Genomic DNA, 57671 nt, shown 5'->3' on the forward strand with positions numbered 1-57671 from the left:
GACAGTCCTCCGCCTTGTGCGTATCTCATGATGTCGGTGTACCCGGCAATCAAGGCACGTCAGAACCTACGACACCACGAGTTCAACCTCAGTAGGAGCAGCCACCGAGACGACGCGGTATTGGCGTTACCCCGACGGGCGAGTGGTCACCGAATTGTGGTCGCGTCCAGTCCGTGTCAAGAAGGGTGCCAAGTGGGCGTGGATTGACACCACACTGGCGAAGCAGGGCGACGTCATCAAGCCGAAGGTCATCAAGGGCGACCTCTCGCTTCCCTCCGGCGGCGGCTCCGGCACGCTGACCACTTTCTCGTCCGGCCCGAAACAAAGTCTCAGCCTGTCGTGGCCTAGCAAGCTACCCGACCCCACACTCGACGGCAGCCGTGCCACGTACATCGACGCCGTGGGCCCCGGCGCGGATCTCGTAATCACTGCTCTGGCCACTGGTTTCCGCTATGACGTAGTCTTACGTGAGCGGCCGGCCAAGGATTTGCAACTGCGGATCCCATTCCAGGGCAAGGGCCTCGCGCTGCGCGAGGGCCGAGGCGGCCGACTGCGGGTCACCAATGAGCATGACGAGAACGTCGCCGTTACCGGGAAACCTGTCGTGCGTGGCGACCGCAGCTCCAAGGGCAAGGGTGGCATCGGCACCGTGGAGACCTCAGTCGACGGCGAAAGTGGGCGGCAAACCCTGGTCGTCAAGCCCAACCGGGAATACCTCGCCGACTCCAGCACTACCTACCCAGTGACCATTCAGTCCGCGTTCAGCATCATCCCCAGCGAGGACGCAGACGTCTGGAGCGTCTTCCCTGACACAGCCAACGGCGATGGCGCCACCCTAGGAGCGGGTACGGAGTCGGATGGCAGTACATCGCGCGCGTACCTGAAGTTTGATACCGCACCTCTCGTTGGCCAGCAGCTCAGCAACGTTACCCTGAGCCTGCTCAACATCGACGGTCCCGCATGCGGTTCGGCAGTGGGTGAGGGTATCCAGGTTCGTCGGGTCACCAGCGAATGGGACGCCGCCGAGGTTACCTGGAAGTCACAGCCCTCCAATACCGCGGAGGACGCGGTCGTCAACAGAAGCAGCGTCGGCGGATCCTGCGACCCTGCCCCGATGGAATGGGATATCACCGCGATGGCCCGCCAGTGGGCCACGGTCGCCGGAAATTACGGCGTCGTGCTGAAGTCGCCGACCGAGCGCGCGAGTGCCAACTACCGGGTCTTTCCGTCCTCCGAGGGCACTGAGATCGGCGATCCGCCCAAGATCACCGCAACGTTCGCTCCGGTAGGAGACCCCGTCACGCTCTACCCCGCAGGCCCCGACGGCGTCGAGGTGATCCAACTGCCAGCCAACTGGGGCAATGACGCCCTGCAGATGGCCGAACCGCAGGCGCACGCACTTTCCGATGCCTTCGAGCGGGCCCGCGCCAACCCCGACGCGCTCGCTGATCCGTATGTCGACATGGTGACCGGTCAGGTCATCATCCCCGCCGCCACGGCGGACGGCCGCTCCATCGGTTCGGCGCCCGTGGTCGGCACCGCCTACCTCGGACTGGGCAGCATCGACTGGACTCTCCCCGGCTCTTACACTGACGGCGACCTCGACGAGGATGCCGAAGGGCAGCCAGGCCTGCCAGAGGACTACAACTTCTCCCCTGCGGTGCGCGACGTGGGCACTAGCTATGCTCGTTTCCGTACCATCTTGCGAGAGGTGCTGAGCCTGACCCCCGCTCAACTGCCCGGTGCCGACAAGATCGTTGATGGCTGGCTGTCAGCGGAGCGCAACCGGGCCATCTTTACGGTCACCGCAGTGTCGCCTGAACTCCGACTGGCCCTAGCACAGCGATACGGCACAGATTCCGTCGTGCTCAGCTTGGCCCCCAACGCTAGCCAGCAGCGGTCGCAGCCCCGATCCAGCACGGCTGTGGGGCCCGTCAGCCCTCTAGCTACCGACACGCGAGCCAACGACAACGACGAGTACATCAACGGCGGCGGCGCGTACACGCCGGAGAACGGCACTCCCTGCAGTATGGGCTTCGCCTGGAAGACCGCCGCAGGCAAGCGACTGGTGACCGCAGGCCACTGCCTGCCGACCAACGACCCCACCGGCAGGATCTCAACGTACGACGCCCACCGGGAACTGACGACGTGGACCCTCGGTACGGGAACCGTCCCGTTGCCTGGCAAGAATCAGTGGCTCGGAGACAGTGCTCTCGTGGTCACAGGGCCTTCCAAGACGCCGACCGCATCCATCTTTACGGGTGGCCCGGATTCCTCGACCAGACGTCCAGTCAAGGGCCGCTATAACCGGGCCCCGGTCATTGGGGATCTGTTCTGCCTGGGAGGCAAAACATCCGGACAGCAGTGCAACTGGAAGGTCAAGGTGGCCGACCACTGGTGGAAGACGAACACCGGAACGCTCGACTCCGGCACCTTGGGCGAGCACCCTAGCTACTGCGCGGACGGAGGAGACTCTGGCGGCCCTGTCTACACCTTCCACACCACGGTGGACTCGACCGGTAAGAAAAAAGCGTCCGCGGTGGCGCGGGGCATCATCAGCAGCGGTGCCGGCTCCTGGTTCGGTGACTGTAGTGTGACATACACCGACATCTTGAACGTCCGTCGCGCTTACGGCGGTGACCTTCTCAAGCGTAGGTAAGGTTACCCCCATGTCCACTGGCAAGGCTTTCCTCACCTTGGCGTGCGCCGCGTTGATGCTGACCGGCTGCGCCACCTCCTCCTGGGAGAACATCGGAGGGGCGAAGTTGTCGGCCGACGAACGCACTTTGACAGTCGAGCTGATACTCGATGCCCCCTCCAGATTCGAGAAGCCCTGCGAGAGGGTAAAGGACACAGAAATAAACGAATCCTCCTCACAGGTCGTCATCGGAATCCAGGTGGAGAAGGACTGCCCCAGGCAGTGGCCATGGGAGGAGCCGGTCTTCACCAACCTGGTGGGCCATCCATATCCGGTCAAGTTCAAGCTGGAGCGACCTCTCGCGGGAAGGACCGTTGTCAACAATACCAATGGTCACCGCGTGCGGATTTATCCGGAAGAGGGCACGTCCCGATGACTGCTCCGGGTGATGGGGCCGCCCCCTGGCTCCATCACCCGGAGGCCGTCGGCCGCGATCAGAGCCGGAGGGTCACTGCGCATCAGTTGCTCACTGTGCTACAGGCGAAATGACACGGGTCCCATCTAGTCCTATTTCATATCAAAAAGACATGATTTTCCTATATCTCGCTGAAGTCCGACAGAGAGTTGTCAGTACAGAATGCGATACGTGTCGCACCCTGCCCCTCCCCACGCGGCGACGCCTGGCTTCAAACATGTGAGAGGACGTAGGGGCTGAGGCAGCGAGGTGGGTGGTACCAGAGGATCACGGGGTCATCGGCAGGCCAGTTGGAACCAGACGACGCGGCTGGTGGGGGTCTCGTACCAGCCCCAGGCCGAGGAGAGTCGCTGGACGAGCCAGAGGCCGCGTCCGCCGCCGCTGTCGGGGTCGGTGTCCAGGCAGACCTGAGGCCGCTGTCCGGTGGTTGATCCGGCGTCGATGACGTCGATGTGGAGCGTTCTGTTGTGGCGGGCGACGGCGACGATGACCCGGCCGCCGGGGGTACGGCCGGAGTCGGAATGGCGCACCGAGTTGGTGACCAGTTCGGTGAGCAGCAGGAGCGCGTCGTCGGTGTGCGGGTGGTTCACGCCGTCCAGCAGGTCGCGGATGTAGCGGCGGGCCTGGGGGACGGCGGCGACCTGCGCGGGGAAGTCGACCTGGCCCAGCGCTTCCAGTTCCCTCACCGCGCCACCTCCACCAGCCGCTCGGCCGCCTCCCGCATCCTGCTCCGGCCGCGCCAGTCCCGGTCCTGCCGATTCCCGCCTTGCCAGTTCGGGGCCTGCTGATTCTCGCCTTGCCGGTCCAGGCTCTGCCGACCGCCGCCTTGCCGGTCTGAGGCCTGCTGATTCCTGCCTTGCTGGCCTCGGTCCTGCCGCTCCCGGTCCCGCTGGTCCCGGCCCCGCCGATTCCCGCCTTGCCGGTTCGGGTTCTGTCGGCCTTGGCCCTGCCGAGTCCGGCCCTGCGAGTCCTGGTCCTGCCGCTTCCAGGTGAACACCGAGGTACGGCCCCGCTGCGCGGTGGCGACCCTCGACCGCCCCGGCGGTACGAAGATCTCCACACTCGGCCGGCGGCCGGGCGAGAGCCTGACCACGGAGTCGAACCCGAGATCGTTCAACTCCCAGGCCAACTCCAGCAACTCACCGCCCCACCCTTGAAGATCACTCGCTTTCATCTGATCGCCTGCCCTTCAAGGCTCCCGATGCCCTTCGGTGTTTGCCACATATGCCCGATATCTACCGAGAGTCATTGGGCGTACACATAGAGCATGCAGCGGCGAGGCCAGATGCGCCAACGGAAAAGCAAACTTGCCATCAGAAAAGCACCGACACCCTGTGTGAGACAGCCGCTACTGTGGGCTCCAATCCAAGGGAGGCTGAACATGCGGCAAACAGGGAGCCCTACAGTGCGCAGGCGTCGCCTGGCCTCAGAGCTTCGCCATCTGCGCGAACGCGCTCAGTTGACGCTGGAGGAAGTCAGCCAGCGGCTCGGGTGGTCCACCTCGAAGATCTCGCGGATCGAGACCTCCCGCGTGGGCGTCGTTCCCAAGGACGTCGGGCTTCTCCTCGACCTCTACAAGATTGGCAACTCCCGGCGGGAGGAACTGCTCAAACTTTCGCGTGACGCCCGAAAGAGGGGCTGGTGGCACGCCTATGACGATCTTTCCAGTGAGTACACCGCCTATATCGGCCTTGAGGCCGAAGCCACCTCGATGCGCAGCTTCGCACCTGCCGCCATTCCTGGCCTCCTTCAGACAGAGGACTACGTTCGTGCCGTTGTCCGTGCCGGTCTGGTCCTCGCACCTCCCGGTGAAATTGAACACCGCATCGAAGTGCGTATGGCTCGGCAGGCACTGCTCTCGCAGGCCGAGCCCCTATGCCTCTGGACTGTTCTGGACGAGGCCGCCATCCGTCGCATCATCGGTGGGCCAGCCGTGATGCACTCCCAGCTCAACCGGCTCCTTGAGATGGCCGATCTGCCCAACATCACCGTTCAGGTCCTGCCTTTCAGTGCTGGAGCCCATTCGGCCATGAGCGGTGCGTTTCAAATTCTCCAGTTTCCTGAGCCCGCCGATCCAGATGTGGTGTTTCTCGAGAATCTGACAGACAGCCTCTATGTAGAACGAGATGCGGATGTATACCGTTATACGGTGGCTTTTGATCACCTTCGCGCCAAGGCGCTGGGTCCGGATGATTCCCGGCGTCTCATCACGGAGGTAGCTTCCCAACTTGGCTAGCCCCTGCGAAAGGAACGTGGAATGTTAGAGATAGGTCTATCTCACGTTACGTGGCAGAAGAGTTCCCTATGCGGCGCTGGCCAGGACTGTGTCGAGGTGGGGGTCTGGCGCAAGAGTTCGTTGAGCGGTAACGGCTCCGACTGCATCGAAGTCGGCCTCTGGAACAAAAGCTCCCTCAGCGGTAACGGTCCGAACTGCGTCGAAGTCGCCCTCGCCGCCACCCCCCAGGCCGGAGCCGAGACCGCCCCGGACGCCGACCGGCTCGTCCTGGTCCGGGACTCCAAGGACCCCGAGGGCCCGGTGCTGTCCTTCACCCCGTCCGAGTGGGATGTCTTCCTCGGGATGATCAAGAGCGGGGAGCTCGCCGATCTGGGCTGACCGTCATGGCGGCCCCCTCTCTGCCAGGCTTCGGCGAGGCATGGGACGAATCAAAGGTTCGCGACGCTGAAACCCGGAGGCGACCGCCCGCCCGTGCCGTACGGAAATCCTGCCTCTCCGGGGCCCGGATGCAGATCGCGTCACCGGGTCGGTGACACAATGGACCCCATGCCTGAGGTGCCGAGTGTTCGCGCCGTCCTCCTCGACGACGACCGGCTGGTGGTCTTCCGGCGTACGGTCCCCGGTAAGGAGCTCTACTGGTCCGTTCCCGGCGGCCATGTCGAGCCCGAGGACGCCTCGCTGGAGCACACCCTGCACCGCGAGGTCATGGAGGAGCTGGGCGCCGTGGTCTCCGGCGTCACCCCGCTGACCACCCTGGAATGCGTGCGCGACGAGGGGATCAAGACCCAGCACGTCTACGGCTGCCGCCTGGTCTCGATGGATCTCGCGCTGCGCTGCGGCCCGGAGTTCGAGGACCCCGCCCGTGGCCGGTACGAGGTGGTGCGGCTGCCGCTCGACCCTGCCGAGATCTCCGCCATCAACCTCGTCCCCCCGGAGCTGGGCACCTACCTCACGGACACCGTCACCCTGCTGCCTGCCCTGATCGCCTGATCCCTCCCGTCCTCGGAGCGGATCGGGCCGTGGCGGAGGGCTTCTCGCGAACGTTCGGGGGGAATCCGGAACGGGTGACGGGGCCCGCCGAAGGTCAGGTCCGGCGGTCCTCCATCTCCCACAGGTGGTCGAGGACGTGCCAGGCGACGCGGCGGGCGGTGTAGCGGACCGGCCAGCCGCCGGGGACCGGTGGCCGTCCGTCGGAGGGCCGGGACAGCGCCTCGGCGAGGTCGGCGCGCATCGCCGCCAGGTCCGCGGGCTCGCGCAGTGGCTTGTGGCGGACACCGACCTTGCGGGCGTACGCGCGCTCGGCCTCGACCACGTGGGAGACCATCTTGTCGCGGTCCCTGCCACCGCCGCGCGGCCCCTTGCGCAGCTCCTCCGGAGAGGCGGCGGCGGCCTCGTCGAAGAGCTTCCAGGCCGCCTCGACCAACGCGACGGCCCGGGCTGCCTCCGCCTCGCCGACCGGTTCGGCGTCGAGCGAGGGGATCGCCTCGATGGCCCCGAAGTCCGTGGTGGTGCCGCCCCTGGCCCGCTCCACCACCACCGGGTCCGCCGGTTCGAAGAGCAGCTCCGCCCGCTCCGCGACGACCCGGTAGCGCGGCGCGTACGTCACCAGCGCCTCCAGCGCCTCCTCCTCGGATCTGCCGATCCGGCACCAGCCCGGCCACTCCGCCGAGCAGGCGAAGACCTTCTTGGCGCCGATCTCCAGGTAAACACGTGTCATGCGCGACAGCATGGCATCCATACCTGACAGATCACGACAGGAATGTGCGCCGCCGGACGCCCCACCCGGCGGACAGGCTCTAGTCGATCAGCTCGATCAGGTCGGCGATCGAGTCGACCACCTGGGAGGGGCGGAACGGGTAGCGGTCGATCTGGTTCCTGCTGACGACCCCGGTGAGCACCAGGATCGTGTGCAGCCCCGCCTCCATGCCGGAGACGATGTCGGTGTCCATCCGGTCGCCGATCATGGCGGTGCTCTCGCTGTGGCCGTCGATGGCCCGCAACGCGCTGCGCATCATCATCGGGTTGGGCTTGCCCACGAAGTAGGGCTCCACCCCGGTCGCCTTGGTGATCATCGCGGCGACCGCGCCGCAGGCGGGCAGCGATCCCTCGCTGGACGGGCCGATCGGATCGGGGTTGGTGGCGATGAACCGGGCGCCGCCCTCGATCAGCCGGATCGCCCGGGTGATCTGGGTGAAACTGTAGGTGCGGGTCTCGCCGAGGACCACGTAGTCGGGGGCGATGTCGGTCAGCACGTAGCCGATCTCGTGCAGGGCCGTGGTCAGGCCCGCCTCCCCGACCACGTAGGCCGAGCCCCCGGGACGCTGGCCGTCCAGGAACCTGGCGGTGGCCAGCGCGGAGGTCCAGATCGACTCCGGCGGGACCTCCAGACCGGCCGCGCGCAGCCGCACGGCGAGATCGCGCGGGGTGTATATCGAGTTGTTGGTCAACACCAGGAACCGCTTGCCGGACTCGCGCAGCCGGCGGATGAACTCGTCTGCACCGGGGACCGGACGCCCTTCATGGACGAGGACCCCGTCCATGTCCGACAGCCAGCACTCGATCGGCTTGCGCTCGTCCACCGTTCTCCCCTGTTCCGGCCGTACATGTACGAGAACCAGGATGGCAGGACAAGGCCGACAATGCGCCACCAGGCCCGCACATCGCGGCATCGCGCGGTTGAACGGCCCCTACCCGTTCCGGCTCCGGCCCCTGTCCACGGAGCCTGCCGTGGCGGGGAACTGCGGGCGAAAGACCCAGGGGCCGTGGCCTAGCACACGGTCCGCCAGGTCTGTTCCTCGATCAGTTCTCTGCTCCGCCAGCCGTACATGGTGCGGACCAGGCGGTGGTGGTACCAGCCGCCGCCGCGGATGAGCCCTGCGGCGTCGGCGGCGACCATGTCCCTGGACGGCGCGAGCGTGTCGGTGAACGAGGCGGTGACCGCCGCCTCGTCCCCGTCGAACCTGATGGTCATCGCCCCGATCAGGTGCTGGCGTCCCGGCCAGGTCGGCAGCACCTCGGCGAGCCATCGCCGCGCCTCGTCCCTGCCGCCCCTGATGCCGCCCGCCGAGGTGTAGTCGATCACCGCGTCCGGGGTGAAGACCAGGTCGAGCCGTTCCCAGTCCCCGGTGTCCACCGCGTAGGCGTATCTGGCGAGCAACTCGCCGATCTCCAGCCGGTCCGCCATCTCCTGTGCCCTCATGCCCCTATCGAACCAAACGCTTGCTCAGGGCGCGAGTGCCTCCAGCGCCACCTCCGCCCTGCGCATCGACTCCTCGGGGTCGGCGTCGGGCGATCCGATCTCCGGATCGAAGTTGAGGTCGTGGAAGACGTCGGTGACGCCCTTGGCCGCGAGCCTGTCCACGTCCTGCCTGATCTCCTCGAACGAGCCGGTCAGCGGCTCTCGACCGGCCGCCCCCGAGGGCCGGATGCGGGTGACGCCCCGGGTGACGAAGCGCAACGCCTCCGGATCGCGCCCGGCGTCACGAGCCGCCTCCCTGACGATGGAGATCTTCTTGTCGATCCCGTCGAGGTCCTCGCGGCTCGAACTGATCCAGCCGTCCGCCAGCCGCCCGACCCGCCTCAGCGCCACCTCCGCCGACCCGCCCAGCAGGATCGGCGGCACGGTGGGCGGCTTGGGCTCCTGGTACGCGGCCGGCAGCTGGTAGAACTCGCCGCTGTGCTCCACGACCTCCTCGGTCCACAGGCGCCTCAGCAGCGGGACGAACTCCTCCCCGCGCCGTCCGCGCCGCTCGAACGACGCCCCCGAGGCGGCGAACTCCTCGGGCAGCCAGCCCAGCCCGAGTCCCACGTCCAGCCGCCCGCCGGAGACCGCCTGCAGGCTGGCCAGCTGTTTGGCCAGCAGCGCGGGCGAGGCGAACGGGATGTTGAGCACCGCGACCCCGAGCCTGATGCGGCTCGTCAACCCCGCCAGGTAGGCGAGCGTGACCACCGGGTCGTGCACGCTGCGGTAGATCGGACCCATCTGGTGGCCCTGCGGATAGAGCAGACGTTGAAAGGTCCACACCTCGTGGTAGCCGAGTTCCTCGGCCCTACGGGCGACCCGCGTCATGTTGCCCGGCGTCGCCCATGATCCCGACACCGGCACCGCAAAACCGATCCTCATATCCCGTACTTTATGCGGCTGCCCGGCAAGATCCTGGATCGAGTGGTTCACTTGCCCGGTGGACAGCGACGACCTGATCGACACATTACGCCGGATCGGCGTCGAGTACGGCGGTGTGGCCGGCACCGTACTGCCGACCAGACCGGACGTGATCATCATGCGGGCCGGCTCCGTAGTGGTCAAGGCGCACGCACCGGGGGCGGAGCGGGAACCGCTGGTGGAGCGGATGCGGGCCGCCGCCCACCCGGCGCTGCGCCAGATCATGCTCCAGCCGGTGACCGAGGAGGTCATCACCGCCGGGGATCGGCTGGTCACCGTCTGGCCGGCCGGGACTCCGGTGGATCCCGAGGATCCGGACGCGGCGCCCTGGGAGGCTGCCGCCCGGCTGCTGGCACGGCTGCACGCCGTACCCGCGCGGACCCTGCCCCCGCTGAGGGAGGCGGGAGGGCCGGGCCGGGTGGCCGCGACCGTCGCCCGCCTGGGCGACCGCTCCGCCGCCGAGCTGACGGTACGCCGGGCCTTCACCTGCCTGCCCTCCCCCTCAGCGGGCCCCGGTGGCCTGACCCACGGCGACTGGCACATGGGCCAGATGGTCCGCGCGCCGGACGAGTGGATCCTCATCGACATCGACGACCTGGGCGTCGGTGACCAGGCGTGGGACCTGTCCAGGCCCGCCGCCTGGTTCGCGGCCGGGCTGCTGGAACCGCAGGTGTGGCACCGTTTCCTGGACGCCTACCGCGCCGCGGGCGGGGTCGCCGTCCCGCCGGACGGCGACCCGTGGGAGCGGCTGGAGATTCCGGCGCAGGCGATGACCGTACAGCTCGCGGCGGCGGCGGTGTCCGCCGCCGGGCGGGCGGGGCGCCCGCTGGACGAGGTCGAGGAGATCCTCGTCGAGGCGTGCCTGAGAATTGTCCGGCACAGAAGCGCCTGTCATGCTGTGCCCACGCAGTAGGTTGTGGTTACTCGGTAATCACGCCCGAACAAGGAGACCAGCCAGATGCAGTGCCCCAAGTGCCGGGGCGCCATGCGCACCTACGAGCGCAACGGCGTCCACATCGACCAGTGTGAGAGCTGTCGCGGAATCTTCCTGGACTACGGCGAGCTCGAGACGCTGACCCGCATGGAGAGCCAGTGGTCACAGCAGTCCCACGCTGCTCCGCCGCCGCCTCCGCCGCCCCCCGTGCACGGCGCTCCCGGCTACGGCGCTCCCGCCTGGGGTGCACCGCACCACGGTCACTACGGTCACCACCGCCAGCGCAGCTGGGTGGGGATGCTCTTCTCGACCTGATCCGAGCCGGGGAGCACAGAGACCGCGATCTCACGACGAGATCGCGGTCTTCGCGTCCGTGGGGGCCGGCGGGGCGAGTGTCAGCTGGGGAAGTCGCCCGGCTTGATCCGCTTCGGCTTCACATTGCCTCCGGTGACGGAGTGCAGGGTGATCTTCCAGTTGGTCCAGCGGGTCTGGGCCGCGGTGTAGACGGTGCGGAAACGTACGGACTTGCCGAACTGCTCGAACCGGCACGACCTGGTGAAACTACGGGCCTTGGAGTCCCAGTCCTCGCCGAAGGTGTAGTAGACCTTGTAGCTTCCGTCCCGCACCCCCTGGATCTTGAAATTCGACTTCTTGCGGACGTACACGGTGACGGCCTTCCGCTTGCCGCGCACCAGCACGATGACGGCGTCCTGCCGGGTGCCGTTGCTCAGCTGGAGATAGGCGCGACTCGGACGGCCCTCGGAGGCGATGAACCTGCCGTTGGACAGCCGGCGGGTGCGCTGCTTGGGCGCCTTGACCGAGATGACGCTCGCCGGATAGCCGCTCAGCCCGTCGGCCGCCTTCTCCACGTCGGACAGCTTCCCCGCCCTGTCCATGCCGGTCAGCACGGCGGGTCCGGTGCAGAACCGCTGTTCCTCGGCGTCCTGGCGGGCGCCTCCGAAATCGGCCGACAGGGTGCGCAGGGCCTCGACGTACTCGTCGTGCTGGACCTTCACCTCCGGAGGAGGGGCCAACTCGGCCAGTCGGGTCACCGCGCCGTCCACCGCGGCGGAGGTCTGCTCCAGCCGCTTGTCGAGGGTCTTCAGCCCGCCGGTCGCGGCCAGCTTCTTCACCGCGTCACGCACCGGGCCGCGCGCCTTCTCCAACTCGGCCCGGTACTCCTCGGGCGTCAGCGTCACGGGGGCGGGTGAGCCGGTGGGCGGCGAGGAGACCTGGCCGCCGGTCCCCTGGCCCACCCCTGCCACACCACCCGCGGTGGCCGGGCCGGACACCTTCTCATCCGAAGAGGCGGTGCAGGCGGTCAGGGCCACCAGGGTCGCCACGGCACAGGCGAGGAAACGGGGGGTAGTCACTCACCAAACTATTGCCGTATCGCTCTTTGTCCGTCAAACCGCGCCGGGAAACGGCAGGTCGTGGCTGAATGGACCTACCGACCACATGATCACCCTGGCGGGGCATGGTGGACCGCACCAGGACTCGAACGGCCGGCGGGAGGCAGGCAGGTGAGGACATCAGACCGAGAAGCCGAGGCCGGTGGATCGCCGGAGAGCCCTGATCGTGCGGCTCAGTGCGAGAACCGCACGCCACTGGCCGGGTCCGCGCCTTCCGCCGGTCGCCGCCGGCGTTCCCGTAGCCACAGGTAGAGCGGGAGCCCGACCGAGGCGCCGGCGAGCGAACCGACGACGACCCACACGCGATCGCGGACGTGCAGGGCGCGGTCGGTGACGGCCGCGGCGAGCAGTACCACCACCGCGATGACGACGTCCCAGGCGAAGAACGCGGCGATGTCGTTGACGAACATGTCGTCGACGAAGCGCGACAGGTCGAGCCCGTGCTCTCCGAGCCAGCCGATGGCGTGGCGATAGGGGACGATGATGCCGGCGGCGAGCAGCAGCAGGTAGAGGCGTTGTCGCGGGGTGCTCATCGGGTCTCCTGACGTGCGGTGCGGTATCGGGGCAGCGCCGGGTGCGGCGCCCCGGTCGCCGGAGAGCATGCCGTACCGCGACACCCCGGCGACGGTGTGGCCGCCACGGCCGTCGTCGAGCCAGGTGCGCAGCCTGGGCCACTCGCTCGGCAGCGCGTCATGCGCGATCTCAACGATGCCATGGGCGGCGGGGTCACCGTCGCCGCCCTGGACGAGGAACCCCGGCGAGGTCGGCCTCGCCGTCAGTCGACGGGAACCGGCGTGGCCGTGCGGGTGAAGGGCACCCGAACCGGTTTCGGGTGCTTCACGGTGGCCGATATGGCGGCACGAGGTCATGTCCGCCACCACGGACGGGACAACATGATCTACTCCCGCCCCACCTGAAGAGCCGGAGGTCGATATGTCCCCTCATACCGACCAGTACGGGTGAACATCCTCACCCCGGCTCCCGCCGGAATGCACGGAAGAAACTCCGGGAAGCCCGGGTGCTTACCTAAACCAGGTTTTTCACCTCCGAAGGCCACCCGCCCCGTGAGGAGTTCCCGGAAAACCATGCCGCCGGATCAGGAGACCTTTGGAAACAACTACCCTCGTCACCGGAGGCGTAGCTCAGAGTGATTAAACGCCTTTGATTAATTCTTGTCAGGAACCCTAGGGCAATCAGACTGAACCGCTACCTTTGCCTCCCTGAGATGACCGTTCTCGCACTTCGCACCTAGCGTGAGTCAGATCCAGACGCCGTACGGGTGTCGTCCCAGATACCGGTCAGGCGTCTCACCAACCCGGGTATCTCCCAGGGTTCCACCGATTCGGCAGGGAGTGATCTCTCATGATCATCCTTAGGAACATGCTCGCAGCCGGCGCGATGGTCGTCTCAACCCTCGCCGCCCCCGTAGCGCTGTCGGCCCAGCCCGCCAGCGCGGGCACCGTGGCCCAGGAGGCCGTCACGACCACCCTCGTCTCCGCTGAGAAACCCTGCAGGTTCCACAACAATCCCGCGAGATGCTTCGCCAGGCGTGGCGGAGGCGGTGGCGGAGGCGGCGGAGGCGGCGGAGGCGGCGGAGGCGGCGGAGGCGGCGGTGGCGGCGGCGGCGGCGGCGGAGGCGCCAATGTCAGCAACGTCAACACCAACACCAACGTCATCGGCGGCGGCGGAGGCGGCGGCGGAGGCGGCGGCCCCCGTGGCGGCGGAGGCGGCGGCGGAGGCGGCGGCAACACCGGCGGCGGCGGAGGCGGCGGCGGTGGCGGAGGCGGCGGTGGCGGCGGTGGCGGAGGCGGCGGCTGATCCACGGCGACCGCGGAGATCATCGCCAGAGGCACCCGGCACCGTACGTGCCAAGCGATGAATCGTTGAGAACCTCCCCGGCCCGAAGGCCGGGGAGTCCTCCGTCGCGTCGGATCAAACCGCGGGGGAGAGCGGAAACACCGGCCCCCCACGGCCGGGCCGGTTCCGGCCGCAGGGGCGTCGGCGGATCGGAGGCTTCCGCGCCGGCCGCCCTGGGCGCCGACGCCCGCCGGCGGCGGGGATCCCGGTCACGACGTCACCCGGATCTCAGCCGGACGGCCGGACCACGAGGAGCGAGCGCGGGCGCTTGGTGAACTCCGCTTCGCCCGTGACCGTGAACGTCTCACCGTCACGCGCCAGCGACAACCGGCCCGAGGGAGCGGAAAGGCACAGCGTGTCGGCCTGCCACTGCTGGTAGTGGCGTGAGAGCTTCACCCTTGCGGCCAGCAGGCTGAGGAACACCCGTACCCGGGGCAGCCGGTCGGCGGCGGTGAGCACGCGGATGTCCAGCAGACCGTCCTCCAGACGCTGCCGCCTGGCGGGGGCACCACCGCGTGCCTCGTAACGGCAGTTGCCCACGAACACCGTCCAGACACGTCTGGGCACACCGTCCACGATGAGATCCACCGGCCGCGCGCCCCCGGGACCGAGTACCTCGGCCATGGCCCAGAACAGCGCGGGCCACGTACCGATCCGGCTCTGCCGTCGCTCCCTGCTCTCCGCCAGTGCCTGGTAGAGGCCCACGCTGACGGAGTTGACGAACGTCCGGCCCGCGACCTCACCGACGTCGACGGCCACGAGGTCACCGTTGCGGTACGCCTCGGCCGCCTCCTGCGCGGTCTCGACTCCGAGTGCGCGGGCGAATCGGCCGCGGACGCCCGTGGGGACGACCAGCAGCGGGGTCGCCGCACCCGCCGCCTCCTGTGCCGCGAGGTTGACCACGGCGTCCCCGCCGGCCACCGCGAGCACCTTGGCCCGCGAAGCCGCCTCCCGCACGGCGGCCCCGAGGTCGGCTCCCGGCGCCACCTCGACGATCTCGGCCCGGGGCAGGGCCGCGCGTAGCGTCTCCGCCGTTCCCGCCACGGCGTCGGCCGCGCCGTCGACCACGGCGACCGTCCCCTCGCCTGCCGGGTCGAGCAGCGCGGAGGGCGCCGTGAGGGCGGCGCGGGCGTGCCCCGCCTCTGCGGCGTCGGGCCAGATGCGGCGGGTGACCAGTCCCGCCGCCACGCCGATCCCGGCCCCCGCGAGCACGTCGCCCGGATAGTGCACGCCGGTGTAGACGCGGGAGAAGCAGACGGCGGCCGCGAGAAGCGCGACGGGGACCGCGACCGCGCGAGGCGCCTCCATGGCCACGGCCGCGGCGAACGCGGCGGCCGAGGCGGAGTGGCCCGAGGGGAACGACGCCGAGGTTGGCATTTTGATCAGCCGGGCGAGCGGGAGCCCTTCAGCCGACGGCCGGCTCCGGCGGAAGGCCTGCTTGCCGACCAGGTTGACCAGCGGGCTGGCCAGGCTGACCGCGAGCAGCCCTCTGGTCGCGGCGCGGCGCAACGGCCGGCGCCCGCTGACCGCGAACGCTCCGGCCACCCCGGCCCACAGCAGGGAGTTGTCCGCCGCGCGTGACAGCGCGGGTACGACCCGTTCAAGACCGGGCAACCTCGCGCTCGCCACCATGGCGAACACCCTCCGGTCCAGCCTGCTCAGCCGCGAGCTCAACCGCATGCGTCACACCCTCCCGCGACGACGAAGAACGACGACAGACGAACGGACAGTCATTCGATTCTGCCGCCTACCCCGACAGGCGGTGCTCGGCACGCACCCACCGCTTCCATACTTCTCGCCAGAACGGCTTTAACGACACGGTCCCGCTACTCGCCCGCCGCCCCGGCCTCGGGCACGGCTTCGGGCACTGCGGGGATCACCGGTTCGTAGCCCCGGGCGGCGAGTTCGGCCTCGATCGCGGCGCAGACGGTCTCCACCACCGTGACGCGGGCCAGGCGCTTGTCGTCGCCGGGGACCACGTGCCACGGCGCCTTCGGGTGGTCGGTACGAGCGAGCATGTCCTCCACCGCGGCCTCGTACAGCGGACGCTTCTCACGGTTGCGCCAGTCCTCGTCCGTGAGCTTCCATGCCCGCAGCGGGTCACCGGCCCGGTCCTGGAAGCGCCGTAGCTGCTCGTCCTCGGAGACGTGCATCCAGAACTTGACCAGGATCATGCCCTCGGCCGTGAGGGTCCGCTCGAACTCCACGATCTCCCCGTACGCGCGGGCCCACTGCTCCTCGGCGGCGAAGCCCTCGACCCGCTCCACCAGCACCCGGCCGTACCAGGAGCGGTCCAGCACGGTCATCCCGCCCCAGCCGGGCAGGACCGGCCAGAACCGCCACAGGAAGTGGTGGCGCTTCTCGTCGTAGGTCGGCGCGGCGAACTGCGCGACGCGAACGTGGCGCGGGTCCAGCGGGCGCACCAGCCGCTTGATGGCGCCTCCCTTGCCCGAGGCGTCCCACCCCTCGAAGACCACGCACAGCGGCGGGCCGATGCGCTGCTCGCCGATCTGACCTCCGAGCGTGAGCCGCAGGTGGAGCAGGCGTTCGAGAGCGGCGTCGAGACGCCCGGAGGCCTCGTTCTTGGTGAGCTTCCGTGACAGGTCAACCTCAGCCAGGCGATTCATGCTGACAAGCCTCGCATGCCCCGCCACCCGCGCAGGCTCCGGTCGCGCCGTCAGGTCAGGCGTTCCCGGTAGACCTTCCTGGCCCGGCCGATCAGGTCGAGATGGTCGGTGAGCTGCCCGGCCGTCTCGAAGACGCCCTCCTCGCGAAGGAGTGTCTCCAGGGCGTCCAGCCACTCCAGGCACCAGGCGACGTCCTCGGCCCTGGCCACATGCCGGCCGTCCACGTCGAGGTAGACCGGGCTGGTGTGGGCGTACACCTCGTCGGTGAAGGACCGCTCGTGCGGGCCGCCGGTGGCGAGGGCGACCACGTAGGTGGGGTCTCCGACGACCAGTTCCGCGGTCAGCTCGCCGGGCGGCCCCTCGGCCAGCACGCCGTCGGCTGTGCGGATCTCCAGCCGCTCCACCTCGGGACCCACCGACCGGGCGGTGATCGTGATCCGCTCGCCCGGCGACAGGTCCAGAGTGGCGCCGGGGCCGCGGCCGCCGGCCGACAGCTCCAGCCAGGGTCCGGTGGTGCCGAAGGTGCGTCCCCGCCTGATCGCCTCGGCGAACGACGTGGCGGTCAGCTCTCCATCCACCCGGGCGTAGACGCGCGCCCAGCCGGGCGGGTTGGACTGGTTTCCCCGCCGGGCGAAGGAGACCATCGCATCGGTGCCCGCGGTGACCGCGATGCGGTTGCCCGCCCCGATCAGGTGCCGGTAGACGACGGCGGTCGCGGTGATCGAGGTCTGGCTGAGCACGTCGAGGGTGTCGACGAGGCCGAGGGCCGCGTCGGCGACGATCTCCCTGGAGGAGCAGTTGCGTCCCCACAGCAGTGCCCTGTCCGGTGCGTCGGCGTCGGCGAACGGCGTGTGGAAGGGATGGCTGTAGCCGGTCACCGCGCCGAGGCCGCGGAGCTCCTCGCAGGCGACGCTGTTGGGCGGCCAGTCGGCGGTGCCGAGGAAACCCGTGTGGAACCGTGAGGGGGGAGCCGAGACGCCGAAGGCGTAGAGGTGGCCGAGCAGGTCGTTGCGGTACTCCACGCCGATCCTGGCCAGGTGCGAGGCGTCGGACCAGGGCAGGTCGCGTCCCGCCCAGTGCTCCAGCGCCTCTGAGTCGTAGACCCGCTCGGAGGAGACGTTCCCCGCGACCAGGTTGAGGACGTGCAGGTCCTCGCCGTGCTGCATGGCCCCCGCGAGCTCGGGAGTGCCGACCATGTCGCCCGCCCAGTTGAGGTGGACGTGCATGTCCCCGCCGTACCAGCCGCGGGCCGCCGCGTCGTAGAGCCGTTCGGGGGTCAGTTCGACAAGGGTCTCCTCCCCCGCCGCCGGAGTGAGCGTGACCTCGGCGGAGCCGTACTCCATGCCTCTGGTGACCCGGACCGTCAGCGCCTCGGCCGGGACGTCCAGGACCAGGTCGTCGCCGTGGAAGTAGGGCATCACGTGGTAGTCGTGTCTTTCGGGGGCACCTTCGGGGTACCAGCCCTGCCCGTGCTCGCCGTACACGCTCCACTTGCACGCCAGGCCCGCGCGCACCCGCAGGCGGGCCGCGGGGGCACGACGGGCCAGTGACGACAGGTCGACCGGCAGGCCGTCGGCGACCACCTCGCTCCGATTCGTGATCTTGATGAGCCGGGCGCCGCCGGGGCCGACCACGTGTGCCCGCCCGTCCACCAGCACGGTGACCGCCTCCGGCCTGGCGGAGTCGACCAGCAGCGTCGTGCGCAGCGGGATGCCGTCCAGCACGGCCCGCGTCCGCGCCTCGACCGTGGCGCCCTCCTCGCCGAGGCGGAGCGCGGCGAGGTTCTCGAGCACCCTGCCCGCCAGGACGCCGCGGACCACCTCGTCCATGTCCAGCTCGTCGAAGCGTTCCTTGAGCGCCTTGAACGACATCCCCGGGTAACGGGCGCCGAGCATGCCGTAGCAGACCTCCCAGAAGGTCGTCGTACCCATCAGGTAGGCGTCGGTGGCCATCGATCTGACGTAGTAAATGGGGTCCTCGCCCCAGGTGACCCCGTGTTCGGCCAGCAGCGCCCGGTACTCTCCGAGCGCCCGCGCCACGGTGAGAGGCATGTTCGGATCGTCACACATAGGGCTCTCCGCGCGGTAGGACTCCCGGTGATCGCCGCTATCGTGACACGCCGGGCACGGGGCATCGCGTACACCCGTCCCAGGGGGAGGAATTCATCCCTGCCGGAGGGACAAAAGCGCTCCCGAGACGGTGACGATCCGCCCCGGAGGCGGGCGTGCCCACGGGGCGGGCGGTCCAGGTGGATCCCGTCCGCCCCGGAATCAGCGGGTCCCGGTCCGCTCCGCGGAGGGTTCGGCGCTCCCCGAGGAGGCCGGCGTGCCCAGCCGCATCCGCATCGCGTGCTCCACGAGGGCGATGAGCACCTCCTTGCCCGACTCCCGCTGCCTGGCGTCGCACAGCACGATCGGGATGTCCTCGTGGAGGGTCAGCCCGAGCCTGACCTCGTCGAGTTCGTAGCGGCGAGCCCCGTCGAAGCAGTTGACCGCGACGATGAAGGGCGTCTCGCGCCGCTCGAAGTAGTCGAGCGAGGGGAAGCAGTCGGCCAGCCTGCGGGTGTCGGCGAGGACCACCGCGCCCAGCGCGCCCAGCGCCAGCTCGTCCCAGAGGAACCAGAAGCGCTCCTGCCCAGGCGTGCCGAACAGGTAGAGGCGGTAGTCGTCACCGATGGTGATGCGGCCGAAGTCCATCGCGACGGTGGTGGTCTGCTTGGTCTCCACGCCCGACAGGTCGTCGACACCGATACCCCGGTCGCTCAGGGTCTCCTCGGTGCGCAGCGGCTCGATCTCGGAGACCGCGCCGACCAGCGTGGTCTTGCCCGCGCCGAACCCTCCGGCGACCAGGATCTTGATCGCCTTGGGCAGCTTCACGCGCCCGGCGTCGCGGTTAGAGCGCACGGAGTCCATCGAGCACCGCCCTGTACAGCATCTCGTCGTGCATGTCCGTCTCCGAATGCGGTTCTTGCATGGCGATGAATCCCTGGTCGAGCAGGTCACTGAGCAGGACACGGACCGTGCCTGCCGGAAGGTTCGTGTGGGCGGCGATCTCCGCGACCGACTGGGCCTGTCGGCAGAGCCGGACGATGGCCAGGCACTCCGGGTCCAGGCCCGGCTCCCTCGACGAGACCTGCCGAATGGTCACCACCAGGGTGATGAGGTCGAACCTGCCGCGAGTCGGTTCGGTCCTGCCCCTCGTCAGGACGTACGGCCTGACGATCGGCCCCGCCTCGTCGCCGACCCACTGGGCCTCGGGCTGCTCGTCGAAGATACTCATCGCGTCCCGTCGCCTCTGAAGGAGGAGTCGACAGTCCGGGTGGGCGAGGTGAGGTACTGGCCGACGCGGGTGACGAGCATGGCCATCTCGTAGGCGACCAGGCCGACGTCGGCCTCGGCGCCGCAGAGCACCGCCAGGCACGCTCCCTGCCCGGCGGCCGTCACGATCAGGTACGCCGTCCGCATCTCGATGATGGTCTGGCGCATCGGCCCACCGCCGACCCGGTCGCTGACCCCCCGGCCCAGGCTCTGGATCGCCGATCCGACGGCGGCCAGATGTTCGGCGTCCGCGGGGGAGAATCCCGCCGACGCGGCGAGCAGCAGGCCGTCCGTGGAGAACACGATTCCGTGCTGAGCTTCCTCCACCCGCGAGACCAGGTCGTCCAGCAACCAGGCCAGGTCCGTGAAAGACCCTGTTCCCTGCACCACTCGTTGTCCTCTCCTTCTGCCTGCCGATGTTCCGTCGCCGGCTCTCGGCGCCTCATCGGCACCGGCCCGGCACGCGCTCACATACTGGGGTCACCCGGCGGTCCCGCCCTCGTCCACGGGGTCGCCTGCCTGCCTGGTCAGCTGGGCCGCGTCGTCACGACCGCGGCGCGTGCCCATCTGAAAGGACGTCATGGCCGCGCGGATCATCTCCGGGGAGCGCTCGTCGGCGCCGTCGTCGTCCGGGGGCACCGGTGCGGCCACCTCGTCGTCCTGCAGCGGGGCGGCGAGATGCGTCTGGGGAACACGCCTCGGGAGGCCGCCCGGCGTGTGGCTGCTGTCGGGTGGGGGCAGCACGGGGGGCAGTGCAGCTCCCGAGCCACCGGGACGTCCGGGAGCGGGAGCCTCCGGGGAGGCGGGGAGGCCGGGGTTCGTGAGGTCGGGCAGGCTCACCGGTGCTCCGAAGTCGGGCAGTCGCCTGAGTGCCACGGGATCGGCGAAGCGGCCGGGGGCCGCCGGATCGGTGAGATCCGCGGGAAGGTCCGGGTCGGCGACGCGGCCGGGAGAGGCGGGTTCCCACGTCTCGGGCCAGGCCCCCGAGACGGGCTCGGCGGCGGGCTCTCCCTCGGCGGCGCCGGCCCGCACGGGGCCACCGGCGATGCCCAGGGGATCGCCGGCCCGGCCGCGGACCGCGGCGACCGCGGAGGTGGTGCCGTTCATCTCGCCGCTGCTCGCCGGGCGCGCCTGCGGCACGCCGACGCCGACGGAGGGTTCCGGCTCCTCCTCGTTGATCAGCTCCTGCGGGATGAGGACGACGACGGTCGTGCCGCCGTACGGGGACGCCTTGAAGGTCACCCGGATGTCGTGCCGCTCGGCCAGGCGGCTGACGACGTACAGGCCCAGCCTGGCGTTGCCGGAGAGCTTGAGCTCCGGGGGGTTGGCGATCCGCTCGTTGGCGCTCGCGATGTCCGCGGCGCTCATGCCCAGTCCCCGGTCCTCGATCTCCAGCGCGTAGCCGTGGGCCACGAGTTGGCCGCCGACCTGGACCGTGGTGTAGGGCGGGGAGAAGGACGCCGCGTTCTCGACGAGCTCGGCGATCAGATGGATCACGTCGCTCACGGCCCTGCCGTCCAGCGCCACCTCTCCCAGGGGCATCACGTCGACCCGGGTGTAGTCCTCGATCTCGGCGAGCGAGCCGCGGACCACGTCGATCATCGGGACCGCGTCGCGCCAGGCTCGGCCGGGCGCGGCACCGGAGAGCACGAGGAGGTTCTCCGCGTAGCGCCGCATCCGGGTCGCCAGGTGGTCGAGCCGGAACAGGTCGCGCAGCTCCTGCGGGTCGTTCTCGCGCCGCTCCATCACGTCGAGCACGCTCAGCTGGCGGTGCACGAGCGACTGGGTGCGGCGGGCGAGGTTGCGCAGGATGTCGGCGATGTCGCGACGGAGCTGGGCCTGCTCCGCGGCGACCTTGATGGCGGTCCGCTGCACGGCGTTGAACGCCTGGCCGACCTGGCCGATCTGGTCGTCGCCGAACTTGAGGGGCGGCGCCTCGGCCGCGACGTCCACCACCTGCCCGTGGCCGATCCGCTCGACCACGGAGGGCAGCCGCTCGTTGGCGAGCTCCCAGGCGGCGGCCCGCAGCTTCTCCAACTGCTGGACCAGCGCGCGGGCCGTGGTGATGGCCAGGACGACCGAGGCGATGACGGCCACGAGACCCAGACCACCGGCCAGTGCGAGCCGCACTATGACGCCGGTGGCGACCGGGCCCGACCGCTCGACCACGCCGCTTCCGGCCGTGAGCACCGCCTCCGTCAGCTTGGTCTGTGCGGCCTGGGCGTCGGAGCTCCACCGCGTGACGTCGACCGCTCCGGTCGACACCACGCTCGCGTTCCCGATCAGCTGCTCCTCCATGGCTCTCAGCCGGGTGAAGTGCTCACCGGCGGCCAGCTGCCGATAGGCCTCCTGGTCGGCCGCGGGCAGCTCGGCCACCGCCTCGGTGAGAAGGAAGCGCCGCGTACCGACGATCTGCGTGAACCTGACCTGCTCGCCGTCGGCGAACCGGCCCGCGGTCAGGGCGCCCATCACTAGGGCGTCTCCCTGGGACAGCAGGTCCCGGGCCCGGTTCATCCCGATGAGCGTGCGGGTGTCCTTGGCGAGTTCGTCGTCGTCCAGCGTGGCCAGCGAGTCGTAGACGCGGTAGACGGAGTCGACGATGTCGGTGAACTCCGTGGCCGCCCAGGTCCGGCTGCCCCGGCCCGTGTCGATCGCCTTGCGCACGGTTGCCAGCTCGTCCAGCAGCCGGCGGGTCTCGGCGATACGACGCCCCAGGGCCGAGCTTCCCAGCAGCTGCACGCTGCTGCCGGCGGTGAGTTCCCGGAAGTTCGCGCCCGCGGCGTCGGTGCGCCCGCGCTGGGCGGCCAGCGCGTCGCGCCGCCGTTCCGTGCCGCCTGCGCCCAGCGTGATCGCGGTGAGCCGTCGTTCCGCCTGCAGTTCGACGATGAGCCGCTCGCCCGGCTCCGCCACGTCGGTGTTGAGGGCCGCCACGCCGAGCATGTTCAGACCGTCACGCACCGTCACCCATGCCGTGAACGCCCAGAGCGCGGTGAGCGACACCAGAAGTGCCGTGACCTTGGTCCGCAAGCTCGCGTTACGCAAGCGCATGGTTATACACCCCGGGAAGCAGAAAGAAAAATAGACGGCATTTTCTTGTGGCAGTCGACGCAAGTAGTTCAAACGGTCGCCACATCACGGATCAGTGGGACAAGCCACATCACACCCGCCGAACCCTAGCAATGTCACTAAACACACTCAAGGCGGGACAGAGTAGATGCACCCTTCTGTCCTGTTTCGAATTCACAGTCAATTTTCAATACGAGCCGTCCCCAGGAAGTGAGAGTGCGCGCCGTGCCAGGTGAAGCGCGCCCAGAACGGCCGCCCTGACGATCGCCACCGGCAGGTACAGATCCTTGTCGACCCAGAGTGACGGCGCCTCACCGTCCCGGATGGCCGCCAGGCGGCGGTATCCGCGCTCCACGGCCTCCCGCCACCGCTCCTCCCCCCGCGCCGCGCCGGTCAGCAGCAGGGTCTGCAGCGCGTAGGCGGTCTCCTCCGCGCTGCCCTCCCACCGGCCCCACGACCCGTCGGCGCGCTGGGTGCCGAACACCCACTCCACGGCCCCGCCCACCGCGCCCGCCGACTCCTCTCCGCCGAACTCGTGCAGCGCGATCGCGCAACAGGCGGTGGCGTAGTACGGCGAGACGTGCCAGCGGTCCGTCCAGCTGCCGTCCGCCCCCTGGCGGCCGCGCAACCACGCCGCCACCTTGGTCACGACGGCCTCGTGGCGGGGTTCTCCCCCGCACCCGCGCAGGTACTCGCCGAAGGCGTCGAGCACGTGCGCGTTGGTCGTCGGGGACATCCCCTCCTCCCCGCGCCAGGTGCAGAAGTGCGTCTCCGTCTCGAACGGCCACAACCCCTCGGGCTCGTACGGCTCGCCGATCAACGCCAGCGCGTACAGGGCGACGGAGGTGGTGTCGGCGTCCTCGGGAAGGCCGGGCCCCGTGGCGGTCCCCTCGGGGCCGAGCCCGTCCCGCAGGCTCGCGGCCAGCTCCGGTGGCACGTCCACCGGGATTCCCGCGCGCCGCAGCCAGCTCAGCGTCCAGCCGCGTTCGAACACGGTGATGGGCAGGGCGCAGGGCACCGGCCCGCCGGTGGAGGCCACCACCGCCTCCAGATAGCGCCGTACCGCCGCTTCCTGGCCCGGTCTGGACCCGGGCGACGCGGCCAGCCAGGCGGCGCCCGCCGCGGGCGAGGCGCCGACGGCCGCCATCCCGCCGGGCATCGGCGTGGGCAGGATCCCGGAGGCCGCCGTCGTCTCCGCTCCCGCCACCTCAAGGGCGTGGACCAGCTTCTGCGGGATCTCCGCGCCCGACGTCAGCCACGCCCTGACCGCGGCCAGCTTGGCACCGTTCACGCCCGGGGGCGGTTTCGGCCCCTCCCCGCCGAGGTGGCCGTCGATCAGGGCGAACAGGGACGACACGATGACCTCGATCGCCGGCGTGTCCGGCGGGGACGCGGCGGAGTAGGAGTGGTTCCGCACGGCCTCCAGCCCGCGACCGGCCGCCTTGACGAGCAGGTCGGGATCGGCTGAGGTGCCGCGCCCGATCTCGGCCAGCAGCGCCTCGACCGCGCTCAGGGTGGGGACCAGGGCATGCTCTCCGGACGACTGCCAGCCGCCGTCCGGCCGCTGGGTGGCGAGCAGGAACCCGATCCGCTCGGTGTGCCCGGCCAGCCACGGGGCCAGGCTCACCAGCCTCCCCGTCTCGTACGGGGAGGCGGACACCTGCCCCCAGGGCCGGGCCAGCAGCCCGGCGACCAGCTCGCGCGCCTCGGCCACCGTGTCGATTCCGTCGCCTACCCCGGTGCCGCTCTTCGTGCCGCTCCCCGCGTCGTACCCGTCGAGGGTCCCCCGGCCGATCGCCGACGCGACGCCGAGCACCGCGGGGGCGAACAGGCGGTCGACGCTCACAACGCCCCCCAGTAGTCGCCGACCTGGTAGAAACCGGCGCAGAAGTCCATCTGCCGTTCCATGTAGCCCGCCAGCTCCGGATGTTCCTCCCGGAGCGGGGCGACCAGCTTTCTGCTCCGTGCCGCCAGCTCGGCGATCCGCCGCTCCACCTCGGTGCGGCCGATGTCGAGCAGCAGGACGTTGAGGTCTCCCCAGGCGACGTCCCGCTGGTAGGTGCCCAGGTCGTTGAGGAGGCGGATGACCCGTTGCACGGCCCGGCCCGCCTCGCGCAGCGGACCGACGTCCGTGACCGCGCCCTGGCCCGTGACGTGGATCCAGTGGGCCGCGAACACGAAGGAGAAGCCGAGGTTGTCGGCGTTGCCGAGATACTCCTCGAAGGTCGGCGTGACCTTGTCGTTCTTCCAGCGCCACTCCGCGAGCATCCCCTCCAGCATGCGTTCCAGCTCGTCGCGCCAGATCGGCCCGAGCTCGGGGAAGGCGGGCGATGAGGCGAGCTCGTCGCGGATGTCGGCGAGCATGCGGGTGAGGTCGTCGCCGGGGACCGGCGGCCCCCCGGCGGCCACGTCCAGGCACCGCCGGGCGATGTCCGCCACCTCGGCCGGCGAGGTGGCGACGTAGTCGACGAGCCAGTCCAGGCCGAACGCCCACAGGGAGGTCCTGTTCGCCATCCGCAACTGCTCGGGGGTGAACCAGGGCCCGCCGAACGCCATGGCCAGCGAGAGGGTGCTGTACAGGGCCGCGTCGAAGGGCTTCGCGGAGAACAGGCCGGGATAGCTCTCCGCCCACTCGCGCATCTCCCGCTGGGAGTGGCCGGCGCGGGCGCAGATCGTCCCGGCCTCCATCGCCTCCGGCCGGACACCGGGGTCGGGTCGCCCCGTCATCGCGGGTCCCCGTCCCGATCGTGCCGGGACACGCCCAGCGCGACCTTGTTCTTGGGGCGCAGTGAGGCGGCCCACCCCGTGACGAACGGCACAGGCGTGCGCACCGACATCCGGAACCGGCTGAGGATGCTCGCGACCACGAGTGGCGTCTCGATGTAGAACAGTGGCTCGCCCAGGCATTTGTGCGGTCCGCCGCCGAAGGGGAAGTAGGCGTACTTGTGCCTGCGCTCCTCGCTCTCGGACCTGCCGGGCGCGAACCGCTCGGGGTCGAACTCGTCCGGGCGCTCCCAGAACTCCGCAAGCCGCTGGGTGGCGTACGGGGCGATCAGCACCGTCGAGCCGGCCTTGATCCGCACGCCGCCGATCTCCGCGTCCTCCATGACCACGCGGGGGAGCATCCAGCCCGCCGGATACAGGCGCAGGGTCTCCTGGAGGACCATGCGGGTGTAGACGAGGTGGGGGATGTGCTCGGGGCGGGCCGGCCCCTCGCCCACCACCTCGTCGATCTCCGCCTGGAGCCTGGCCTTGACCTCCGGGTGCTCGTCCAGCAGCAGCCACAGCCAGGTGAGGACCATCGCGGTGGTCTCCGACGACGCCGCGTACACGCTGACCAGGGCGTCACGGATCTGCTTCTCGGTGAGCCGATCGCCGTTCTCGTCGACGGACCGGCAGAGCACGGAGATGATGTCGACATTGTCGTCGGGGGCGGCCATCGCCTTCCTGACCACGGGAAAGACCACGTTGTCGATCTTCTTGACCGCCTTCAGGAAGACCCGGTCCCCGGGTATCCGGAGGTAGTACGGCATGAACGGCATCAGAATCCGGTAGACGAGCGAGTGGGACGCCCGTTCGAAGGCGGGGATGATGCGGTCCCCGTCCTCCCGGTTCAGCTTGTCCCCGAACAGCACCCGGTTGACGATGTAGCTGAGGATCCTGGACATCTCCGTGGCCGCGTCGAAGGTGCGCCCGGAGTCGGCGTACTCGTCCCACTCCCGGACGCGTCCGGCGACGCGCCTGGCCACCTCCTCGGTGATCGTGGCGACGTACCGCGTGGTGAACAGCGGCTGCAGGACCTTCCGGCTGTTCTGCCAGTGCTCGCCGTCGCTCATGATGCTGTGCCCGAAGATCCGCTCCAGCGGGCGCCAGAACATTCCCAGGCGCTGGTAGTTCGTCCATTCGACGCGCATCACCTGCTGGACGTGGTCGGGATGGGTGACCAGGTAGGGGCGGAACGGCCCCAGCTCCAGCCGGACGACCTCCCCTCCGGCCTCCCGGGCGAACTCGGCGAGCGCGGCCGCCGGTTCGCGGTACAGCCTCGGCAGAGCCCTGCGTATCGAAACGGACCTCACTCGGCGACCGGGACCAGCATGCACGTCGATGGCCATGGACAAACGTCTCCCGCCTCACGTGATGTGAATTCGCGCAGCATGAGACAACCGCCCGCGCGGGTGAGCACGGCGGTGTTCGGAAACGGGACATCCCACTTGTCCCACACTCACTCGGCGCGCGGACAACGACTGGTCAACCGGCGAATCAGGGCCGACCAGCCGACAGTCCCGCTAGGGCGCTCCGAGTCTCCTCGCCTGTCTCATTACCTGCTTTAAGCACTAAAGTGCATCACATCGCAGCATTGGTAAATCTTTGCACGAAGTATCACATGATCTACCAGAAGTGATCAAGCTCGTATTCGATATAAACCTTGCCAGTTCCGGACACAGACCTCGTTAACCTGCGCTTAACACGGTCGCTTAAATGGCGGATCGGTCTCTCGTCGGCGCCATCACCCGAGGTCACCCAGGGTTACCTGAGGCCCGTGCCCGGAGTCGTCAGTCGCCCCTGTCGAAGGCCGCGAGGATGCGGTCGGCGGCCAGCGAGGGGGTGACCTCACCCTCGGCGACCTCGCGTTCCACCTCGGTGACGATCGCCACGACCTCGGGGTGCTCGCGGAGCCGGGCGAGCAGCCGGTCGGTGACCATCGCCCAGGTCCAGCGGACCTGCTGGCGACGGCGGCGCTCGGCGAGCTCCCCCGAGGCCTCCAGCGCGTCGCGGTGCCTGACGACCTGGTGCCAGACCTCCTCCAGGCCGTTACCGGTCATCCCGCTGCAGGTGAGCACCGGAGGCGTCCGCTCCGCGCCCAGCAGGCGGAGCGCTCCGGCGAGTTCCCTGGCGGCCTTGCGCGCGTCCAGTTCGTGGGAGCTGCCCTCGGCGCCGTCGGCCTTGTTGATCGCGATCACGTCGGCCAGCTCCAGCACGCCCTTCTTGATGCCCTGGAGCTGGTCGCCCGTCCTGGCCAGGGTGAGCAGCAGGAAGGTGTCGACCATGTCGGCGACGGTGGTCTCCGACTGGCCGACGCCGACGGTCTCCACCAGGACGACGTCGTACCCGGCCGCCTCCACCACGACCATCGCCTCGCGGGTCGCCCTGGCCACCCCGCCCAGGGTGCCCGAGGTGGGCGAGGGGCGGATGAAGGCGGCCGGGTCGACCGCCAGGCGGGACATCCTGGTCTTGTCGCCCAGGATGCTCCCGCCGGTACGGGTCGAGGACGGGTCGACGGCGAGCACCGCCACCCGGTGGCCCTCCCCGGTCAGCCGCGTGCCGAGCGCGTCGACGAACGTGGACTTGCCGACGCCGGGCACGCCGGTGATGCCGACCCTGCGCGCCGCGCCGGCCAGCGGGGTCAGCTCGGCCAGCAGCCGCTGGGCCAGTTCCCTGTGGTCGGCCCTGGAGGACTCCACCAGTGTGATCGCCCGCGCGATCCACACCCTGGAGCCCTCCTTCACCCCCTGGACGTAGTCGTCAAGCGTTCGCGTCATGGCCCAGCCGGGTGAGCAGGTCCGCCAGCAGCCCCTTGGCCGCGTCGGCGATGACGGTGCCGGGCGGGAAGATCGCGCTCGCGCCCGCGGCGCGCAGCTCGTCGAAGTCGCCCGGCGGGATGACCCCACCGACCACGATCATGACGTCCTCCGCGCCCAGCTCGGCCAGCGCCTCGCGGAGCGCGGGCACGAGCGTGAGGTGGCCTGCGGCCAGCGAGTTCACGCCGACCACGTGCACGTCCGCCTCGACCGCCTGCCGGGCGACCTCCTCGGGCGTCTGGAACAGCGGGCCGACGTCCACGTCGAAACCGAGGTCGGCGAAGGCCGTGGCGATCACCTTCTGGCCCCGGTCGTGACCGTCCTGGCCCATCTTCGCCACCAGGATGCGGGGGCGGCGGCCCTCCAGCCGCTCGAACTCGGCGCACGCCTCGCGGACCGCGTCCACGCCGGATCCCACCTCCTCGCGATACACGCCGGTGATCGTACGGATCTGTGCCGCATGCCGCCCGAACACCCGCTCCAGGGCATCGGAGATCTCCCCGACCGTGGCCATGGCACGGGCCGCCTCGATCGCCAGCGCGAGCAGGTTCCCGTCGCCCGCGGCCCCCTTGGTGAGTGCCGTCAGTGCCTCCTCCACCCGCCCGGGGTCGCGCTCGGCACGCAGGCGGCGCAGCTTGTCGAGCTGCTGGGCGCGTACGGAGGTGTTGTCGACCTTGAGCACCTCGATGGGCTCGTCGGCGTCGGGCCGGTACTTGTTGACGCCGATGACCGGCTGGCGCCCGGAGTCGATGCGCGCCTGGGTACGGGCGGCGGCCTCCTCGATGCGGAGCTTGGGCAGCCCGGCGTCGATGGCCTTCGCCATGCCCCCGGCGGCCTCCACCTCCTCGATGTGGGCCCATGCCCTGGTCGCCAGCTCGTGGGTGAGCCGCTCGACGTAGTAGGAACCGCCCCAGGGGTCGATCACCCGGCAGGTGCCCGACTCCTGCTGGAGCAGCAGCTGGGTGTTGCGGGCGATCCGCGCGGAGAAGTCGCTGGGCAGGGCCAGTGCCTCGTCCAGCGCGTTGGTGTGCAGCGACTGGGTGTGGCCCTGGGTCGCGGCCATCGCCTCGACGCAGGTGCGGACGACGTTGTTGTAGACGTCCTGGGCGGTGAGCGACCAGCCGGAGGTCTGCGAGTGGGTCCGCAGCGAGAGCGACTTGGGGTTCTTGGCTCCGAAGCCGGACACCAGCCGCGACCAGAGCAGCCGGGCGGCCCGCAGCTTGGCGACCTCCATGAAGAAGTTCATGCCGATGCACCAGAAGAACGACAGGCGCGGCGCGAACCTGTCGATGTCCATGCCCGCCTCGACACCCGCCCGCAGGTACTCCACCCCGTCGGCGAGGGTGTAGGCGAGCTCCAGGTCACAGGTGGCCCCGGCCTCCTGGATGTGGTAGCCGGAGATCGAGATCGAGTTGAACTTCGGCATCCTCTCGCTGGTGTACGCGAAGATGTCGGAGATGATCCGCATCGAGGGGCCCGGCGGGTAGATGTAGGTGTTGCGGACCATGAACTCCTTGAGGATGTCGTTCTGGATGGTCCCGGCGAGCTGCTCGGGCGCCACCCCCTGCTCCTCGGCGGCCACGACGTAGAGCGCGAGCACCGGAAGCACCGCGCCGTTCATGGTCATCGACACGCTCATCCTGTCGAGGGGGATCCCGTCGAACAGCTGCCGCATGTCGTAGATGGAGTCGATGGCCACGCCCGCCATGCCCACGTCCCCGGCGACGCGCGGGTGGTCGGAGTCGTAGCCCCGGTGGGTCGCCAGGTCGAAGGCGACCGACAGTCCCTTCTGCCCGGCCGCCAGGTTACGCCGGTAGAAGGCGTTGGACTCGGCCGCGGTGGAGAAGCCGGCGTACTGCCGGATGGTCCACGGCTGGTTGACGTACATGGTCGGATACGGACCGCGCAGATAGGGCGCGGCGCCGGGATAGGTCTCCAGGAAGTCGAGACCGTCGGTGTCGGCGGCGGTGTAGAGCGGCTTGACGTCGATCCCCTCGGGCGTCTCCCAGACCGGGCCACGAGATCCGTCCCCCGCGTCGGGGCCGGGCACCGCCGGTCGCGCACCGAGTTCGATCTCGGAGAAGTCGGGAATCATCGAGCCACCCCCAGGTCGTCGAAGGTCGTCCGGAGCGCGCCGAGAGCGTCACATCCGGTGTAGAGATTGGCGTCCACGCCCTCGAACCCGCCCTTTCCCGCCAGCCAGATCCTGCGCGCCCCCGCATCCCTCAGCGCGGCGGCCACCGCCTCGGCGTGTTCGGCGTACAGCCGGTCGCTGGAGCACAGGCACGCGACCTCGGTACCGGCCGCGGAGAACGCGGCGGCGATCTCCGCGGGGTCCGTCGCATCGCCACCTGCCACGGTGGCGATGCCGCCCGCCTGGAACAGGTTGGCCGCGAACGACGCCCTGGCGGTGTGCGCGGCCACCGGGCCGATGGTCGCCAGAAAGACCTTCGGCCGGCTCGCCTGAGCGTCGGCCAGGTCGCGCAACGACTCGAACTCCTGCGCGTAGTGCACCCCGGTACTCCCGGTGGGCCGGGCCTGCCTGACCAGGGGCCGCTCGGCGAGGTCGGGGAACTCGCTGACGCCGGTGATCGGGTCGAGGCGCCTGGCGATGTCGGCCGAGCGCCGCTCCCAGGTGGCGGCGAGCCGTTCCGCGACGAGCGCGGAGCCTTCGGCCGTCCCTGCGCCCCCGGCGCGCTCGATCTCCTGGAACCACTCCCAGGCGCGCGCGGCCAGGTCCTCGGTGAGCCGCTCGACGTACCAGGAGCCGCCGGCCGGGTCGATCACCCGGGCCACACCGGCCTCCTCGACGAGCAGCGACTGGGTGTTGCGCGCGATGCGGCGGGCGAAGGCGTCCGGCAGGCCGAGGCGGGCGTCGAAGGGCTGGACGGTCACCGCGTCGGCCCCGCCGGTCCCGGCCGCGAAACAGGCGAGCGTGGTGCGGAGCATGTTCACCCACGGATCGCGGGCGGTCATCATCGCCGAGCCGGTCACCGCGTGCTGCCGCTGTCCCCCGTCGGGGGCGCCGCACACCTCGGCGACACGCGCCCAGAGCCTGCGGGCGGCCCGGAGCTTGGCGATGGTGAGGAACTGGTCGGCGGTGGCCGCGTACCGGAACTCCAGCTGCCCGAACGCCTCGGGCACGGTCAGGCCGGCACCGGTCAGGGTACGCAGCGCGGCGACTCCGGCGGCGAGGGAGCAACCGAGCTCCTCGGCGTCACCGCCTCCCGCGTCGTGATGGACGGTGGCGTCCACCGTGACGGCCCTGAGGCCGGGGTGGTCCCGAACGCAGCGGCGGGCCAGCTCGATCGCGGTCTCCGCGTCGGCGAGCGCGTCGGCTCCCAGGTTCCCCTTCAGCGTGCCGGCGCTCTCGCCCGCCAGCCCGAGGAGCACCTCGGCCGCCTCGCGGGTCCGCCTGCCCGCGTCGAGCGTGATCGAGATCAGATCCAGGTGGACCCGCTCCAGGGCTCGCGGCAGGTCCTCGGGGGCGAGGGTGAGCCACAGTGAGGTGACGCCGTTCTCCAGGTCCGTGAGGATCGCCTCGGAATCGGGCACTTCGTGGCGCTGGCGCACCTCCCAGCCCCCCTCGGGGGCGGAGCCCCTGATGTAGGGGGCGGATCCGGGAAGGCCGGGATCGCCGGGCAGATCGGACGCGTCGTAGAGCGGTGCGATCGTCACACCGTCGTAGGTGGTGGAGGCCAACGCCTCCTCCGGGGAGCCGGTCTCGACCCCGGACTTGCGCAATACCCCGAGCGCCAGCTCCCGCCATCGCTCACGCGTGGTCGGTGGGAACTCGGCGGCCGGTCGGGGTTCCTCAGGCGACACCGTCATGCACCGGATACTAAAGGTTGCCTTTTTTCGAACTCTCCCCGGGCTCTGGACAAACCTCAGCAGGAGGGGCGTCGGAGGGAGCCGAACGGGGATTCCCGGACCATGCGGAAGAATCCTTACGCAGCAGTCTAAGATAACCGTACGAGAAGGCGACCAGCACGTCGACCGCCTCCTCCAGGTCGGGGTAGCGCCCGTCGATGTGGCCGATCGCCATCGCGTTGGTCAGCGCGCCGATCCCGTCGGCGATCATCTCCAGGCGGCGCCTGTCGCTCTCCCGCTCGGTCGGGAAGCCGAACGAGGCCAGGTCCGCGACCAGGTGTGCCCGGTAGGCGGCGGCGGTCTCGACGGCGAACTCCTGCAGCGGCGACGACGGGTCGTGCCGGGCGCGCAGGCCGAGGCGGAAGAGCGCGGGGTGCCTGCAGATGGCCTCCAGCGGTATCCGGAAGGCCTCGCGGTGGCGCTCCCTGTCGCCGGGGACCTCGCGGGCCCTGTGCCGCGCCTCGCGCATCGCCCCCCGCAGCCGCTCCCCCGCCTGCTCGCCGAGCGCCCGCAGCAACTCCTGCCTGTCTTTGAAGTGCACGTAGAAGCTGGACTGGGCGATCCCCGCCGCTTTTGAGACCTTGACGGTGGTCAGCCCCGCCTCACCCTCCTCGTCGAGGATCGCGAACGCGGCGCGGATGAGGCGGCGCCTGGTCAGATCCTTGGCCTCGCTCCTGCTCAGGGGTGTGCTCGTCACTGCCGCCTCGCTTTCCGTCCACCGATAAGCCTACCGGCGAACTTCCACTCATACCCGGCGCAAACAACCCCCTTCAGGGACTTGTGCGATTTTTCACCGATAGTACTATCGGTGAATCACTCGCGGGGGGCCTACCTGGAGGAGATGCACGTGAAACGCCTGACGTTTTCCACGGCGTGGCTCGCCTCGCTGACACTGGCGCTGACACCGGTGCTGGCCGCCTGTAGCGGCGAGCGGCCCACCGCGCCCTCGGACAGTGCTCCGGCGGCGACCGGCGCCTCTCCGGTACGGGGCGGGCGCCTGGTCTACGGCCTCAGCGCCGACGCGGCGGGCTTCAACCCGGTGACCGACCAGTTCGCGACCACGAGCTACAGCATGGCCGGAACGATCATCGAGACCCTGGTCGGCGTGGACGCCGACGGCGACTGGAAGCCCGTCCTGGCCCAGTCGCTGACCCCCAACACCAACGCCGACGAGTGGACGATCAAGGTGCGCCCGGGGATCACCTTCTCCACCGGGGAGCCGCTGGACGGGCGGACGGTCAAGGCCAACCTGGACGCGCAGAAGGCGTCCCCGCTGACCAGCACGGCCCTCACTCCGGTCGACTCCTTCGAACTGACCGACCCGATGACCGTGAAGGTGAAGCTGAAGGGCCCGTGGGTGGCCTATCCCTACCATCTCGCCACCCAGATCGGCATGATGGTTCCCCCCTCCGCGCTGGCCGACCCCAAGGCGGCCAGCCGCAAGCCGGTGGGAACCGGGCCCTTCCTCTTCAAGGAGTACACGCCCGGCAGTCGCATGGTCGTGACCAGGAACCCCGGCTACTGGCGCAAGGGGCTTCCCTACCTCGACGAGGTCGAGTTCCGCATCCTGCCCGACAGCCAGACCCGGGCGCAGACGCTGGAGGCCGGCGGGATCGACGCGATGGGCACCAGCCGCGACGACGACATCACCAAGTTCGGCGCGCTCAAGGACGCCTACACGATCAGACGGACCACCGGTATGGCGGTTCCCGAGTACATGTTCATGCTGAACACCGCCGCGCCGCCCTTCGACGACCTCCGGCTGCGCCGGGCGCTGGCCTACGCCACCGACCGCAAGGCGGTCATCTCCACACTGCGCGGCGGGCTGACCGAGGAGGCCGACGGCCCCTGGTCGAAGGACTCCAGGTGGTACGCCCCCGGCGGCGACTACCCCGCCTACGACCTGGCCAAGGCGAAGGCCCTGATCAGCGAGGTCGAGGCGGAGAAGGGCGAGATCACCTTCGAGGTGATCACACCGCCCGACCCCAACACCATGCAGGGCATCGAGCTGGCCCAGGACATGTGGCGCAAGGCGGGAGTGGAGGTGCGGATCAAGCAGGTCGACCAGGCGGACCTGGTGAACCGGGCCGTGACCGGTGACTTCCAGGCCACCGTGTGGACACAGTTCTCCGCCCCCGACCCCGACGGCGAGTACGTCTGGATGCACCAGAACTACGCCATGCCCGTCGGGAGCATCTCGCTGAACTTCAGCCGGCTCAAGGACTCCAGGCTCAGCCAGGCCCTCGACAGCGGCCGGAGCAACCCCCAGGACGACGTGCGCAAGGACGCCTACGCCACGGTCCAGCAGCGACTGCGCGAACTCGTCCCGTACGTCTTCGTCGACCACCTCAACACCGGAGCGGTGATCGCGAAGACCAAGGTCGGCGGCATCGGCGACTACCTCCTGCCCGACGGCGAGGCGGGGGTGCCGCTGACCGGGGCGCCCGTCCCCTCCCATCCGTTCTCGCAGGTCTGGATCGGCAACCCGTGATCCTGCTCCGGCTGGTCCGCCTGCTGGTCGTGCTGCTCGTCGTCACCTTCCTGTCGTACGTGCTGCTCAACCTGCTCCCCGGCGATCCGACCACGCAGATCCTGGGCCTGTCGGCGAGCGAGGAGGCCCGCGCGCAGTTGCGCGCGGAACTCGACCTCGACCAGCCGCTGACGGTCAGGTACCTGGGCTGGCTCGGCGGCCTGGTCACCGGCGACCTGGGAACCTCCTACATCACCAGCGTCCCGGTCGCCGAGGCTCTCGCCGAGCGGCTGCCCGTCACGCTGGAACTGCTGGTGGCCGCGCAGCTGATCGCGCTCGGCCTCGCCGTGCCCGTCGGGGTCGCGGCGGCCCGCAGGGCGGGGCGGACGCTGGACCAGGTGCTCACCACGCTGAGCTTCGGCCTGCTGTCGACACCGGTGTTCGTGCTGGGCGTGGTGCTGATCCTGGTCTTCGCCGTCAAGCTCCAGGTGCTCCCCGCCACCGGCTGGACCCCGATCTCCCTCGACCTGGGCTGGAACCTGACCTCGGTGCTGCTGCCCGCCGTCACCCTCGGCTGCGGGCAGATGGCCGTCTACGCGCGGCTGCTGCGCACCGATCTCATCGCCACCCTCCAGGAGGACTACATCACCCTGGCCCGCGCCCGGGGCCTGTCGCCCCGGCGCATCCTGTGGCGGCACGCGCTGCGGCCGTCCGCGATATCACTGGTCACCGCCGTCGGCCTCAACCTCGGGGCGCTCATCGGCGGAACAGTGATCATCGAGACGCTCTTCGGGCTGCCCGGCGTCGGACGGCTCATCGTCGACTCCATCTTCTCCCGCGACTATCTGACAGTGCAGGGAGGCGTCGTGCTGATCTCGGTCGGCTACGTGCTGGTCAACTTCGCCGTCGACCTGGTCTACGCGGCCGTCGATCCCAGGATCCGGCATGCCTAGGCGGCCGGGGTGGGGGTTCTGGATCTCGGCCGCCTGGATCGCCCTGGTGCTCGGCGCCGCCCTCGCCGCCGACCTGCTGCCACTGCCGCGCTACGACGAGACCCTGGCGGGGCCGCCCCAGGCCGGACCGAGCCTCGCGCACCCGTTCGGCACCGACGGCCTCGGCCGCGACGTGCTCAGCAGGGTCGTGCACGGCGCGCGGGTCTCGCTCGGCGTCGGCGTCGGGGCGGTGCTGCTCGGCCTGCTGGTCGGCGCGCCGCTCGGCGTCCTGGCCGGATACCGCGGGCGGGCGACGGACTCGGTGATCATGGCCTTCAACGACATCGCGCTCGCCTTCCCCTCGCTGGTGTTCGCGCTGGCCGTGGTCGCCTTCGCCGGGGCGAGCCTGACCAACGTGCTGATCGTGCTGGGCGTGCTGGGCGTGCCCGCCTGGACCCGGCTGATCCGCGGCGCCACCCTGTCGTTCGCCGGCCGGGAGTTCGTGGTCGCGGCCCGCGCCCTGGGCGCACGGGATCGGCGGATCCTGCTGCGGGAGATCACCCCCAACGTGGCCGTACCGGCCGCCTCCTACGCCTTCATCGGCATGGCGATCGCCGTGGTGGCCGAGGGCAGCCTCGCCTTCCTCGGGCTGTCGGTCCAGGCCCCCACCCCGACCTGGGGAGGACTGATCAACGAGGGCCGCGCGGTGATGGACAACGCCCCGTTCGTCGTGCTCGCCCCGTCCTTCGTCATGTTCCTGACCGTACTGTCGTTCAACGTCGTCGGCGACCGGCTCCGGGCACTGACCGACGTACGGCAGAGCGGTCTGGAACCCGGGCGGCGCGCCCCCGCGCTCGCGCCCGCCGCCGGGAGCCGCACCACCGCGGCGGAGGACCGGGCGGGGGACGCGCTGCTCCAGGTCCGCGACCTGCGCACCCACTTCGTGACCGGGCGCGGCGTCGTCAGGGCGGTCGACGGCGTCTCCTTCACCCTGGAACGTGGCCGCACGCTCGCCGTGGTGGGCGAGTCGGGCTCCGGCAAGACCATGCTGATCCGCTCGGTGCTCGGCCTGCTGCCCGGCGCGGGCGTGCTGCGCGACGGAGAGGTCCTTCTTGAGGGCCGCGACCTCACCACCCTGCCTCCGAAGGAGTTGCGCGGGGTGCTCGGCACCCGGCTGGCGACGGTCTTCCAGGACCCGATGACGGCGCTCAACCCGGTCAGGACCGTGGGCACCCAGGTGATGGAACCGCTCAGGGTACATCTGGGCATGAAGCGGAGGCAGGCGCGCGCCACAGCCGCCGAACTGCTCGCCTCGGTCGGCATCCCCGAGCCCGCGCGGGTACTGCGCCGTTACCCGCACCAGCTCTCCGGCGGCATGCGGCAACGGGTGACGATCGCGATGGCGCTGTCCTGCGGCCCCGACGTGCTGTTCGCCGACGAGCCGACCACCGCGCTCGACGTCACCATCCAGGACCAGGTACTGCGGCTGATCCACCGCCAGCGCCAGGAACGCGACATGGCCACGGTGCTGGTCAGCCACGACCTGGCCGTGGTCGCGCAGTGGGCCGACGAGGTCATCGTCATGTACGCGGGCAGGGTGGTCGAGCGCGGGCCCGCGGAGGCGCTGTTCGAGCGCACCCGCATGCCGTACACCGAGGCGCTGCTGCGGGCCGTCCCGCGGCTCACCGACCCCGCCCACCAGCCGCTCCGGCTCCTCGGCGGCCGCCCACCGGACCTGGCGAACCCTCCCTCCGGGTGCGCGTTCAGCCCCCGCTGCCCGTACGCGCGGGAACGGTGCGGGACCGAGGCACCTCCACTGGCCGAGGCGGAGACCCCCGGCCACCTGTACGCCTGCTGGTATCCGGAGCTGGTGGGCCGGGAGCGCGAGCTCGACCGCGGAATCGACATCGAAGGGGTGGACACCCGTGGCAGGTAGCGGAAGCGCCCATCTCCGTGCCCCCGAGGAGGTGCTGCTCCGGGTCGAGGACCTGGTCGTGGAGTTCCCCGCCGGCCACGGCCGCCGCGTGCACGCGGTCTCCGGAGTGAGCTTCGACGTGGCCAGAGGGGAGACGCTGGGCATCGTGGGCGAGTCGGGCTGCGGGAAGTCCACCGCCGCGCGGGCGTTGATGCAGCTTCCCGCGCCGCTGGGCGGCTCGATCAGGCTGGACGGCGTGGAGCTCACCGGCCTGCGCGGCGAGGCGCTGCGCAGGACCCGCAGGCGACTTCAAATGATCTTCCAGGACCCGATCTCGTCGCTCAACCCCCGGCGGCGGGTCCGCGACATCGTCGCGGAGGGGCCACGCGTCTGGGGGACCGGGGAGGAGCGGGTCGACGAGATGCTGGAGGCGGTGGGCCTGGACCCGGCCACCGCCTCGGACCGGCGCCCGCACGAGTTCTCCGGCGGGCAGTGCCAGCGGATCTCCATCGCGCGGGCGCTGGTGCTCGACCCGGAGGTGGTGATCTGCGACGAGCCGGTCTCCGCGCTGGACGTGTCGGTGCAGGCCCAGATCCTGAGCCTGCTGGAGGAGCTCAAGAAGCGCTACGGGCTGACGCTGGTGTTCATCGCCCACGACCTGGCGGTGGTCAAGAACGTCAGCGACCGCGTCCTGGTGATGTACCTCGGCAAGACCTGCGAGCTGGCCTCGGGCGACACCCTGGTCAGGCGGCCCGCCCACCCCTACACTCGGGCGCTGCTCGCCTCCGTCCCCCGGAGCGGCCTGGCCCTGCCCCCGGCGGACCGGCTGATCAGCGGGGAACCCCCGTCCCCGGTGACGCCGCCCAGCGGGTGCCGCTTCCGGACCCGTTGTCCCGCGGCGGCGCCCAGGTGCGCCGCGGAGGAACCGCTCATGCGGCGGATCGGCCCCGACCAGTGGGTGGCCTGTCACCATCCGCAGGCACCCGGGCGGGAGGAGCCGCCGGTCAGCTGACGGGTTCCTGCCAGGCCGCGTCCCAGGTGGCGCGGTCGACGGCGCCGGTGACGGGCAGCCCCTTCTCCTTCTGGAACTTCGCGCAGACATCACTGGAGGCGGGGCCGTACAGACCGTCGACGTCGATGTTCCAGCCTCGGTCGCGCATCCGCCGCTGCCAGGTGCGGACGTCCTCGCCCTTCATGATCGGCGGCTGCTTGAGGGTGCGGCCGGGGAAGGAGGGGTGCGGTTCCGGCGGGTTGGTGGTCCCTCCGCCGGGACGGGGGGCACCCCGCTTGACCCACGCGTACAGGGGCTCGCCGGGGCAGCTGGTCGAGTAGCCGTCGCGATGGCCCTTGATCTCCTTGCCCGCCCCGCCCTTGTCCCTGAGGTATTCGATGGCGTCGAGGATGCCGTGCAGGATGCCGTCGGTCGGCTTGGTGAGCCCCGACGAGCCGACCAGGCCGAGCACCGCGTAATGACCGCTGTTGAGACCGGCGCCGTTGGCGGCCGGCACGTGATTCGGGCCCCGGCCCTCGAAGACCTTCCGGTGCGGACAGACCAGCATGGTGTTCCCTGTGAAGTAGACAGAACCATCCCGGCGCGCAAGCCAACTCTGGTTCTCGGTACGCGGGCACCACACCTCACCATGGTATTTCTGCCGCTCGATCTCGAACCTGGCGGTTTTCCTGGTGGCCGCACTTCGGGGAGCGAAGTTTCGCTGTTGTCGAATGGTGACCAGCCACATGTCTGTGTTACGGCTCCGGGTCGGTGGTATACGTCGAAGGGATGCAGCCCTACCTGACAGCAGAACCGCGAACATAAATGCCTCCGCAGCGGCTCGGTCCTTCTGCGCCAGCCTGTCCTTTCCCGCGTTGTCAGCGAGCATAGAGGTTTCGATGAACAAAGCGAGTTGAGCTTTGGTCAACGTGAGCAGGAAGTCAAACCCAGGAACCCTGCCGGGCGCCATTTCCAGAAGGTGACCACCGGCGTCAGACGAAAGATGGAACTCCACGAGATGCCGATTGACGACCTCACGCCAACGCGGGACACCATCAGTGACGCTCCCGACGCGGGGGAACTTGTCGACCGGAGGACCGAACAGCTCACCGAGGGCAGATCTGATACTCGCGACATTCACGGAATTCTTCAGCGACTGATAGATGGCCACGCTGGTGGACTTGGCGCCACGGCCCGGCTTGATGTGCCCCTCGGTCCAGAACCAGGCGATCACCTCGACGAACGCGTCGGACCACTTCGCCTCGGTCGGCAAATCGGCACATGGGGCGGCAATCGGGATTCTGTCCCAGTAACCAATGGTCTCGGAAGTCACCCACAGGCGTTCGTAGCCGGTAACGGATCGTTGGACCCCACCGGTGGGAAGCCATTTTCCATCACTACTCTTCTGACGTTCCGTACCGGTACGCCGCCGGTAGCGCTCGACGGGCCAACGATGATGCGGCGTCGTCAACGAGGAGTGCGAAAAACCCTCCATCCGCACCATGTCCCGTTCCATCGCCGGGAATACGCACACCTCAAGGACAGGGTGCCATTCCGACATTGCCGTCCCATGGTTCAAGGTGAGCGCCATGTCCCCCACACGGAGTTCCCGGTATGTTTTCCAGCCCTCCCGAGTGAGAATTTCCGTCCGCTCATCGACACAGTAGCCGATATCCATCCACCCGTTTCCATCCATGTGATGGTTTTGGATGGACTTAACCAAGGCCACACATTTTTTATGATCATCGATGATAGCCGGATCGACTCGCCCGCCGGTGTAGTGAACCTTCACTCCTTTAGTGGAGGAAAGAGGCGAGTACGACCCGCGAGGAGGGCGAGCCCCCCAGTCACGACGAGGCACGATGTCAGCCACAGGTGTCTCCAGAGGGGCAGGCGACGCGAAATGCTCGATGGATGGCCCAACAGACACTATCGGTTACCTTCCGACACTTGGAGCGGTTCACCCAAATACCATCTGCCATTGGACCGTCACACCGTGTCTAATGACATCGGTGCGGACGTACCTCTGCCACACGCGGAGGTGTCGAAACCACGGATTGACCGTCAAAACCCGGCAGGCCGCGACATCAGACGGGCACGGAGAGCCCAGCCTTGCCGGAAGACAACGGCCTGGTCACCGAGACCGGCGACCTGACCAGGAGCTGAACACGCCCTGGCCGGTCATGATGCCGACGATGACCACCACCGCGCCCAGCGGCTGATTCCACGTCAGCGCCTCGCCCAGGACGAGCACCCCGAGGACGACACCCACCAGCGGGGTCAGGTACGTCACCGTCGAGGCGGCCGTCGCCCCCCAACGGGCGATGACCGCGGTGTTCCAGATGTAGGCGAGCCCCGTACCCAGAACGCCCAGGGCGGCCATGCTCGCCACGACGGGCGGGTCCAGGCGCACCGGACCGCCTGCCAGCAGCGGGCTCAGCGCGAGCATGACCAGGGCCGCCACGCTGATCTGGGCGGCGGCGACCGTGGGGGCGTCGTAGCCGTAGGAGACCACGAAGCGCCGCGTGTAGGCGAAGGCCAGGCCGTAACAGAACGTCGCCCCCAGGCAGGCCACCTGCGCCCACCCGGGGCCGGCGGCCCCGGTCAGGTTCCACGGGGCCAGGACGACGACGACACCGGCCGCGCCCAGCAGCAGGCCGAGCATCCCCGCCGCGCCCAGGCGCTCCTGGCGGAGCGCGGCCAGGGTCACGAACATCGTCATCAGCGGCGTCGTGGCGTTGTAGATACTGGAGAGCCCCGAGGGGATGTGCTGCCCGGCCCAGGCGAACAGCAGGAACGGCACCACGCACAGCAGCAGTGCGACCACTCCCAGGTGCGCCCAGAGTCTCGCCTGCCTCGGCCACCTCCGACGGGTGACCAGCATGATCGCATTGAGGGTGAGTGCTCCCAGCGTGAGACGGCCCAGCACCGTCTGGACGGGGGACAGGCCGGTGAGAGCGACCTTGATGAACAGAAAGCTGGCCCCCCAGGTCAGGGCCAGCGCGAGATATTGGGCGAGCACGGACCGGCTCGCCGGGGGCGGCGCGGCGTCGGCCGTCCGCACCTGTGGAGATGCCGGGGAGGTTCCTTCACGGGTCACCGGAGCAGTCTCATCAGGCCCGGACCATGTGTCCAATGAGTTTCCCGGCCCGTGTGATGAGATGTCCTCATGAGTGCCACGGTCGCGCAGCTCCGAGTCTTCACCGCCGTGATCGCGAACGGCGGCTTCGGCGTGGCCGCCGAGGAGCTGGGCATGTCCCAGTCGGCGGTCTCCCACGCGCTCGCCGCACTTGAGCGCGCTCTCGGCGCACCGCTGGTGCTGCGGCACGGAGGCGTGGGACCCACCGCCCTGGGGGCGACGATCCTGCCGCACGCCCAGGCGGCGCTCGCCTCGGTGGCCGCCATCGACGAGGCCGTCTCCGCACACCTGGGGCAGCACACCGGGGTTGTCCGCGTCGCCGCCCCGCCCACGGTCTGCTGCGGGCTGCTCCCCCAGCTCATGCGGACGTGGCGCGCGGAACTCCCCGGTGTCGAGGTGCAGGTCTTCGAGGGCGACGACGACGAGCTGTCCCCCTGGCTGGAGACCGGAGTCGTCGACGCCGCGATCCTCGTCGATCCGCTGCCCCCTCCCCCCGCGCATGTGGTGGTGGGCCGCGACGCCTTCCACGCGGTGGTCCGCGCCGACCACCCCCTGGCCGGCCAGGAACACATCACGATGGCCGAGCTGGTGGAGGATCCGCTGCTCGTCTCCAAGGGGGGCTGCGAGCCACAGACCCGCGTCCTGTGTTCCCTGGCGGGCGTCCCCTACGCTCCGGCCCAGCATGTGCGCGAACTCGGCACGCTGATCGGCATGATCGCCGCCGGTATCGGCGTCTCGACGGTTCCCGACCTCGGCCGCGGTCTCCTCACCCCCGGGCTCGTCATGATCCCGCTGAAGCCGTCCCTGACCCGCGCCCTCGTCCTCACCGGTCCGCTGACCCGCCCGCCGAGCCCCCTGGTCGACGCCCTGCTCCGCACCGCCCCCGAGGCTCCCGCGCCGTCGGCGGCCCCCTGAGCCCGGCCCCTTGCGAAAACCCGTCGACCGGCGGACGCGCCAAGAGGATCATTACCGCCATGTCCGTACTCAAGGAGGTCCACTTCTCCCCGGAGCCCCGCCCGGCGGAGCTGCCGATGAGGATCTGGCTCGACGACGCCGACTCCGCGGTGGACGTGATCGACGCCCTCGCGCTGTCGCCGTTCGCCACCGGGGTCCAGCCTTGGTCGTGCACCGCGAACCTGGAGCGGGTCCGCCCCGACGCCTCCCTCACCCCCGCCTCCGGGACGCTCCTCCGGGCGGCGACGGAGAAGGACGGCCGTGACTCGCGGCTGCTGCGCGGGGAGGGCTGGACGCTGCGCGTGGTCCGCCACCGCGACCGTGCCGCCACGGTCAGCGTGACCGCGGTCGACGAGGAACTGGCCCGCACGGTGATCGACGAGATCATCAAGGACGCCGAGGAGCCCGCCCCCGAGAGCGACCACGTCGAGATGGGCTTCTGGTGGCAGGGGCCGCACGGCAGCCGCCGCTCGGAGAAGCCGATCACCGCCTCCCCCTGGGCGGAGATCTCCGGCAACTACGCCAGGTCGGTCAGCGAGCGGCTGTCGCGGCTGATGTCCGTCACCGCCTCCGACGCGCACGGCAGGCTGGTCCTGCTGCACGGCCCGCCGGGCACCGGCAAGACCACGCTGCTGCGCACGCTCGCCCACGAGTGGCGGTCGTGGTGCCAGGTCGACTGCGTACTCGACCCGGAGCGGCTGTTCCACTCCCCCGGCTACCTCATGGAGGTCGCGGTCGGCTTTGACGAGGACGACGGTAAGCGGTGGCGGCTCCTGGTGCTGGAGGACTGCGACGAACTGATCAGGTCCGGCGCCAAGGAGGCCACGGGACAGGGCCTGTCACGCCTGCTCAACCTGACCGACGGCCTCCTCGGCCAGGGCCGTGACGTCCTGGTGGCCATCACCACCAACGAGGATCTGGCCCGTCTCCACCCGGCCGTCACCCGTCCGGGCCGCTGCCTCGCCCAGATCGAGATCGGTTCTCTCCCCTACGACGAGGCCGCCCAGTGGCTCGGCGGCACCGAGGGGCTCTCTCCCGCCGGTGCGACCCTCGCCGAGCTCTTCGCGCTCCGCGACGGCGCGTTCAGCCGCACGGCCGTTCCCGAGAACACCGGCCTCTATCTCTAACCTCCGCCGTACGGGGGTTCGGCTTCCCCCGTACGGAACAGAACAGGACGAGACGACACGCCCGCGGGAGCGGGGAATGCCCGTATCACTCTCCGGCCGTTACCCGAACAATTCGGGGAACGCCGCTTGTTGGTCCGCCCGGACGGTGGAACGGGCCAATGGCGGTCAAGGAGCAAACGGGGTCCACGGTCCCGCTCGCCCACAATGCGAGACGCCCGAAATCATACGGTCCGCGCGGCGCGCCTTGCCTCACCCGAGAGTGTCGAGACCACACCCCAATGTGATCGACCATGTGTCGGTGACCGCCTTCGAACGCATCCGGATCTCTGGCGTGCCGGCAAAACCGGGGACACGCGGCTCGCATTCCGGAGCGCGAGGAAGTCATTTGTCCTCCGGAAATCCCGCAGCACGTTCGGTGACAGACACCGGGCATGTGTGAATTGTCCGACGAACCTCCGGAGCGGGTCTCACGGCGCCCCTCCGCCGCCGTCCCCCTCCCGACGGACCCGGCCCCGCTCGCCACTCTCCGCCGGAGTCTCATCCCAGCAGCTGCCACGACCAGCGGAAACGGGACGGGGGACGCACCCGTACCCCCGGAAGGATGTCACGGCCGACACGATGGGGCCCTCGAAACGAACGGCAGCGGAACGATGGACCGGAACGCCCCCAAGTGGCCGAAGTCGATTTTTTCCCAGCGACCGGGGCGGAACCCACCCGGAGGTCACGAAACTCCAAAGCGCTCGGACACCTCCATCCGGAAAGCCCGCCAGGGGTAACCGGCAGATCCCGGGATACAGGACACCAAGGGGCTTCCGGCGCCGCCGTCGTTTTTAATCCCTCGCCGGCGGGAAGCATTTCCCAATGACGTGGAGACGCCGGAGTTCGGCCTCGGGTAATTAACCCGAGCAAGTGGATCTCCGGCGGACAGGGTTTCCCGGCGCGACGGCGAAAGGAGGGGCTAGAGTTTTACTACCGGGGAAGAGACGCGGGAGCCATCGTCGGCCGGGTTCACAGCCGCACACTCTGGCGCCAAGATTAAGGAGTGACACAATGGCACGTCAGCAAGTCGTCACGTTCACCGATGACATCACCGGGAAGCGGGCGGACGAGACCGTCTCGTTCGGCCTGGACGGGACCGCCTACGAGATCGACCTGAGCACCAAGAACGCCACAAAACTCCGCGAGGCCCTCAAGCCCTTCCAGTCCGCCGCCCGCAAGGCGAGCACCTCCCTGGGCCGCAAGGGCAGGGCGAAGGGTTCCGGCGGCAACCGCGAGCGGAGCGCCGAGATCCGGGCGTGGGCGAAGTCCCACGGAATCGAGGTGAGTGAGCGCGGGCGCATCGGAGGAAAGGTCGCCGAGGCCTTCGCGGCGGGCGACCCCAGCGTGGCCAAGGCGGCGACCAAGAAGACCCCGCAGACCACGTCCGGCCGGTAGCGGCCAGGCTCCCGGCCCCTTGGAGGTAGCGGCGTCACAGCCGACCGGGAGTACGTGGAGCGAACCCCGAGGTGCCCCTCATGCTCCGGAGGGGTATGCACTCTTGGTCCTGTATTCGGGCCATCATCTCCAGGGGGCGTTCTTCGATGAGTGAGGTCACACAGATCTGCTCGGACCTGATCAGATTCGACACCACCAACCCCGGCTCCGGCGAACGCCCGGCGGCCGAGCACGTCGCCACCCTGTTGTCGGAGGCGGGCATCGAACCTGTGGTGTTCGAGTCGGCCAGGCACAGGACCAGCGTGGTCGCCAGGATCCCCGGCGACTCGTCCGACGCCCTGCTGATCCACGGTCATCTCGACGTGGTCCCCGCACACGCCCCAGACTGGCGGGTTCATCCGTTCTCCGGGGAGGTCTTGGGCGGCTGCGTCTGGGGGCGGGGCGCGGTCGACATGAAGGGCACCCTGGCCATGACGCTCACCCTGGTCCGCGAGTGGGCGCGGCGCGGGGTACGGCCCGGGCGGGACGTGGTGCTGGCGTTCCTCGCCGACGAGGAGGCCACCGGCGAGTACGGCGCGCGATACGCGGTGCGACACCACCGCGAACTGTTCGACGGCTGCACCGAGGCGATCAGCGAGTCAGGCGGTTACAGCGTCGAGGCTCCCGGAGCACGGATCTACCCGGTCGCGGTGGGCGAGCGCGGCACCGCCTGGATGAGACTCACCGCGACCGGCGTCGCGGGCCACGGCTCCCGCCCGCCGGCGGACAACGCGGTGGCCGAACTCTGCCACGCCATGTCCCGGATCGCCTCTCACCGCTGGCCGGTGCGGCTGACGCCCGAGGTGGCGACGCTGATCGAGAGCCTGTCGGACATCCTCGGCGAGCGCATCGACCTCGACCGGCTGGAGGAGGAGGCCGAACGGCTCGGCCGGGTCGGCTCCCTGTTCGGGGCGCAGATCCGGAACTCGGCGAACCCGACGATGCTCCAGGCGGGCTACAAGGTCAACGTGGTTCCCGGCACCGCCGTGGGCCACGTCGACGGGCGGTTCCTGCCGGGGGGCCGGGAGGAGTTCCTGGAGACGATCGACCGCCTGCTCGGCCCCCGGGTGAGGAGGGAGTTCGTCAACCTGGAGGACGCCCCCTCCGCCCCGATGGACTCACCCTTCTTCGATCGGCTCGGCGCGGCCCTGGTGGCCGAGGACCCGGCGGCGCGGCCGGTGCCGTACGTGATGTCCGGCGGCACGGACGCCAAGTCCTTCGCGGGGCTCGGTATCAGGGGTTACGGCTTCGCCCCGCTGATGCTCACCCCGGAGCTCGACTACTTCGGCATGTTCCACGGCGTGGACGAGCGCGTTCCCGTCGAGGGTCTGGAGTTCGGCGTCCGCGTCCTGGATCGTCTTCTCACCTCTCCCGCCGCCTCAGCGGGCCACAGCACCGATCCCGGATAAAACAGGGCGCTCCCCATCACGATCGAGCCCTGCCGGGCACTTCCGGATACATGCCGGACACGGCCCGCCTGAAACTGGGGCATCATGGCTCACGTGCCGATTCTCATATACCCCTCGGTGACCGGCCGGTCTGGTGACGGGACGCGAACGCTGGCGCGGCGCCATCCCGCCCCCCTTCGGGGACGCCACCGAACCATCCCGTGCGAGCGGGCGGGCATCCTGCACCGCTCCGGAGAGTGGTACGGATCGGGAGCGTCGAGGTGAATGAGAACGGCACGGGGCTGCCCGCCTGGCACGAGGGCGGCAACCCCCCGCCGGGCGCCCTGCCGGACCTGCCGGGGACGCGACCGGACTCGGCCACCGGCCTGCGTGCAGCCGACGGCAAGGTCGCTGCAAGCGCTCCACCCGATGATGACGAGGTGACGCGCGACGGAGGCGACCAGGCGATGGGCCGGACAGTGACCGAGGAGCGCAGGGCCGGGCTGATGGACCGCCTGCGCAAGGATCTGAGAAACCCCCTGTTCCTACAGGGCTACGCACTGATGATCAATACCGGGATCACCGCCGTGCTGGGCCTCGGCTACTGGTTCCTCGCCACGCACCTGTACACCGCCGCCGCGTTCGGTGAGGGCCAGGCCGTGATCAGTGCGATGCGGCTGTTCGCCTCTCTGACCGGGCTCGCCTTCGCGGGCGCGCTGGCCAGGTTCATCCCGGTGGCCGGCCGCCGCACCGCCGAGTTCGTCCTGCGCGGCTACGCGATCGCCGGGGCCACCGGCCTGGTGGCGGCGTTGGGATTCCTGCTGACGTTGCCGGTGTGGGGGGCGGTCTACGCCGACCTCGCCGGTTTCGGGCCCGGACTGTTCTTCCTCGTCTCGGTCCTCGTCTGGACGATCTTCACCCTCCAGGACGTGACCCTGGCCGGGCTGCGCAAGGCCGTCTGGGTGCCGGTCAACAGCCTGGCGTTCGGCCTGGTCAAGATGGGCATGCTCGCCGCGCTCGCGGTCGCGCTGCCGGAGGGCGGCCTCTTCGGCGGGATCTTCGTCTCGTGGATCGTGCCGACGGCCATGGCGCTGATCCCGATCAGCTGGTTCATCTTCGGCGTCATCATCCCCAGGCACGTCAAGAACACCGAGGAGAGCGCCGCGAACCCGCCGCGCCTGCGCGAGGTGGGCCGTTTCCTGGCCGGGGACTTCCCCGGCGCGTTCTCCATCCTGCTGATCCTCTATCTGGTCCCGGTCATCATCGCGGGCTGGCTCGACGACGCGCCGACGTTCGGCTACTTCTCGATAGCCCACACGCTGGGCTCCATGATCGGACTGCTGGCGGCCAACATGGCGGTGTCCCTGACGGTCGAGGGATCCTTCAACGCCGCCCAGCTGGCGCAGAGCGTGCGCAACGCGCTGCGCCGCACCTTCCTGATCGTCGGACCGGTCATCGCGGTGGTCGTGGTCGGCGCGCCCCTGATCCTGAGCGTGTTCGGCCCCGGGTTCGCCGAGGCGGGCACACCGCTGCTCCGCCTGATGGCGATCGCGGTGCTCCCCCAGACGGTGATCGAGATCTGCCTCAGCATGCTGCGCGCGCAGAGCGAGGCCCGCAAGCTCGCACTCGTCCAGATCGGGATGGCGGTGCTGGTCCTCACCTCGATCGTCTTGCTGTTCCCCCTCTTCGGGATCGCCGCGGTGGGCTACGCGATGCTCGGCAGCCAGCTCCTGGTCGCGCTACTGATCCTCCCGAACATCCGCAGAGTGATCAACCACGGCAAGGCGTCCCAGATCGTCGCAGGTTAGGGACGGCGTGGCTCTGTTTGCAGTCTTGATCTCGTACGTGATAGACGGTCTCCAGTGACTCCTGAGCACATTGTGGCGAAGCGGACAGGCCGCCGCTGCCTTCCGCTGCCCTCCAACCGTCTGGGTCTGTATCTGGCCCTGCGGCACTGGTGCAGCCCCGGCCAGCGGTTGCTGATGTCGCCGCTGTCGGCCGACGAGATCCTCTTTCTCGTGCTCGCCGCCGGACTGCGCCCGGTCATCGCCCCGCTCTCCGCCGACGACGGCAACATCGACGCGGGCGCCGTCGACCTCGACACGGTCGACGCGGTGCTGACCACCAACCTGTACGGCCTGCCGGATCGGGTGACGGCGTTCACGGGCAAGATCCTGATCGAGGACGTCGCGCACGCGATGGAGACGAGCGTGCACGGCAGGCCGCTGGGCACCTTCGGGGTGGCGGGCGTGTTCAGCCTGTCCAAGCACGCCGGAGCGGGTTCCGGTGGAGTGATCGCGGTCGAACGCCTGGAGGACCTGCGCACCCTGGAGCGCGACCGTGACCGGCTGCTGCAGCCGGGTGCCTTCAGGAAGGAGGTCCACAGCGTGCTGACCTCGGTGGGCCGGCACACCGCGCTGCGCCTGAACATGGTCCGCCCGGCGCTGAGGGCGATGCGCGCGTTCGGCATGGAGGAGGAGCGCGAGGGCTACCGGATCGCTCCGCGTCCGGCGGACCTGGTCAGGGCGCTGGAGTACGCGCCGCAGCTACCGGCGTTCGACTCCTGGGTCCAGGCCGACCTGCACGACTATCGGGCCAGGCGCGGCCACCTCTCAAGCTGGTACCAGTCCAGGCGCCTGCGGACGCTGCCCAGGCAGCGGTCGCGGCGGATCGCCGGCGTCTCGGCGCTGGCCGCGCTGCCCACCGTGGCGCCGGCCGTCCACCGGCACCTGGATCAGCCGCTGTTCCGGGTCCCACTGCTGGTCTCGGGCCGGGACGAGGCCATCGCCGAACTGGAGCGACACGGGGTCGCCACCGGATACCTCTACGACCCGCCGTACGACAGCTACCTGCCCGGGTTCACCAGTCCCTCGCCGGAGCCCGAGATCGCGCGCTGGTGGGGCCGGCACGTGCTGCCGGTAGATCCGCTCTACGCCCACCGCGCCCTGCCGGTCGTCGAACGGCTCGTTCCGGCCGTCCCACCACCCCAGCCCCAGGTTTCCCCGGTGCTGCCGAGTCCGACCATTTTCGATATCGCTTAGCAAGTAAGGTAATATTTAGGTAGATTTACTGCATCGGGTGGCGGCAACAGGGGGGCGCCGCCCGGCTCCGTGACGGTTCCCTCGCCCCGTGACGCACGCCACCCATGTCCACGGGTCAGCCGGATCGCGCGTGCTCCGCCCCGAGGACGACGTTCGGTCCCCCAACCCGGGCTTCGAGAAAGGATCGCCTCCTCGTGAACGGTAGGTTGACGCGCACCGCAGGCACGGTCGCCGGTCACCCCGGCGCGACGGGAGGGGTCGCATGAGGGTCAACATCATCCGGCCCGCGGAGCTGGGTCCGGACGAGGTCGCGGCCTGGCGCGAGATGCAACGCTCCAGCCCGCACCTCGCCAACCCCTTCCTCAGCCCGGACTTCACGATCGCGATGGGTGAGGTCCACACCGGGGCGCGGGTGGCGGTGATCACCGAGTCGGACGGGCCCGTCGGGTTCTTCCCCTTCGAGCGGCACGGTGGCGGAGTGGGCGCCGCCCTGGGCGGATGGGTCTCGCTCTCCCAGGGCGTGGTCCACGTGCCCGGTGCCGAATTCGACCCCAACACCCTGCTCAAGGAGTGCGGGCTGAGCGTGTGGGAGTTCGGCTGCATGGTCGACCGGCAGCCCTGGTTCCAGCCGTTCGAGACGCTCAGGCAGGATGCCGTGGTCCTCGACTTCGCCGACGGCTACCCGGCCTTCCTCGACGAGCTGCGCGAACGCTCTCCGAAGTTCGTCAAGAGCACCCTGTACAAGGAACGGAAGCTGGGCCGCGACGTGGGCGAGATCACCTCCGAGTTCGCGGTGCGCGACGCGGAGCAGTTCCGGCTGCTGCGGGAGTGGAAATCGGCCCAGTACCAGCGGATGGGCCGCCCCGATCGCTTCGCCAGGTCATGGGTCGTGGAGCTGACCGAGCGCCTGCACGCCGTCGACACCCCCGACTTCGCCGGGCCGCTGTCCATGCTGTACGCGGGCGGCAGACCCGTCGCGGGCCACTTCGGGCTGCGCACCGACACGATGATGATCGGCTGGTTCCCCGCGTACGACCCCGACTACGCCAAGTACTCCCCCGGCCTGATCCAGCACCTGCACATGGTCGAGGCCGCCGCGAAGATCGGTGTCAGCTCGCTGGACCTCGGCATCAGTAACGGCTCGGAGTACAAGGACGCACTGTGCAGCAGAACCGTCCCGGTCACCGAGGGCATCGTGCGCCGCCGTTCGGCCGGCGCGGCGGCGCACTGGCTACGCACCGCACCGGTCCGCCGCGTGCGGCGCCTCATCCTTGACAGCCCGGCCCTGTACGGCGCCGCCGACAGGGCCATGAAGCGGTACGGGCGGCTGCGCACCCGAGGGAAGGCCCAGTGAGCGGTCAGAACGGCAGCCGCGAGCTTGAGGCGGCCATGCGAGACCGGATCGGCCAGGAGTGCCTGCACGTGCCCTCCGCCAGGTTCGGTCTGCTCCTGGCGCTGCGTCACTGGTTCGAACGCGGCGACAGGGTGCTCATCTCACCGACGAACTGCGAGACCGTGCTGTTCGTCGTGCTGGCCGCCGGGCTGGAACCGGTGATGGCGCCGGTCTCCTGGCGTGACGGCAACATCGACGTCCCCAACGTCGACTGGAACGGCCTGGCCGGTGTCGTCACCACGCACCTGTACGGCCAGCCCGACCGGGTGACCGAGCTGCGGGCCGAGTGCGACCGGCGCGGCGTGATCCTCCTCGACGACGCGGCACACGCCATGCAGACGACGGTGGACGGCCGCGCCGCGGGCACGTTCGGCACCGCCGGGGTGTTCAGCCTCGCCAAGCACGGGCGGGCGATGTCCGGCGGGTTCCTCACCGCGCGGGACCCGGCCGCGCTGCCCGAACTGGCCCGGGCCAGGGACGAGTCGCTGCTCCCCGGCGGGGCGCGTGCCCAGTTGCTCGGCACGCTGCGGCCCGTGCTGCGCGAGACGATCTACCGCACCGGGCTGGTCCGGCCGATGTGGCACGCTCTCAAAGCGCTCAGCCTCGTCCAGTGGACCGGGCACCGCTGCCCGCCCCGCGAGAAGGAGCTGCGCGCGGCCCTCGCCGACGATCCGGTGGACCTGCGTGCCCTGGACCACTGGCTGCGGATCGACCTCGACGACTGGCGGATGCGCCAGGGGCCGCTGCTCCGCCGCTACCAGCGCTCCCGCTTCCGGGTGATCGACCGCGAGCGCGACCGGCGGGTGGCCGGGGTCGAACTACTGCGCACCCTGCCCTGGGCGGCCGAGGGCGTCCGCGACGCGGCGCCACAGCCGCTGCTGCGGGTGCCCCTGCTGGTCGAGAACCGCGACGAGGTGGTCGCCCGGCTGGAGAGCCGGGGCGTGGTGCCCGGCTTCATCTACGACCCTCCGCTGGACGACTACCTGGAACTGGTGCCCGAGGGGCCGTCCTCGGAGATCGCCCGCTGGTGGACCGGCCACGTCCTGCCCGTCGACCCGCTCCGCGCCGCCCGGATGGCCGGCTTGCTGACCGAACTCGACGTCCGCCCCGCCCCCCGCCCGTTCACGGCCTCGCAACAGCCGGCCTGAGCAGGTCACGGGCCTCCTTTCTCGGAGGAGGCCCGCCATGTCGCCTGAGGTCTCCACGGCACGGGCTGCCGGCAGGGTGCCGAGGGCGGCTGCGCCTCCGACTCGTCCCGGCCCGGCACCGGCCCCCTCGACGTCCGGCCGAGCCCCGAACTCTCACCTGGCGCCTGCCAGGCTGCCCGCGCGCATTCCGGCCAGTTCGAGCACCAGCTCGAACCAGACCTTGTTGGCCCCCGCCTCCCTGACCAGGCCCCAGCGGTGGGCCAGCGCCTCCAGCAGGGGCAGGCCGCGGCCCCCCGTCGCGTCCGCCGAGGCGCGGCAGAGGCAGGGAGCCTCTGAGGAGCCCTCGTCCTGGACGCAGACCCGCACGCCGGTCGCCGAGTAGGCCACGGTGACCGTGAAAGCCCCGCCGTCCCCGGAGCGGGAGTGGATCACCGCGTTGGTGGCGATCTCACTGGTCAGCAGGACACAGTCGTCATGGAGGGGATGGTCTCGCCCCAGGGTCATCGAGACCAGGCGGCGGGCTCTGACCACCTGGTCCGGGGAACCCGCAAGGCGGAGAACCCATTCGCTGCCGTCGTACTCCGACGAGTCCATATGCCCCCTCCGATGCCGTTCCTGCCTTTGGGAAGACGCGGAGCTCGAAAGGGAAGATGTCTCGGAAAAGTAGGAATGCGATCACTTACCGGATAGACAGGTGGGGCTTGCCAGACGGGCCTTCCGCTGCATGCCCGCACCTGCCGTACCGTGCGGTTTCACCCGTCACATCCGGTGCCAGCGGGCCTCGAAGAAACAGTAGACCGCGAACAGCAGCAGGCCGATCGCGACGACCCCGAGCAGCCACGGACCGGCCGGGGTGTCGGCCAGCGAGCGCAGCGTCGAGTCGATGCCCTTGGCCTTGTCGGGGTCGTAGGTGATCGCGGCCTGGATGACGAAGACGCCGGCGACCGCGGCGATCACACCGCGGGCGAGGTAGCCGGCCATGCCGAGTTTCTCGGCCAGGTCACGCGCCTTCGGCGGCATCTCGCCGGTGCGCAGGTCCTGGAGGAACCTCTTCTTCCAGCCCTTGTGGATCCAGTAGGCCCCAAGGGCGATGACGCCCAGTCCGACCAGGCCCACGATGAACTGCCCGCCGGGCAGTTCCATCAGCTTGGCCGTGAGGTCCTTGGACTGACTGTCCGTCGAGCTTCCCGAGTCTCCGCGCAGCACGACCCCGAGCAGCGTGGCCACGATCAACCCGTAGACCACCGTGCGCGCCGCGGCCTCCACCCGGTCCTTGGTCTGGCCCCGGCCGATGACGGCCTCGGACAGCTGCCAGAGGACCAGGGCCGCGAAGCCGACGACCATGAGCCAGAGCAGCACCATGCCGAACGGCTGCTCCGCCACCGTCTCGATGGCCCCGGTCTTGTCGGCCTCCTTGCCACCGCTGCCACCGCCGAAGGCGATCTGCAGGGCGAGAAAACCGATCAGCCCGTAAAGGACCCCCCTGCAGGCCAAACCGACCCGCGCCAACCTGTCCAGCGTCTGACTGTTGGCCGCTCTGTGAGCGGCACCTGCCACCTGAGTCTGAGGGCTGTTCATGGCTATGCGCACTAACCCACGGAAGGCCGGGTAAACCTTACTACTCGGGCATTGCGTCCAGCCTGCGCAGGATGACGCCCTCGCGCAATGCCCACGGGCACACCTCCAGCTGGGCCACTCCGAACAGGTCCATGGTGGCGTCGGCGACGATGGCTCCGGCGGGCAGTTGCGGCGCCCGCCCCTCCGATACCCCGGGCAGCTCGGCCCTCTCCCCCGTGCTCATCCTGGCCAGCCGGTCGGTCCAGCCGACCAGGTCCGCGTGCCCGAGCACCCGGCGTACGTTCACCCCCTCGTGTGAGGGTGCCGCGCCGGCGATCCTCGCGAGCTGCCTGAACGTCTTGGACGTCGCCACCGCGTGATCCGCCTGGCCGTACCGCGACACCTTGCCCACCACCCGGGCGATCTCGGCCCGCACGTGCCTGCGCAGTGCCCGCACCTCGTCGGCCGGTGGCGGGTCGGCGGTGAAGTGGTCGCGGGTGAGACGGCCGGCCCCCAGCGGCAGCGACACCGCCACGTCGGGCTCCTCGTCGATCCCCGAGGCGATCTCCAGCGACCCGCCGCCGATGTCCAGCACGAGCAGCCGCCCGGAGGACCACCCGAACCAGCGGCGCACCGCCAGGAACGTCAACCTCGCCTCGTCCTGGCCGGACAGGACCTCGATGTCGACCTGCGTGGCGGCCTTGATCCCGGCGAGGACCTCCTCACCGTTCACCGACTCCCTGATCGCGGAGGTCGCGAAGGCCATGAGGTCCTCGACCCCCTTGTCCTCGGCGATCCGCAGCGCCTCCTCGACGAACTCCCGCAACCGCGTCGCGCCCTCCGCCGACAGGCGGTTGCCCTCGTCCATGTGCTCGGAGAGCCTCAGTTCCTCCTTGTGGGAGTACGCCGGTAGCGGCCGGGCCCCCCGATGTGCGTCCATCACCAGCAGATGGACCGTGTTGGAACCGATGTCGAGAACGCCCAGTCGCATGGGATGAAGCTACTACCGTTCGAAGTCCCGTTCGCCCGGGGTTCGTACGTGGATACTCACCGCGTATCCACCACCGTCGTAGGGTGCGCCGTCCCAAGTCGCCAGGCGCCGCAGCGGGGCGAGCCCCGAGGCCCGGCACCAGGCGTCGTAGTCGTCCAGGGTGACCGTGGCGGAGGTGAGCGGAAGGTGCGCGGCGTCCAGCCCGAACCCGCTCACCAGCAACCCGCCGGGCCGCAGCAGTGCCGCGAGCCCGGCGACGGTCCGCGCCTCGGTCCCGGGGGCCAGCAGGGGGATGACGTTGCCCGCGGCGACGACCATGTCGAAGCGCCCGCCCTGCCCACGCCGCTCGCCGGACACGGCCCGCTCCGCCGGCTCCGCGAACTCCGCGGAGCCGCCGAGATCACCGAGGTCGCCGAGGTCGCTGAGGTCGCTGAGGTCGGCCAGGATCCAGGGCAGCTCCGGTGCGGCCCGCCGGGCGACCTCCAGCATGGACGCGTCGAGGTCGACGCCCACGCAGTCGTATCCCAGCTCCGCCAGCCGGATCGCCACCCGCCCGGTCCCGCACCCGGCGTCCAGCACCCGCGCGCCCGGCGGCAGCAGCCCCGCGCATAACCGTGCCTCACCGTGCGTGTCCGCCCCCGACTCGGCCAGCCTGGCGAACCTCGCCGCGTACCGCTCCCCGGCGTCGTCTCCCGCGATGTCCGCCCAGCGGCTTCTCTGTTCCATCGGACCAGGGTCCCATCCCCGGCAGGAGCCGCTCACAGCGGCCGGGCCGGGCATGGGCCCGCGACGGCGTTCGCGGACACCACCGCACGCCACCTGTCCATAGGGCTGTCCGGATGCGGCCACTATAAGAAACAGATCTTGTCAATATGGGCAATTATTGCGAATACTTGCGATTTGCTCTTATTCGCGAGAGAGGTCGGTAATGAAGCACGTTATTGTTCACAAACCTGGCACCGTCACACTCAGTGGCACCGCAAGCGCCAAGCATGTCGGCTGAGAGGAATCGCAGCACCGGCGTCCAGCAGTGGGCGCCGGCCCCCCAGCACGCCATAGCCATATATCATCGAATATCATCTAAATCGACTTAGAGGAGTCCGGTGAGTCGGGGAGCCCAACCGCCAGAAAACCCGTCTCTTCCCGTGTCGCCGCTCGTGGTGGACGCCGACCGGCACCTGCGCGGTCCTTACACCGCGGGGGGCGCGCTCGTCGCCGCCCTGGTGCCCACGGCCCGGCCCGAGCTTGTCGCCCGCTACGACATCGAGCTGCGCGCGGCGGCCCCCGACCTGCAGGACCTGGTTCCCGACCGGCGCCTCTCCGTGGCCGCGAGCCTGCCCAGCGCGGAGCGGATCCTGGTGCACGCGCCGCGGCGCACGCTGCGCCTGGCCAACGGCCTGGCCGAGTTCGTCCGCGAGCACCTGGCCGAAACCGGCCCGCGGACGCTGGTCGTCGAGAACGTCGACCGGGCCGACCCCACCGACCTCGAACTCCTGACGGTGCTGCGGCGCCGTGTCCCGGCGGAGTCGCTGACCGTGGTGACCCGCCGGGGGACCACCGTCGAGGATCCGCTCGGTGAGGAGGAGCACCGCGCCCTCGCCGACAGGCTGGAGCGGGAGGGGACGATCGGCGCGCGGCTTGGAGCGGTCCCCTACCACCGCGAGCGCGGCGGCGACACGGCGAAGGCGGTGGAGGCGTTCCTGTTCGCGGTGCAGTGGTGCCTGGACGCGGGCTGCCATGACGCCGTGGTGGATCTCGGCAGGCGTGCCCTGCGCCTCGCCGATCCCGAAGGCGACAGCGGGACCTGGTGGCGGCTCCTGCACAGCACCGCGACCGCGCTGGCCGCGCTGGGCAGGGAGGACGAGTCCGAGGACCTGTTCGACCTGGCCAGGCGAGAGAGCGTCTCCCCCGCCGTGCACGCCTCGGTCGCCTACGCCACCGGAATGCTGAAGGTACGCCACCACGACCAGGCCCGGCGTGACCCGGACGCCGCGCTCGCGCTGGTCAACCAGGCGATCGCCATCTCCTCGCTGCTGCCCGACCCGCGCGAGCGGGCGTTCAAGCTGGGGTTCGACCTCAACGGCCGGGCACTGGTGGAGGTACGGCGAGGCCGCCCGGCCAAGGCACTGGAGCTGGTCTCCGAGGCCGTCGCCCTGGCCGACCGCGACCTGCGTCCCGGCGAGCACCCGATACACCGGCTGGTGCTGCTGGCCAACAGGGCGCAGCTCACCGTGATGCTGGGCCACCCCGAGGAGGCGCTGGAGGACCTGGACGCGGTGATCGCAGCCGACCCCGGTTACCCCGACTACTACATCGACCGGGGCAACCTGCTGCACCGGCTGGGCCGGATGGACGCGGCGATCGACGACTACGAGACGGCCATGCGGGTCGGCCCGCCCTTCCCCGAGCCCTACTACAACCGGGCCGAGATCCGCTTCTCCCGGGGGGACCACCGGGGTGCGCTCAGCGACCTGGACCACGCGCTGGAACTGGACCCGGAGTTCGTGGACGGCCTGGCCAACCGGGCCGGGCTGCTGGCCGCCCTCGGTGAGTACGGCAAGGCCCGGGTGGACGCGGAGACCGGGCTCGCCATCGATCCGGCCAACCCCTACCTGCTGTGCGCGCTGGGTCAGGTGGAGACGGCGGAGGGGCGCTACGACAGGGCGCGTACCGCCTTCGACAGGGCGCTGGAGCTCGCCCCCTCGCTGGCGGCCGCCTGGGCGAACCGAGGACTGCTGGCGTTCGAGACCGGTGACCCCGAGGGCGCCGTCGCGGACTTCACCCGGGCCCTCGAGCCCGGAGCGGACCCCGCGCTGCTGTTCAACCGGGCGATGGCACTGCGCGCCGCCGGGCGGGAGACGGAGGCGGTCGCCGACCTCACCCGGGCGCTGGAACTGGCACCGGACGACGAGGACATCAGACGCGAACTCAAGTCCTGACCTCGCAGTCCCGGCCCCACCGGACCGCCGCCCGCGGCCA

At 69.9% G+C, this 57671-nt stretch carries 49 protein-coding genes; 21 read left to right on the forward strand and 28 right to left on the reverse strand.

The window, feature by feature from the left end:
• The first annotated feature begins 142 nt into the window (after window positions 1–142).
• Both AB0J58_RS18875 and AB0J58_RS18880 read left to right on the forward strand, forming a co-directional pair.
• Complete coding sequence (locus AB0J58_RS18875) at window positions 143–2659, forward strand: DNRLRE domain-containing protein (protein WP_364217213.1); 2517 nt, start codon at window positions 143–145, stop codon at window positions 2657–2659.
• A gap of 10 nt (window positions 2660–2669) precedes the next feature.
• Window positions 2670–3074 carry a hypothetical protein gene (locus AB0J58_RS18880; protein ID WP_364217215.1) on the forward strand — a complete coding sequence of 135 codons (405 nt, stop codon included), beginning with the start codon at window positions 2670–2672 and terminating at the stop codon, window positions 3072–3074.
• A gap of 314 nt (window positions 3075–3388) precedes the next feature.
• On the opposite strand, the gene AB0J58_RS18885 is transcribed toward AB0J58_RS18880, so the two are convergent.
• Window positions 3389–3799: an ATP-binding protein gene (locus AB0J58_RS18885; protein WP_364217217.1), complete on the reverse strand. Its 411-nt coding sequence runs from the start codon at window positions 3797–3799 to the stop codon at window positions 3389–3391.
• Entirely contained in the window at window positions 3796–4287 is a 492-nt protein-coding gene (locus tag AB0J58_RS18890; RefSeq protein WP_364217219.1) for a hypothetical protein, read from the reverse strand. Before AB0J58_RS18890 ends, AB0J58_RS18885 begins: the two co-directional genes overlap by 4 nt.
• Before the next feature lie 231 nt (window positions 4288–4518).
• Here AB0J58_RS18890 and AB0J58_RS18895 point away from each other — a divergent pair, with 231 nt between their 5' ends.
• The 3 genes from AB0J58_RS18895 (at window position 4519) to AB0J58_RS18905 (ending at window position 6339) form a co-directional block, all read left to right on the forward strand.
• Window positions 4519–5349, forward strand: coding sequence for a helix-turn-helix transcriptional regulator (locus AB0J58_RS18895; protein ID WP_364217221.1), 831 nt, complete (start codon window positions 4519–4521; stop codon window positions 5347–5349).
• Window positions 5350–5469: 120 nt separating this feature from the next.
• Window positions 5470–5727 carry a DUF397 domain-containing protein gene (locus AB0J58_RS18900; protein ID WP_364217223.1) on the forward strand — a complete coding sequence of 86 codons (258 nt, stop codon included), beginning with the start codon at window positions 5470–5472 and terminating at the stop codon, window positions 5725–5727.
• A gap of 168 nt (window positions 5728–5895) precedes the next feature.
• Window positions 5896–6339, forward strand: a complete 444-nt coding sequence (locus AB0J58_RS18905) for an NUDIX domain-containing protein (protein ID WP_364217225.1) — start codon at window positions 5896–5898, stop codon at window positions 6337–6339.
• A gap of 94 nt (window positions 6340–6433) precedes the next feature.
• On the opposite strand, the gene AB0J58_RS18910 is transcribed toward AB0J58_RS18905, so the two are convergent.
• The 4 genes from AB0J58_RS18910 to AB0J58_RS18925 all read right to left on the reverse strand — a co-directional run bounded on the left by AB0J58_RS18910 (window position 6434) and on the right by AB0J58_RS18925 (window position 9472).
• Window positions 6434–7066, reverse strand: a complete 633-nt coding sequence (locus AB0J58_RS18910) for a hypothetical protein (RefSeq protein ID WP_364217227.1) — start codon at window positions 7064–7066, stop codon at window positions 6434–6436.
• A 79-nt stretch (window positions 7067–7145) separates the two neighbouring features.
• The gene (locus AB0J58_RS18915) at window positions 7146–7928 is read right to left on the reverse strand and encodes an HAD-IIA family hydrolase (protein ID WP_364217229.1); all 783 of its coding nucleotides are present in this window, start codon (window positions 7926–7928) and stop codon (window positions 7146–7148) included.
• Window positions 7929–8116: 188 nt separating this feature from the next.
• Window positions 8117–8548, reverse strand: a complete 432-nt coding sequence (locus AB0J58_RS18920; protein WP_364217231.1) for a nuclear transport factor 2 family protein — start codon at window positions 8546–8548, stop codon at window positions 8117–8119.
• Between the two features lie 24 nt (window positions 8549–8572).
• On the reverse strand, window positions 8573–9472 hold the full coding sequence (locus AB0J58_RS18925; RefSeq protein ID WP_364217233.1) for a TIGR03619 family F420-dependent LLM class oxidoreductase: 900 nt from the start codon (window positions 9470–9472) through the stop codon (window positions 8573–8575).
• Between the two features lie 58 nt (window positions 9473–9530).
• On the opposite strand from AB0J58_RS18925, the gene AB0J58_RS18930 reads away from it, so the two are divergent.
• The gene (locus AB0J58_RS18930) at window positions 9531–10424 is read left to right on the forward strand and encodes an aminoglycoside phosphotransferase family protein (RefSeq protein ID WP_364217234.1); all 894 of its coding nucleotides are present in this window, start codon (window positions 9531–9533) and stop codon (window positions 10422–10424) included.
• A gap of 45 nt (window positions 10425–10469) precedes the next feature.
• Window positions 10470–10760, forward strand: coding sequence for a zf-TFIIB domain-containing protein (locus AB0J58_RS18935; RefSeq protein WP_350919669.1), 291 nt, complete (start codon window positions 10470–10472; stop codon window positions 10758–10760).
• An 80-nt stretch (window positions 10761–10840) separates the two neighbouring features.
• Here the strand turns inward: AB0J58_RS18935 and AB0J58_RS18940 are convergent, their stop codons facing one another.
• Complete coding sequence (locus AB0J58_RS18940) at window positions 10841–11818, reverse strand: hypothetical protein (RefSeq protein WP_364217235.1); 978 nt, start codon at window positions 11816–11818, stop codon at window positions 10841–10843.
• A gap of 212 nt (window positions 11819–12030) precedes the next feature.
• Window positions 12031–12726, reverse strand: a complete 696-nt coding sequence (locus AB0J58_RS18945; protein WP_364217237.1) for a DUF2834 domain-containing protein — start codon at window positions 12724–12726, stop codon at window positions 12031–12033.
• A 493-nt stretch (window positions 12727–13219) separates the two neighbouring features.
• Here AB0J58_RS18945 and AB0J58_RS18950 point away from each other — a divergent pair, with 493 nt between their 5' ends.
• On the forward strand, window positions 13220–13675 hold the full coding sequence (locus tag AB0J58_RS18950; RefSeq protein ID WP_364217239.1) for a hypothetical protein: 456 nt from the start codon (window positions 13220–13222) through the stop codon (window positions 13673–13675).
• Between the two features lie 267 nt (window positions 13676–13942).
• On the opposite strand, the gene AB0J58_RS18955 is transcribed toward AB0J58_RS18950, so the two are convergent.
• From AB0J58_RS18955 to AB0J58_RS19020, 14 genes are all read right to left on the reverse strand, one after another.
• Complete coding sequence (locus AB0J58_RS18955) at window positions 13943–15394, reverse strand: phosphatase PAP2 family protein (RefSeq protein WP_364217241.1); 1452 nt, start codon at window positions 15392–15394, stop codon at window positions 13943–13945.
• Window positions 15395–15540: 146 nt separating this feature from the next.
• On the reverse strand, window positions 15541–16341 hold the full coding sequence (locus tag AB0J58_RS18960; RefSeq protein ID WP_364217243.1) for a UDP-galactose-lipid carrier transferase: 801 nt from the start codon (window positions 16339–16341) through the stop codon (window positions 15541–15543).
• A 50-nt stretch (window positions 16342–16391) separates the two neighbouring features.
• Window positions 16392–18392 (reverse strand): CehA/McbA family metallohydrolase, encoded by a 2001-nt coding sequence (locus AB0J58_RS18965; protein WP_364217245.1) that lies wholly within the window; start codon window positions 18390–18392, stop codon window positions 16392–16394.
• 219 nt (window positions 18393–18611) lie between these two features.
• Window positions 18612–19253: an ATP/GTP-binding protein gene (locus tag AB0J58_RS18970; protein ID WP_364217247.1), complete on the reverse strand. Its 642-nt coding sequence runs from the start codon at window positions 19251–19253 to the stop codon at window positions 18612–18614.
• Window positions 19234–19620: a DUF742 domain-containing protein gene (locus AB0J58_RS18975; RefSeq protein WP_364147738.1), complete on the reverse strand. Its 387-nt coding sequence runs from the start codon at window positions 19618–19620 to the stop codon at window positions 19234–19236. The genes AB0J58_RS18970 and AB0J58_RS18975 overlap by 20 nt, the downstream gene beginning before the upstream one ends.
• Window positions 19617–20048, reverse strand: coding sequence for a roadblock/LC7 domain-containing protein (locus tag AB0J58_RS18980; protein WP_364217249.1), 432 nt, complete (start codon window positions 20046–20048; stop codon window positions 19617–19619). The genes AB0J58_RS18975 and AB0J58_RS18980 overlap by 4 nt, the downstream gene beginning before the upstream one ends.
• 90 nt (window positions 20049–20138) lie before the next feature.
• Entirely contained in the window at window positions 20139–22706 is a 2568-nt protein-coding gene (locus AB0J58_RS18985; protein WP_364217251.1) for a nitrate- and nitrite sensing domain-containing protein, read from the reverse strand.
• Between the two features lie 205 nt (window positions 22707–22911).
• Window positions 22912–24570 carry a prenyltransferase/squalene oxidase repeat-containing protein gene (locus AB0J58_RS18990; RefSeq protein WP_364217253.1) on the reverse strand — a complete coding sequence of 553 codons (1659 nt, stop codon included), beginning with the start codon at window positions 24568–24570 and terminating at the stop codon, window positions 22912–22914.
• A complete protein-coding gene (locus AB0J58_RS18995) occupies window positions 24567–25451 on the reverse strand; it encodes a terpene synthase family protein (RefSeq protein ID WP_364217255.1) in 885 nt (294 codons plus the stop codon). Before AB0J58_RS18995 ends, AB0J58_RS18990 begins: the two co-directional genes overlap by 4 nt.
• Window positions 25448–26800 (reverse strand): cytochrome P450, encoded by a 1353-nt coding sequence (locus AB0J58_RS19000; protein ID WP_364217257.1) that lies wholly within the window; start codon window positions 26798–26800, stop codon window positions 25448–25450. Before AB0J58_RS19000 ends, AB0J58_RS18995 begins: the two co-directional genes overlap by 4 nt.
• A gap of 477 nt (window positions 26801–27277) precedes the next feature.
• A complete protein-coding gene (meaB, locus tag AB0J58_RS19005) occupies window positions 27278–28264 on the reverse strand; it encodes a methylmalonyl Co-A mutase-associated GTPase MeaB (RefSeq protein ID WP_364147751.1) in 987 nt (328 codons plus the stop codon).
• On the reverse strand, window positions 28248–30398 hold the full coding sequence (scpA, locus tag AB0J58_RS19010) for a methylmalonyl-CoA mutase (protein ID WP_364217259.1): 2151 nt from the start codon (window positions 30396–30398) through the stop codon (window positions 28248–28250). The genes meaB and scpA overlap by 17 nt, the downstream gene beginning before the upstream one ends.
• Window positions 30395–32134, reverse strand: a complete 1740-nt coding sequence (locus tag AB0J58_RS19015) for a methylmalonyl-CoA mutase family protein (protein ID WP_364217261.1) — start codon at window positions 32132–32134, stop codon at window positions 30395–30397. Before AB0J58_RS19015 ends, scpA begins: the two co-directional genes overlap by 4 nt.
• A 10-nt stretch (window positions 32135–32144) precedes the next feature.
• Complete coding sequence (locus tag AB0J58_RS19020) at window positions 32145–32870, reverse strand: TetR family transcriptional regulator (protein ID WP_364217263.1); 726 nt, start codon at window positions 32868–32870, stop codon at window positions 32145–32147.
• Window positions 32871–33020: 150 nt separating this feature from the next.
• Here AB0J58_RS19020 and AB0J58_RS19025 point away from each other — a divergent pair, with 150 nt between their 5' ends.
• Genes AB0J58_RS19025 through AB0J58_RS19040 form a run of 4 tightly spaced genes read left to right on the forward strand, consistent with a single transcriptional unit; the run spans window position 33021 to window position 38502 of the window.
• Window positions 33021–34664: an ABC transporter substrate-binding protein gene (locus AB0J58_RS19025; protein ID WP_364217265.1), complete on the forward strand. Its 1644-nt coding sequence runs from the start codon at window positions 33021–33023 to the stop codon at window positions 34662–34664.
• Window positions 34661–35596, forward strand: coding sequence for an ABC transporter permease (locus AB0J58_RS19030; protein WP_364217267.1), 936 nt, complete (start codon window positions 34661–34663; stop codon window positions 35594–35596). Before AB0J58_RS19025 ends, AB0J58_RS19030 begins: the two co-directional genes overlap by 4 nt.
• Window positions 35589–37511, forward strand: coding sequence for a dipeptide/oligopeptide/nickel ABC transporter permease/ATP-binding protein (locus tag AB0J58_RS19035; protein WP_364217269.1), 1923 nt, complete (start codon window positions 35589–35591; stop codon window positions 37509–37511). Before AB0J58_RS19030 ends, AB0J58_RS19035 begins: the two co-directional genes overlap by 8 nt.
• The gene (locus AB0J58_RS19040; RefSeq protein WP_364217271.1) at window positions 37501–38502 is read left to right on the forward strand and encodes an oligopeptide/dipeptide ABC transporter ATP-binding protein; all 1002 of its coding nucleotides are present in this window, start codon (window positions 37501–37503) and stop codon (window positions 38500–38502) included. The genes AB0J58_RS19035 and AB0J58_RS19040 overlap by 11 nt, the downstream gene beginning before the upstream one ends.
• Here AB0J58_RS19040 and AB0J58_RS19045 read toward each other — a convergent pair.
• Together AB0J58_RS19045 and AB0J58_RS19050 are read right to left on the reverse strand one after the other, a co-directional pair.
• On the reverse strand, window positions 38495–40273 hold the full coding sequence (locus AB0J58_RS19045; protein ID WP_364217273.1) for a peptidoglycan-binding protein: 1779 nt from the start codon (window positions 40271–40273) through the stop codon (window positions 38495–38497). The two genes, AB0J58_RS19040 and AB0J58_RS19045, sit on opposite strands and share 8 nt — an antisense overlap.
• Before the next feature lie 342 nt (window positions 40274–40615).
• Window positions 40616–41581, reverse strand: a complete 966-nt coding sequence (locus tag AB0J58_RS19050) for a DMT family transporter (RefSeq protein WP_364217275.1) — start codon at window positions 41579–41581, stop codon at window positions 40616–40618.
• Window positions 41582–41650: 69 nt separating this feature from the next.
• Here AB0J58_RS19050 and AB0J58_RS19055 point away from each other — a divergent pair, with 69 nt between their 5' ends.
• The 8 genes from AB0J58_RS19055 (at window position 41651) to AB0J58_RS19090 (ending at window position 52144) form a co-directional block, all read left to right on the forward strand.
• A complete protein-coding gene (locus tag AB0J58_RS19055; protein WP_364217277.1) occupies window positions 41651–42535 on the forward strand; it encodes a LysR family transcriptional regulator in 885 nt (294 codons plus the stop codon).
• Between the two features lie 59 nt (window positions 42536–42594).
• Complete coding sequence (locus AB0J58_RS19060; protein ID WP_364217279.1) at window positions 42595–43701, forward strand: DUF5925 domain-containing protein; 1107 nt, start codon at window positions 42595–42597, stop codon at window positions 43699–43701.
• 1050 nt (window positions 43702–44751) lie between these two features.
• Window positions 44752–45135, forward strand: a complete 384-nt coding sequence (locus AB0J58_RS19065) for an Lsr2 family protein (RefSeq protein WP_364217281.1) — start codon at window positions 44752–44754, stop codon at window positions 45133–45135.
• A 146-nt stretch (window positions 45136–45281) separates the two neighbouring features.
• A complete protein-coding gene (locus AB0J58_RS19070) occupies window positions 45282–46583 on the forward strand; it encodes a M20/M25/M40 family metallo-hydrolase (protein ID WP_364217283.1) in 1302 nt (433 codons plus the stop codon).
• A 260-nt stretch (window positions 46584–46843) separates the two neighbouring features.
• A complete protein-coding gene (locus AB0J58_RS19075) occupies window positions 46844–48370 on the forward strand; it encodes a hypothetical protein (protein WP_364217285.1) in 1527 nt (508 codons plus the stop codon).
• Window positions 48371–48442: 72 nt separating this feature from the next.
• Entirely contained in the window at window positions 48443–49603 is a 1161-nt protein-coding gene (locus AB0J58_RS19080; RefSeq protein WP_364217287.1) for a DegT/DnrJ/EryC1/StrS family aminotransferase, read from the forward strand.
• 262 nt (window positions 49604–49865) lie between these two features.
• Window positions 49866–50957 carry a GNAT family N-acetyltransferase gene (locus AB0J58_RS19085; RefSeq protein WP_364217289.1) on the forward strand — a complete coding sequence of 364 codons (1092 nt, stop codon included), beginning with the start codon at window positions 49866–49868 and terminating at the stop codon, window positions 50955–50957.
• Entirely contained in the window at window positions 50954–52144 is a 1191-nt protein-coding gene (locus tag AB0J58_RS19090) for a DegT/DnrJ/EryC1/StrS family aminotransferase (protein WP_364217291.1), read from the forward strand. The genes AB0J58_RS19085 and AB0J58_RS19090 overlap by 4 nt, the downstream gene beginning before the upstream one ends.
• Before the next feature lie 153 nt (window positions 52145–52297).
• Here AB0J58_RS19090 and AB0J58_RS19095 read toward each other — a convergent pair whose 3' ends face one another.
• From AB0J58_RS19095 to AB0J58_RS19110, 4 genes are all read right to left on the reverse strand, one after another.
• Window positions 52298–52738: an ATP-binding protein gene (locus AB0J58_RS19095; RefSeq protein WP_343965327.1), complete on the reverse strand. Its 441-nt coding sequence runs from the start codon at window positions 52736–52738 to the stop codon at window positions 52298–52300.
• Between the two features lie 165 nt (window positions 52739–52903).
• Complete coding sequence (locus tag AB0J58_RS19100) at window positions 52904–53722, reverse strand: DUF1206 domain-containing protein (protein WP_364217293.1); 819 nt, start codon at window positions 53720–53722, stop codon at window positions 52904–52906.
• A 40-nt stretch (window positions 53723–53762) separates the two neighbouring features.
• Complete coding sequence (locus AB0J58_RS19105) at window positions 53763–54692, reverse strand: Ppx/GppA phosphatase family protein (RefSeq protein ID WP_364217295.1); 930 nt, start codon at window positions 54690–54692, stop codon at window positions 53763–53765.
• Between the two features lie 12 nt (window positions 54693–54704).
• The gene (locus AB0J58_RS19110; protein WP_364217297.1) at window positions 54705–55418 is read right to left on the reverse strand and encodes a methyltransferase domain-containing protein; all 714 of its coding nucleotides are present in this window, start codon (window positions 55416–55418) and stop codon (window positions 54705–54707) included.
• A gap of 419 nt (window positions 55419–55837) precedes the next feature.
• On the opposite strand from AB0J58_RS19110, the gene AB0J58_RS19115 reads away from it, so the two are divergent.
• A complete protein-coding gene (locus tag AB0J58_RS19115; RefSeq protein ID WP_364217299.1) occupies window positions 55838–57631 on the forward strand; it encodes a tetratricopeptide repeat protein in 1794 nt (597 codons plus the stop codon).
• Window positions 57632–57671: the final 40 nt, after the last annotated feature.

Origin of the sequence: Streptosporangium sp. NPDC049644, assembly GCF_040675205.1 — a bacterium.
Lineage (GTDB): Bacteria > Actinomycetota > Actinomycetes > Streptosporangiales > Streptosporangiaceae > Streptosporangium > Streptosporangium fukuiense.

Coding starts and splice junctions, on each gene's coding strand:
- AB0J58_RS18880 (WP_364217215.1), top strand. CDS start 2,670: ATGTCCACTGGCAAGGCTTTCCTCACCTTGGCGTGCGCCGCGTTGATG.
- AB0J58_RS18890 (WP_364217219.1), bottom strand. CDS start 4,287: ATGAAAGCGAGTGATCTTCAAGGGTGGGGCGGTGAGTTGCTGGAGTTG.
- AB0J58_RS18905 (WP_364217225.1), top strand. CDS start 5,896: ATGCCTGAGGTGCCGAGTGTTCGCGCCGTCCTCCTCGACGACGACCGG.
- AB0J58_RS18910 (WP_364217227.1), bottom strand. CDS start 7,066: ATGACACGTGTTTACCTGGAGATCGGCGCCAAGAAGGTCTTCGCCTGC.
- AB0J58_RS18920 (WP_364217231.1), bottom strand. CDS start 8,548: ATGAGGGCACAGGAGATGGCGGACCGGCTGGAGATCGGCGAGTTGCTC.
- AB0J58_RS18925 (WP_364217233.1), bottom strand. CDS start 9,472: ATGAGGATCGGTTTTGCGGTGCCGGTGTCGGGATCATGGGCGACGCCG.
- AB0J58_RS18935 (WP_350919669.1), top strand. CDS start 10,470: ATGCAGTGCCCCAAGTGCCGGGGCGCCATGCGCACCTACGAGCGCAAC.
- AB0J58_RS18945 (WP_364217237.1), bottom strand. CDS start 12,726: ATGACCTCGTGCCGCCATATCGGCCACCGTGAAGCACCCGAAACCGGT.
- AB0J58_RS18950 (WP_364217239.1), top strand. CDS start 13,220: ATGATCATCCTTAGGAACATGCTCGCAGCCGGCGCGATGGTCGTCTCA.
- AB0J58_RS18955 (WP_364217241.1), bottom strand. CDS start 15,394: ATGCGGTTGAGCTCGCGGCTGAGCAGGCTGGACCGGAGGGTGTTCGCC.
- AB0J58_RS18960 (WP_364217243.1), bottom strand. CDS start 16,341: ATGAATCGCCTGGCTGAGGTTGACCTGTCACGGAAGCTCACCAAGAAC.
- AB0J58_RS18965 (WP_364217245.1), bottom strand. CDS start 18,392: ATGCCTCTCACCGTGGCGCGGGCGCTCGGAGAGTACCGGGCGCTGCTG.
- AB0J58_RS18970 (WP_364217247.1), bottom strand. CDS start 19,253: ATGGACTCCGTGCGCTCTAACCGCGACGCCGGGCGCGTGAAGCTGCCC.
- AB0J58_RS18975 (WP_364147738.1), bottom strand. CDS start 19,620: ATGAGTATCTTCGACGAGCAGCCCGAGGCCCAGTGGGTCGGCGACGAG.
- AB0J58_RS18985 (WP_364217251.1), bottom strand. CDS start 22,706: ATGCGCTTGCGTAACGCGAGCTTGCGGACCAAGGTCACGGCACTTCTG.
- AB0J58_RS18995 (WP_364217255.1), bottom strand. CDS start 25,451: ATGACGGGGCGACCCGACCCCGGTGTCCGGCCGGAGGCGATGGAGGCC.
- meaB (WP_364147751.1), bottom strand. CDS start 28,264: ATGACGCGAACGCTTGACGACTACGTCCAGGGGGTGAAGGAGGGCTCC.
- scpA (WP_364217259.1), bottom strand. CDS start 30,398: ATGATTCCCGACTTCTCCGAGATCGAACTCGGTGCGCGACCGGCGGTG.
- AB0J58_RS19015 (WP_364217261.1), bottom strand. CDS start 32,134: ATGACGGTGTCGCCTGAGGAACCCCGACCGGCCGCCGAGTTCCCACCG.
- AB0J58_RS19035 (WP_364217269.1), top strand. CDS start 35,589: ATGCCTAGGCGGCCGGGGTGGGGGTTCTGGATCTCGGCCGCCTGGATC.
- AB0J58_RS19055 (WP_364217277.1), top strand. CDS start 41,651: ATGAGTGCCACGGTCGCGCAGCTCCGAGTCTTCACCGCCGTGATCGCG.
- AB0J58_RS19060 (WP_364217279.1), top strand. CDS start 42,595: ATGTCCGTACTCAAGGAGGTCCACTTCTCCCCGGAGCCCCGCCCGGCG.
- AB0J58_RS19065 (WP_364217281.1), top strand. CDS start 44,752: ATGGCACGTCAGCAAGTCGTCACGTTCACCGATGACATCACCGGGAAG.
- AB0J58_RS19070 (WP_364217283.1), top strand. CDS start 45,282: ATGAGTGAGGTCACACAGATCTGCTCGGACCTGATCAGATTCGACACC.
- AB0J58_RS19085 (WP_364217289.1), top strand. CDS start 49,866: ATGAGGGTCAACATCATCCGGCCCGCGGAGCTGGGTCCGGACGAGGTC.
- AB0J58_RS19095 (WP_343965327.1), bottom strand. CDS start 52,738: ATGGACTCGTCGGAGTACGACGGCAGCGAATGGGTTCTCCGCCTTGCG.
- AB0J58_RS19100 (WP_364217293.1), bottom strand. CDS start 53,722: ATGAACAGCCCTCAGACTCAGGTGGCAGGTGCCGCTCACAGAGCGGCC.
- AB0J58_RS19105 (WP_364217295.1), bottom strand. CDS start 54,692: ATGCGACTGGGCGTTCTCGACATCGGTTCCAACACGGTCCATCTGCTG.
- AB0J58_RS19110 (WP_364217297.1), bottom strand. CDS start 55,418: ATGGAACAGAGAAGCCGCTGGGCGGACATCGCGGGAGACGACGCCGGG.